The 57,671-nt window shown below is 71.7% G+C and carries 46 protein-coding genes (1 of these 46 cut by a window edge); 14 read left to right on the top strand and 32 right to left on the bottom strand.

The features are described 5' to 3' along the window. Window positions 1–909, bottom strand: the 5' portion of a protein-coding gene (locus ACRX5W_RS03845; RefSeq protein ID WP_436786437.1) for a hypothetical protein. The gene continues 330 nt to the left of window position 1, outside the view; only the first 909 of its 1,239 coding nucleotides appear in the window; its start codon is at window positions 907–909; its stop codon lies off the left edge, out of view. A 306-nt stretch (window positions 910–1,215) separates the two neighbouring features. Between ACRX5W_RS03845 and icmF the strand changes: the two genes are divergently transcribed. Further along, complete coding sequence (icmF, locus tag ACRX5W_RS03840) at window positions 1,216–4,407, top strand: fused isobutyryl-CoA mutase/GTPase IcmF (protein ID WP_436786779.1); 3,192 nt, start codon at window positions 1,216–1,218, stop codon at window positions 4,405–4,407. 97 nt (window positions 4,408–4,504) lie between these two features. Here the strand turns inward: icmF and ACRX5W_RS03835 are convergent, their stop codons facing one another. After that, a complete protein-coding gene (locus ACRX5W_RS03835; RefSeq protein WP_436786436.1) occupies window positions 4,505–5,728 on the bottom strand; it encodes an MFS transporter in 1,224 nt (407 codons plus the stop codon). A 188-nt stretch (window positions 5,729–5,916) separates the two neighbouring features. On the opposite strand from ACRX5W_RS03835, the gene ACRX5W_RS03830 reads away from it, so the two are divergent. Both ACRX5W_RS03830 and ACRX5W_RS03825 read left to right on the top strand, forming a co-directional pair. Continuing rightward, entirely contained in the window at window positions 5,917–7,251 is a 1,335-nt protein-coding gene (locus ACRX5W_RS03830) for an ROK family transcriptional regulator (protein ID WP_436786435.1), read from the top strand. A 149-nt stretch (window positions 7,252–7,400) separates the two neighbouring features. After that, the gene (locus ACRX5W_RS03825; protein WP_436786434.1) at window positions 7,401–7,985 is read left to right on the top strand and encodes a Uma2 family endonuclease; all 585 of its coding nucleotides are present in this window, start codon (window positions 7,401–7,403) and stop codon (window positions 7,983–7,985) included. Between the two features lie 64 nt (window positions 7,986–8,049). Here the strand turns inward: ACRX5W_RS03825 and guaA are convergent, their stop codons facing one another. Next, window positions 8,050–9,639, bottom strand: coding sequence for a glutamine-hydrolyzing GMP synthase (gene guaA / locus ACRX5W_RS03820; RefSeq protein WP_436786433.1), 1,590 nt, complete (start codon window positions 9,637–9,639; stop codon window positions 8,050–8,052). Between the two features lie 230 nt (window positions 9,640–9,869). Between guaA and ACRX5W_RS03815 the strand changes: the two genes are divergently transcribed. Continuing rightward, a complete protein-coding gene (locus ACRX5W_RS03815; protein ID WP_436786432.1) occupies window positions 9,870–10,184 on the top strand; it encodes a chorismate mutase in 315 nt (104 codons plus the stop codon). A gap of 438 nt (window positions 10,185–10,622) precedes the next feature. Here the strand turns inward: ACRX5W_RS03815 and ACRX5W_RS03810 are convergent, their stop codons facing one another. From ACRX5W_RS03810 to ACRX5W_RS03790, 5 genes are all read right to left on the bottom strand, one after another. Then, window positions 10,623–12,614 (bottom strand): serine/threonine-protein kinase, encoded by a 1,992-nt coding sequence (locus tag ACRX5W_RS03810; RefSeq protein WP_436786431.1) that lies wholly within the window; start codon window positions 12,612–12,614, stop codon window positions 10,623–10,625. An 83-nt stretch (window positions 12,615–12,697) separates the two neighbouring features. Further along, window positions 12,698–14,524 (bottom strand): serine/threonine-protein kinase, encoded by a 1,827-nt coding sequence (locus ACRX5W_RS03805; RefSeq protein WP_436786430.1) that lies wholly within the window; start codon window positions 14,522–14,524, stop codon window positions 12,698–12,700. 133 nt (window positions 14,525–14,657) lie between these two features. Beyond that, window positions 14,658–16,592, bottom strand: a complete 1,935-nt coding sequence (locus ACRX5W_RS03800; protein WP_436786429.1) for a protein kinase domain-containing protein — start codon at window positions 16,590–16,592, stop codon at window positions 14,658–14,660. Window positions 16,593–16,648: 56 nt separating this feature from the next. After that, window positions 16,649–18,781, bottom strand: a complete 2,133-nt coding sequence (locus tag ACRX5W_RS03795) for a serine/threonine-protein kinase (RefSeq protein ID WP_436786428.1) — start codon at window positions 18,779–18,781, stop codon at window positions 16,649–16,651. 241 nt (window positions 18,782–19,022) lie between these two features. Further along, complete coding sequence (locus ACRX5W_RS03790) at window positions 19,023–20,732, bottom strand: glycerol-3-phosphate dehydrogenase/oxidase (RefSeq protein WP_436786427.1); 1,710 nt, start codon at window positions 20,730–20,732, stop codon at window positions 19,023–19,025. Between the two features lie 412 nt (window positions 20,733–21,144). Here ACRX5W_RS03790 and ACRX5W_RS03785 point away from each other — a divergent pair, with 412 nt between their 5' ends. Then, on the top strand, window positions 21,145–23,052 hold the full coding sequence (locus ACRX5W_RS03785; protein WP_436786426.1) for a protein kinase domain-containing protein: 1,908 nt from the start codon (window positions 21,145–21,147) through the stop codon (window positions 23,050–23,052). 182 nt (window positions 23,053–23,234) lie between these two features. Here ACRX5W_RS03785 and ACRX5W_RS03780 read toward each other — a convergent pair whose 3' ends face one another. The 5 genes from ACRX5W_RS03780 to ACRX5W_RS03760 form a co-directional block, all read right to left on the bottom strand. Next, window positions 23,235–24,350 (bottom strand): GuaB3 family IMP dehydrogenase-related protein, encoded by a 1,116-nt coding sequence (locus tag ACRX5W_RS03780; RefSeq protein WP_436786425.1) that lies wholly within the window; start codon window positions 24,348–24,350, stop codon window positions 23,235–23,237. A gap of 160 nt (window positions 24,351–24,510) precedes the next feature. Continuing rightward, on the bottom strand, window positions 24,511–26,013 hold the full coding sequence (gene guaB / locus ACRX5W_RS03775; RefSeq protein WP_436786424.1) for an IMP dehydrogenase: 1,503 nt from the start codon (window positions 26,011–26,013) through the stop codon (window positions 24,511–24,513). 652 nt (window positions 26,014–26,665) lie between these two features. Further along, the gene (locus tag ACRX5W_RS03770) at window positions 26,666–26,893 is read right to left on the bottom strand and encodes a hypothetical protein (RefSeq protein WP_436786423.1); all 228 of its coding nucleotides are present in this window, start codon (window positions 26,891–26,893) and stop codon (window positions 26,666–26,668) included. Further along, window positions 26,890–27,483 carry an RNA polymerase sigma factor ShbA gene (gene shbA, locus ACRX5W_RS03765; protein ID WP_436786778.1) on the bottom strand — a complete coding sequence of 198 codons (594 nt, stop codon included), beginning with the start codon at window positions 27,481–27,483 and terminating at the stop codon, window positions 26,890–26,892. The genes ACRX5W_RS03770 and shbA overlap by 4 nt, the downstream gene beginning before the upstream one ends. Window positions 27,484–27,634: 151 nt before the next feature. Beyond that, entirely contained in the window at window positions 27,635–28,246 is a 612-nt protein-coding gene (locus tag ACRX5W_RS03760) for a response regulator transcription factor (protein ID WP_231779541.1), read from the bottom strand. Window positions 28,247–28,834: 588 nt separating this feature from the next. Here ACRX5W_RS03760 and ACRX5W_RS03755 point away from each other — a divergent pair. Then, window positions 28,835–29,146 (top strand): WhiB family transcriptional regulator, encoded by a 312-nt coding sequence (locus tag ACRX5W_RS03755; RefSeq protein ID WP_436786422.1) that lies wholly within the window; start codon window positions 28,835–28,837, stop codon window positions 29,144–29,146. A gap of 138 nt (window positions 29,147–29,284) precedes the next feature. On the opposite strand, the gene ACRX5W_RS03750 is transcribed toward ACRX5W_RS03755, so the two are convergent. The 3 genes from ACRX5W_RS03750 to groES form a co-directional block, all read right to left on the bottom strand. Then, window positions 29,285–30,094: an SDR family oxidoreductase gene (locus ACRX5W_RS03750; RefSeq protein ID WP_436786421.1), complete on the bottom strand. Its 810-nt coding sequence runs from the start codon at window positions 30,092–30,094 to the stop codon at window positions 29,285–29,287. A gap of 405 nt (window positions 30,095–30,499) precedes the next feature. Then, window positions 30,500–32,134: a chaperonin GroEL gene (gene groL / locus ACRX5W_RS03745; RefSeq protein ID WP_436786420.1), complete on the bottom strand. Its 1,635-nt coding sequence runs from the start codon at window positions 32,132–32,134 to the stop codon at window positions 30,500–30,502. A 124-nt stretch (window positions 32,135–32,258) separates the two neighbouring features. Continuing rightward, window positions 32,259–32,567: a co-chaperone GroES gene (groES, locus tag ACRX5W_RS03740; RefSeq protein WP_231778719.1), complete on the bottom strand. Its 309-nt coding sequence runs from the start codon at window positions 32,565–32,567 to the stop codon at window positions 32,259–32,261. Window positions 32,568–32,909: 342 nt separating this feature from the next. Here groES and ACRX5W_RS03735 point away from each other — a divergent pair, with 342 nt between their 5' ends. Further along, complete coding sequence (locus ACRX5W_RS03735; protein WP_436786419.1) at window positions 32,910–33,086, top strand: hypothetical protein; 177 nt, start codon at window positions 32,910–32,912, stop codon at window positions 33,084–33,086. Window positions 33,087–33,134: 48 nt separating this feature from the next. Beyond that, window positions 33,135–34,328, top strand: coding sequence for a class I SAM-dependent methyltransferase (locus tag ACRX5W_RS03730; protein WP_436786418.1), 1,194 nt, complete (start codon window positions 33,135–33,137; stop codon window positions 34,326–34,328). Window positions 34,329–34,797: 469 nt separating this feature from the next. On the opposite strand, the gene ACRX5W_RS03725 is transcribed toward ACRX5W_RS03730, so the two are convergent. The 5 genes from ACRX5W_RS03725 to ACRX5W_RS03705 all read right to left on the bottom strand — a co-directional run bounded on the left by ACRX5W_RS03725 (window position 34,798) and on the right by ACRX5W_RS03705 (window position 39,333). Then, window positions 34,798–35,064 (bottom strand): antibiotic biosynthesis monooxygenase family protein, encoded by a 267-nt coding sequence (locus tag ACRX5W_RS03725; protein ID WP_436786417.1) that lies wholly within the window; start codon window positions 35,062–35,064, stop codon window positions 34,798–34,800. A gap of 10 nt (window positions 35,065–35,074) precedes the next feature. Continuing rightward, window positions 35,075–36,115, bottom strand: coding sequence for a tRNA (adenosine(37)-N6)-threonylcarbamoyltransferase complex transferase subunit TsaD (tsaD, locus tag ACRX5W_RS03720; RefSeq protein ID WP_436786416.1), 1,041 nt, complete (start codon window positions 36,113–36,115; stop codon window positions 35,075–35,077). Beyond that, entirely contained in the window at window positions 36,105–36,608 is a 504-nt protein-coding gene (gene rimI, locus ACRX5W_RS03715) for a ribosomal protein S18-alanine N-acetyltransferase (RefSeq protein WP_436786415.1), read from the bottom strand. Before rimI ends, tsaD begins: the two co-directional genes overlap by 11 nt. Window positions 36,609–36,864: 256 nt before the next feature. Next, on the bottom strand, window positions 36,865–37,518 hold the full coding sequence (tsaB, locus tag ACRX5W_RS03710) for a tRNA (adenosine(37)-N6)-threonylcarbamoyltransferase complex dimerization subunit type 1 TsaB (RefSeq protein ID WP_436786414.1): 654 nt from the start codon (window positions 37,516–37,518) through the stop codon (window positions 36,865–36,867). Between the two features lie 681 nt (window positions 37,519–38,199). Beyond that, a complete protein-coding gene (locus ACRX5W_RS03705) occupies window positions 38,200–39,333 on the bottom strand; it encodes an RNA-guided endonuclease InsQ/TnpB family protein (protein ID WP_436786413.1) in 1,134 nt (377 codons plus the stop codon). A gap of 25 nt (window positions 39,334–39,358) precedes the next feature. Between ACRX5W_RS03705 and tnpA the strand changes: the two genes are divergently transcribed. Together tnpA and ACRX5W_RS03695 are read left to right on the top strand one after the other, a co-directional pair. Next, window positions 39,359–39,775, top strand: coding sequence for an IS200/IS605 family transposase (gene tnpA, locus ACRX5W_RS03700; protein WP_436786412.1), 417 nt, complete (start codon window positions 39,359–39,361; stop codon window positions 39,773–39,775). Between the two features lie 314 nt (window positions 39,776–40,089). Further along, entirely contained in the window at window positions 40,090–42,516 is a 2,427-nt protein-coding gene (locus tag ACRX5W_RS03695; RefSeq protein ID WP_436786411.1) for a transglycosylase domain-containing protein, read from the top strand. Between the two features lie 66 nt (window positions 42,517–42,582). Here the strand turns inward: ACRX5W_RS03695 and tsaE are convergent, their stop codons facing one another. From tsaE to ACRX5W_RS03665, 6 genes are all read right to left on the bottom strand, one after another. Then, window positions 42,583–43,203, bottom strand: a complete 621-nt coding sequence (tsaE, locus tag ACRX5W_RS03690) for a tRNA (adenosine(37)-N6)-threonylcarbamoyltransferase complex ATPase subunit type 1 TsaE (protein ID WP_436786410.1) — start codon at window positions 43,201–43,203, stop codon at window positions 42,583–42,585. A 37-nt stretch (window positions 43,204–43,240) separates the two neighbouring features. After that, the gene (locus ACRX5W_RS03685; protein WP_436786409.1) at window positions 43,241–44,407 is read right to left on the bottom strand and encodes an alpha/beta fold hydrolase; all 1,167 of its coding nucleotides are present in this window, start codon (window positions 44,405–44,407) and stop codon (window positions 43,241–43,243) included. Further along, entirely contained in the window at window positions 44,404–45,525 is a 1,122-nt protein-coding gene (alr, locus tag ACRX5W_RS03680) for an alanine racemase (protein WP_436786408.1), read from the bottom strand. The genes ACRX5W_RS03685 and alr overlap by 4 nt, the downstream gene beginning before the upstream one ends. A 175-nt stretch (window positions 45,526–45,700) precedes the next feature. Then, the gene (locus ACRX5W_RS03675; RefSeq protein ID WP_436786407.1) at window positions 45,701–47,173 is read right to left on the bottom strand and encodes an NAD(P)H-hydrate dehydratase; all 1,473 of its coding nucleotides are present in this window, start codon (window positions 47,171–47,173) and stop codon (window positions 45,701–45,703) included. 97 nt (window positions 47,174–47,270) lie between these two features. Next, the gene (locus tag ACRX5W_RS03670) at window positions 47,271–47,651 is read right to left on the bottom strand and encodes a holo-ACP synthase (RefSeq protein ID WP_436786406.1); all 381 of its coding nucleotides are present in this window, start codon (window positions 47,649–47,651) and stop codon (window positions 47,271–47,273) included. A 351-nt stretch (window positions 47,652–48,002) separates the two neighbouring features. Beyond that, entirely contained in the window at window positions 48,003–49,226 is a 1,224-nt protein-coding gene (locus ACRX5W_RS03665) for an EamA family transporter (protein WP_436786405.1), read from the bottom strand. Between the two features lie 161 nt (window positions 49,227–49,387). Between ACRX5W_RS03665 and ACRX5W_RS03660 the strand changes: the two genes are divergently transcribed. Then, window positions 49,388–49,954, top strand: a complete 567-nt coding sequence (locus ACRX5W_RS03660; RefSeq protein ID WP_436786404.1) for a MarR family winged helix-turn-helix transcriptional regulator — start codon at window positions 49,388–49,390, stop codon at window positions 49,952–49,954. Between the two features lie 7 nt (window positions 49,955–49,961). On the opposite strand, the gene ACRX5W_RS03655 is transcribed toward ACRX5W_RS03660, so the two are convergent. Next, a complete protein-coding gene (locus ACRX5W_RS03655; RefSeq protein ID WP_436786403.1) occupies window positions 49,962–50,507 on the bottom strand; it encodes a GNAT family N-acetyltransferase in 546 nt (181 codons plus the stop codon). A 34-nt stretch (window positions 50,508–50,541) separates the two neighbouring features. Then, complete coding sequence (gene glmS / locus ACRX5W_RS03650; RefSeq protein ID WP_436786402.1) at window positions 50,542–52,392, bottom strand: glutamine--fructose-6-phosphate transaminase (isomerizing); 1,851 nt, start codon at window positions 52,390–52,392, stop codon at window positions 50,542–50,544. Window positions 52,393–52,593: 201 nt separating this feature from the next. On the opposite strand from glmS, the gene coaA reads away from it, so the two are divergent. Both coaA and ACRX5W_RS03640 read left to right on the top strand, forming a co-directional pair. Next, on the top strand, window positions 52,594–53,571 hold the full coding sequence (coaA, locus tag ACRX5W_RS03645) for a type I pantothenate kinase (protein WP_436786401.1): 978 nt from the start codon (window positions 52,594–52,596) through the stop codon (window positions 53,569–53,571). Between the two features lie 15 nt (window positions 53,572–53,586). Beyond that, window positions 53,587–54,546 (top strand): DUF389 domain-containing protein, encoded by a 960-nt coding sequence (locus ACRX5W_RS03640; RefSeq protein WP_436786400.1) that lies wholly within the window; start codon window positions 53,587–53,589, stop codon window positions 54,544–54,546. 18 nt (window positions 54,547–54,564) lie between these two features. Here the strand turns inward: ACRX5W_RS03640 and glmM are convergent, their stop codons facing one another. The 3 genes from glmM to rplM form a co-directional block, all read right to left on the bottom strand. Beyond that, window positions 54,565–55,917: a phosphoglucosamine mutase gene (gene glmM / locus ACRX5W_RS03635; protein WP_436786399.1), complete on the bottom strand. Its 1,353-nt coding sequence runs from the start codon at window positions 55,915–55,917 to the stop codon at window positions 54,565–54,567. A 167-nt stretch (window positions 55,918–56,084) separates the two neighbouring features. Continuing rightward, on the bottom strand, window positions 56,085–56,570 hold the full coding sequence (rpsI, locus tag ACRX5W_RS03630) for a 30S ribosomal protein S9 (RefSeq protein WP_231778737.1): 486 nt from the start codon (window positions 56,568–56,570) through the stop codon (window positions 56,085–56,087). Window positions 56,571–56,624: 54 nt separating this feature from the next. Beyond that, entirely contained in the window at window positions 56,625–57,068 is a 444-nt protein-coding gene (gene rplM, locus ACRX5W_RS03625; protein WP_436786398.1) for a 50S ribosomal protein L13, read from the bottom strand. Window positions 57,069–57,481: 413 nt separating this feature from the next. Here rplM and ACRX5W_RS03620 point away from each other — a divergent pair. Beyond that, window positions 57,482–57,671, top strand: a 190-nt coding sequence (locus tag ACRX5W_RS03620) for a hypothetical protein (protein WP_436786397.1), incomplete at its 3' end; no start/stop codon positions are given.

The raw sequence follows: 57,671 nt of genomic DNA, 5'->3' as shown, positions 1-57,671 counted from the left end.
GTTGTTCTCGACGAGTTTGGCGACGAGGTAGACGACGACCGACACCATGGCGAGGGCGACCAACGTGGCGGGGATGTCCGGCAGCACCTCGGGGTCGCGCGCGAGGCCGACCACCACGAAGCCGGTCGCGACCAGGTTGACGAGCACGTACTGGGCGTCGACCAGTGAGCTGCGGCCCGCGTCGTCGGTGACCAGGTCGCGCAGCCGGGCTCGGTCGGAGTGGGGTTTTTGGAGGACCCGCCGGTTCACCTTGTCGCCGACGACGCGGCGTACCAGGACGGTGGCGAACAGGGGGGCGGCGACCAGGGCGATCTGGTCGGCGGAGACCGAGCCGAGGCTGTCGAGCAGCTCGGAGCGGTCGTCGCCGTCCGAGGCGGCGGCGAGGCGGACCGCGAAGAAGACGAATGTGTAGGTGAGGGTGACGGCCCAGAGGCCGGCGACGGCTTTCGACGTGGACAGTCGGCCGTCGAGGCCTCGGACCGGTGCGTAGAGGCCCGCTCCGTCGCGGGTCCAGTACGCGACGGCGCTGAGTGCCGCGACGGTCACGACGGCGGCAACCAGGGCGGCCGTACGCGTGACGGTCCAGCCCTCGCCGATCGCGGTGAGCGCCTGGACGACGAGCAGCGCGACGACGGCCGCCCACAGCAGCGCGAGGGTACGCGTGCCCAGCAGGCGCAGCGCGGCGCGGCCGTGGTGGCGTCGCTTGGCCGCCAACTCACGTGACTTGCCGCGCAGTTCATCGTCTATCCACTGCCGGGTGGCGAGCTCGGACGGGGCGACGACCGCCGGCACCCCCTCGCGGCGGGCCAGTGAGCGCCGCGCCTCGGCGAAGCCCTCCTGGGCCCGCCGGTAGTCCTCCCGGACCACACAGTGGCAGTCCGGACCATGCACGCCGACGCCGTGCGCCATCGAAAACCCTCCCCGGGAGCGGCGGCGCGCGCTTGATTCTGCTCTGGATCGCCGACGGTTCCGACGGCTTCCGCCGGTTCCGGCAACGGGATTTGACCGCACCTGCCAGCGCGCATTCTGCCGTATCCCGGCGGTGCTCATGGTGCCGGTGGGACAGCCGCCTTCACCTGATCGGGGGATGGGTGCGCGCGCGTTCCGGGCCCTGGTTAACCTGGGGAATAGTAGGACTTCCAAGTATCTTGGAGGTAGGCACCCGCCCGCGCGTCATCGGAGGCTTTCGTGTCCCTGTACGTCCCGGTCCGTCCTGTGCGGTTCGTGACCGCGTCCGCCCTGTTCGACGGGCATGACGCGGCCATCAACATCATGCGGCGCATCCTCCAGTCCCAGGGCGCGGAGGTGGTGCACCTCGGCCACAACCGCTCGGTGAGCGAGGTCGTGGACGCCGCTCTCGAAGAAGACGTCCAGGGCGTCGCGATCAGCTCGTACCAGGGCGGCCACGTCGAATACTTCGAATACCTGGTCGAACTCCTGCGCGAGCGCGGCGCCGGGCACGTCAAGGTCTTCGGCGGTGGCGGCGGCGTGATCATCCCCGAGGAGATCACCCGTCTGGCCCAGTGCGGTGTCAAGGTTTTCTCCCCCGAGGACGGCCAGCGGCTCGGCCTCACCGGGATGATCAACACCTTGATCAAGGAGTGCGACTTCGACCCCGCGGAGCAGCCCGCCGCGCTGGACGCCCTCCTGGCGGGCGACCGCGCCGCCCTCGCCCGCACGCTCACCGTCGCCGAGTCCCACGGCCTGGACGCCGAAACCCTGGCCGCGGTCGAGGCCGCCGCCGGTGCGCGGCGTGTCCCCGTGCTCGGCATCACCGGCACCGGCGGCTCCGGCAAGTCGTCGCTCACCGACGAGCTCGTGCGCCGCCTGCGCACCGACCAGCAGGACAAGCTGCGGGTTGCGGTCATCGCCGTCGACCCGACCCGGCGGCGTGGCGGTGGCGCGCTGCTCGGCGACCGCATCCGCATGAACGCCCTCGACGGCGAGCGCATCTTCTTCCGGTCCATCGCCACACGCGGTGCGGGCCGCGAACTGCCCGAGCGCGTCGACCAGTTGCTCAACGTGTGCAAGGCCGCCGGATACGACCTGGTCATCCTGGAGACGCCCGGCATCGGCCAGGGCGACGCGGCGGTCACCAGCCACGCGAACATGTCGTTGTACGTGATGACACCGGAGTTCGGCGCCGCGTCGCAGTTGGAGAAGATCGACATGCTCGACTTCGCCGACGTCGTCGCCATCAACAAGTTCGAACGCCGGGGCGCTGAGGACGCGTTGCGCGACGTTTCCCGCCAACTCATCCGCAACCGCGAGGCGTTCGGGTCGCGGCCCGAGGACATGCCGGTGTTCGGCACGAGCGCGGCGACGTTCAACGACGACGGCGTGACCGCGCTGTACCAGTACCTTGCCGCACACCTGGCCGAGCAGGGACTCCCGTTGGAGCAGGGCGTGTTGCCGCCCGTCGAGGTGCGCAAGTCGACCGGCGCGGCACACATCGTGCCCGCGTCGCGCACCCGCTACCTCGCCGAAGTCGCCGAGACCGTACGCGACTACCACGCCGAGACCGAGGCGCAGGCCGCCGCCGCCGCGCGGCTCCAGCGCGTTTCCCTCGTCCGTGACGAACTCCCCGAGCCTGTGCCCGCCCTGGAGGGCCTGGTCACCGACGCGACCGACGCGCTCACCGCCGACTCCCGCAAGCTGCTGGAGACGTGGCCGGCCACCGTCGAGTCGTACAGCGGCGACGAGCAGGTCGTCCGCATCCGTGACCGCGAGCTGCACACCACGCTGACCCGCGAGACCCTGTCGGGCAACCGCGTCCGGCGCGTCGCGCTGCCGCGCCACACCGACGACGGCGCGCTGCTGCGCTTCCTGCGCGAGGAGAACCTGCCGGGCTACTTCCCGTTCACCGCAGGGGTCTTCCCGTTCAAGCGGGACGGCGAGGACCCGGCGCGCATGTTCGCCGGCGAAGGCGACCCGTTCCGCACCAACCGCCGCTTCAAGCTGCTGTCGCACGACGGCGAGGCCACGCGCCTGTCGACGGCCTTCGACTCCGTGACGCTTTACGGCCGCGACCCCGACGAACGCCCCGACATCTACGGCAAGGTCGGCACGTCGGGCGTGTCCATCGCGACACTCGACGACATGAAGGCGCTGTACGACGGCTTCGACCTCACCGCGCCCACGACCTCGGTCTCGATGACCATCAACGGCCCGGCACCGACGATCCTGGCGTTCTTCCTCAACACCGTGATCGACGGCGAGCTCGACAAGTTCCGCGCCGCCGAGGGCCGCGAGCCGTCGGCGGAGGAGGCCGCGAAGATCCGCGCCGGAGCGCTGGCCACGGTGCGCGGCACCGTGCAGGCCGACATCCTCAAGGAGGACCAGGGGCAGAACACCTGCCTGTTCTCCACCGAGTTCAGCCTGCGCATGATGGCCGACATCCAGGAGTGGTTCATCAAGAACCGCGTGCGCAACTTCTACTCGGTCTCGATCTCCGGCTACCACATCGCCGAAGCCGGGGCCAACCCGATCAGCCAGCTCGCGTTCACCCTCGCCAACGGCTTCACCTACGTCGAGTCGTACCTCGCGCGCGGCATGGACGTCGACGACTTCGCGCCGAACCTGTCGTTCTTCTTCAGCAACGGCATGGACCCGGAGTACACCGTGCTGGGCCGCGTCGCCCGGCGCATCTGGGCGATCGCCATGCGGGACCGCTACGGCGCCAACGAGCGCTCCCAGAAGCTGAAGTACCACGTCCAGACCTCGGGCCGGTCGCTGCACGCACAGGAGATGGACTTCAACGACATCCGCACGACGCTCCAGGCGCTCACCGCGATCTACGACAACTGCAACAGCCTGCACACCAACGCGTACGACGAGGCGGTGACGACGCCCACCGAGGAGTCGGTGCGCCGCGCACTCGCCATCCAGATGATCATCAACCGCGAGTGGGGCCTCGCGGTGAACGAGAACCCGCTGCAAGGCGCGTACATCGTGGAGGAGTTGACCGAGCTCGTCGAGGAGGCGGTGCTCACCGAGTTCGACCGCATCAGCGAACGCGGCGGCGTGCTCGGCGCGATGGAGACCGGCTACCAGCGCGGTCGCATCCAGGACGAGTCGATGCTGTACGAACAGCGCAAGCACGACGGCACGCTGCCCATCATCGGCGTCAACACCTTCCGCGCCCCCGGCGCCGACGACGCCCCGCCGGTCGAGGTCGAGGTGGCCCGCGCCACGGAGGAGGAGAAGGAGTCGCAGCTCCGCCGCGTCCGCGACTTCCGCAGCCGCCACCAGTCGTCGGCCGACGAAGCCCTCGCCGCGCTCAAGCACGCCGCCACCCACAACGAAAACGTCTTCGACGTCCTGATGGACGCCGCGCGCGTCTGCACCCTCCAGCAGGTCACCGAGGCGTTCTTCGAGGTCGGCGGAGCGTACCGCCGCAACGTCTAGACACGAACGGCCGGCGGCCCCGAGTGGGGGCCGCCGGCCGTGTCGTTTGTCGTCCGGCCGACCCCGGCGCTCGTGAGCCCGGGATCACCGCTGCCGCTCATCTGCCCGCGCCGGCTTCGCTCTCCCGCGCCGTCGCCGCCGTGACGGCACGGGACGGGGTGCGCAGAACGCCGGCGGTGACGGTCAGGACGCAGGCCAACCCGGTGACCAGGCAGAAGGACACCACCAGCGACGTCGCGTCGGCGATCGCGCCGATCGCCGACGGCGCGATGAGGCCCGAGGTGTAGGTGACCGTGGCGACGCCCGCGATGGCCTGGCCGGCGTTCGGGCCGCTGCGTCCGGCCGCCGCGAAGGCGAGCGGGACGACCACCGCGACGCCGAGGCCGAGGAGCGCGAATCCGGCCATGGCGAGCGCCGCGTGAGGGGCGGTGACGATCATCACGCCGCCCGCGGTCGCCACGAAGCCGCCCGCCCGGACCGTGCGCACCGCACCGAAGCGGTCGATCACGCGGTCGCCCGCCAGACGGGCCACGGCCATCGTCAGCGCGAACCCCGTGGTGGACGCCGCCGCGACGGCGGGCGAACCGTCCAGCACGTCGCGCAGATAGACCGCCGACCAGTCCAGGCTTGCGCCCTCCGCGAAGACCGCGCAGAACCCGACCGCACCGATCAGCCATGCCGTCTTCGGGGGCAGCGCGAAATGCGGCGGCGGGTGTTCGTCGGGACCGCCCCGGGTGTCGAGGACCCAGCCCGCGAAGACCAGCCCCGACACGGTCAGGACCACCGACGCGGCGGCGAACTGCACGCGGGCGTCCAGGTCGGCGTGGGCCGCGACGGTCCCCGCGGCCGAACCGAGCAGCAGGCCCGCGCTCCACATGCCGTGCAGGCTCGACATGATCGAACGACCGAGGCGGTCCTCGGTCTCCACGCCGATCGCGTTCATGACGACGTCCGACATGCCGGCGGTGCAGCCGTACACGAACAACGCCGCGCACAGTGCGTAGATGTTCGGCGCGAGCGCGGTCGGGACAAGGGCGAGGGTCCACAGCACCAGCAGGCCGCGCATGGCCCGGCGCCCGCCCAGGCGGTGTTGGATCGATCCGGCCATCGTCATCGCCACCGACGCACCGATCGCCGGGAACGCGAGCGCGATGCCGAGCCCGCCCGCGCCGACCGACGCGTGGTCCTGGATCCACGGAATGCGCGACGCGAAGTTGCCGGTCACCGCTCCGTGCACGCAGAACACAGCCGCGACCGCGTACCGCGCCCGGATCAGCCGGGACCTCCGCTCGGCCCCGGCGCCGGCCGAAGTCGCGTCCATGCGGTCCTCCCTCCCCCGGACTGCCGCCCGGTCCGTCGGCCCGGCGGGGACCTCGGCCATGGGCCGGTGCCCGCGCCGCCGGAGGTGCCGGGCAGGAGCCGGGTGACGGTGTCCCCCGCACCCGCCGGAACCGTGCGATAAAATTATCAGGAACCCTGCCTGATATAAATGCCCCGAAGGACTCCGCCATGCCGCCCGCCACCCGCCGTGTCGCCGCGCTCGGCGACGCGCGGCCGGACTCCGTACGCCGTGACACCCCGGCCGCCGACGCCCCCACCGCCGCGGCCGAGCCGCCGTCCCCCGCGTCCCCCCGCACGGCACGAGCCCTCAACGACCGCCTCGCCCTGCGGCTGCTCCAGAGCGAAGGCCCGCTGACCGCCGGCCGGCTCAAGGAACTGACGGGGCTCTCCCGCCCCACGATCGCCGACCTGGTCGAACGGCTCCGACAGGCCGGCCTCGTCCACGTCGTCGGCGAAACCGGCACCCGACGGCGCGGGCCCAACGCGCGCCTCTACGCGATCGTCGCCGACCGCGCGCACCTCGCGGCCGTCGACGTCCGCCTGAACAGCGTCGGCGTCGTCGTCGCCGACCTGCTCGGGACGACGCTCGCCGCCGGGTCGATGCCGATCGACACGGCGGTCCCGACCGCGGGCAGGGGCGTGGAACAACGTGTCGAACCAAGCACCGAGCACGCCGTCGAACAAGCCGTCGCGCTGGTCGAGCAAACCGCCCGGCGAGCCGAGGCCTCCCGCCTGCACAGCGTCTGCGTCGGAGCCCCCGGGCTCATCGACCCCGTATCCGGCGAACTACGCCCGACCACCGGACTCCCCTCGTGGCACCGGCAGTTCGTCGCCGCACTCCAGAAACGCCTGCCCGCGACCGTGCTCGTCGAGAACGAAACCAACCTCGCCGCCATGGCCGAGCAAAAGCTGGGCGCGGCACGGGACTCCGACACCTTCGTGATGATCTGGCCGGGTGCGGGAGTCGGTGCCGCGGTGGTGCTCGACGGGCGCGTACGCCGCGGCGCGTCCGGAGGCGCCGGCGAACTGGGCTTCCTGCCCGTACCCGGCACCGGCGGCCTCCCCTCGGCCGACGCGTGCGAAGGCGGCCTGCACTCCCTGGTGGGCGGCGCCGCAGTCGTCGAACTGGCAGCGGGGCATGGGCTGTTCCCCGACGCGAAGACCGAAGAGCCGCCCAGCGCCTCGGTGGTGCGTACGGCCGTCGCCACGCACACGACCGACCCGGCCGCCGACCGCTTCCTCGACGAACTCGCCCGACGCCTGGCCCTGGCCACCGCCGCCGTCGCCGCCGTCCTCGACCCCGGCCGCGTGGTGCTCGGCGCCGAGCTCGGCCACGCCGGAGGCTCGGAACTCGCCGCCCGCGTCGAGGCACACGCGGCGGCGCTGTCCCCCCTGCGAACACAGGTGCGCGCCACCGAACTCGGCGGCGAAGCAGTGCTTCGCGGCGCTCTGCTGGCCGCGCAACAGGCCGCCCAGGACGCCCTGTTCCCGTCCGGCCGCTGATCAGCCTGCCCGGCCGGTGCGGTCCCGCCCGACCGTGGCACCCGTCGCGCAAACTAGCCCATTGGGGTGATCTTGGCTTTCATCCGACCTGGGAGGCCCGAACCGTAGTCTTATGGCTTCCGTCTCGGTGGAGGAGGGCACTGACCGTCATGGTCGACGAACGCACCAGCATTCCCGAACTCCTCGACGGCATCGACGCACCCGAAGGTTGGCGCGTCGAGTACGTCGAAGGGGGAATCGTCGTGTCGCCGCCGCCGGGGCCTTTCCACGAGTCGATCCTGACGAACCTGCTGTACCAGTTGATCCCAACCGTGAAGTTCGTCCGCCAAGCAGGGCGCGGCTACTGCATGCGCGGGGATTGCGCGGACCGGGCGATCGGCGACCATGTGATCCCCGATCTGGCCATCGGCACACGTGATTTCACCCCGGCCGAAATGGAGGAGGCCCGGCACACGCACGGCGGTTGGCTGCCGGCCGACAGCCTCGACGTGGTCTTCGAGGTCACGAGCTCGAATCGCAAAACGGATACTCGCGACAAATACGCGGCCTACGGACGCATGGGTATCCCGCATTACGTCTTGGTGGATCGCGCGAAGCACACGGTCATCGTGTACTCGGATCCCTCAGGGCCCGCTCCGCAACCGGGCTACGCCACCACGCAGTCGTTCCCGTTCGGCCAGGATGTGCACCTTCCCGCCCCCTACCCCGTGCTGCGAACCACCACGTGGAATTGAACGACGCGATTGCGCCCGCCACGAAGGCTTTCTTCCTGACGGGCGCAGTCGCGTCGTTACGGAACTACTCCCACTCGATCGTGCCCGGCGGCTTGCTGGTCACGTCGAGGACGACGCGGTTGATCTCGCGGACCTCGTTGGTGATGCGGTTCGAGATGCGGGCCAGCAGGTCGTACGGCAGACGCGACCAGTCGGCGGTCATCGCGTCCTCCGACGTGACCGGGCGCAGCACCACCGGGTGACCGTAGGTCCGGCCGTCGCCCTGGACGCCGACCGAGCGCACGTCGGCCAGGAGGACCACCGGGCACTGCCAGATGTCGCGGTCGAGACCCGCCCGGGAAAGCTCCTCGCGGGCGATGGCGTCGGCGTCACGCAGGATCTCCAGGCGGTCGGCGGTGACCTCGCCGATGATGCGGATGCCCAGGCCGGGGCCCGGGAACGGCTGGCGCCACACGATCTCGGCGGGCAGGCCAAGCTCCTCGCCGACCGCGCGGACCTCGTCCTTGAAGAGCTTCCGCAGCGGCTCGATCAGCCGGAACTGGAGGTCTTCCGGCAGGCCGCCGACGTTGTGGTGCGACTTGATGTTGGCGGTGCCGGTGCCGCCGCCCGACTCCACGACGTCCGGGTAGAGGGTGCCCTGCACCAGGAACTCGACCTGCTCGCCGTGCGCGCCCGCCTCCGCGACGACCTCGGCCGCGGCCTGCTCGAACACGCGGATGAACTCGCGGCCGATGATCTTGCGCTTGTCCTCCGGGTCGGTGACCCCGGCAAGCGCGGCCAGGAAGCGCTCCTGGGCGTCGACGACCTTGAGGGAGACGCCGGTCGCCGCCACGTAGTCGCGTTCGACCTGCTCGGCCTCGCCCTTGCGCAGCAGCCCGTGGTCGACGAAAACGCAGGTCAACTTGTCGCCGACGGCACGCTGGACGAGCGCGGCGGCCACCGCCGAGTCGACACCGCCGGACAGACCGCAGATGACGTGCTTGTCGCCGACCTGCTCGCGGATGTGCACGACCTGCTCGTCGATGACGTTGGCCATCGTCCAGTCGCCGGCCAGGCCCGCGCCGGTGTGCAGGAAGCGTTCCAACACCTGCTGGCCGTACTTCGTGTGCAGGACCTCGGGGTGGTACTGGACGCCGTACAGCCTGCGCGCGTCGTCCTCGAAGGCGGCGACGGGAGCACCTTCGGTGGTCGCGGTGACCACGAAGCCCTCGGGTGCCCGGTCCACCGCGTCGCCGTGCGACATCCACACCGACTGGTCGGCGGGCTGGCCGTCGAACAGCGTCGAGGCGGTGCCGGTGACCTTGAGCTCGGTGGCCCCGAACTCGGCGAGGCCGGTACGCGCGACGTTGCCGCCGAGCGCGCGGGCCATCGCCTGGAAGCCGTAGCAGATGCCGAAGACGGGCACGCCCGCCTCGAACAACGCGGCGTCGACGGCCGGCGCGCCGTCCGCGTACACCGACGACGGGCCTCCGGACAGGATGACCGCGGCGGGCTTCTTGGCCAGGATCTCGTCGGCCGACATGGTGTGCGGCACGATCTCGCTGTAGACGCGGGCCTCGCGGACCCGTCGGGCGATGAGCTGCGCGTACTGGGCACCGAAGTCGACGACGAGAACGGTTTCGGTACCGGTCGCGTCCGGACTGGTCGAGGTCACGAGGGCCTTCCGAGGAGTGCGGGGGTTGCTTCGATTCTACGGGCCGATCGGGTGACCCCCGTCTCGGCATCCGGAAGGCCCCCGCACGGGCCCGGAGGAGGGGGCATACTGGCCCGCATGTTCGACGCGGCGTACGTCTTTACCTATGGCCCCGGGAATCCCGGCGCCATCGCTGCCGCCTGAACACACAGGCTTCATCGACGCCCCGGGTTCTCGGAACCCGGGGCGTCGTGCGTCTCCGGGTCCCGCGAGCCACCCGCACCGCCCCCGAGGAGACCGGCATGACCAATCAGACGACATCCGCGGACGACATCATCGCCGCCACCCGAGCCCGCATCGACGAGGTCGACCGCCGCATCATCGAACTGATCACCGAACGCGTGGCCCTGTCCGGCGAGGTACAGCGCACGCGCATCGCCGCCGGAGGCCGCCGCGTCCAACTGACCCGCGAGATGGAGGTCATCAACCGCTACCGCACAGCCCTGGACAAACCGGGCAGGGAGGTGGCGATGGCCTTGCTGGAACTCTGCCGCGGCCGCATTTGACCGGTTCCGGCGCGGTCGGAACGCTGCCGCTCGCCGATCGCGAGAGTCGGGCGGCGTGTGGATCGTTGCGGACCCGCCCGGTCGGGAGCCCCGGAATGCCGGGGAGATCCCCGATCACGGCAAACCCCCGTAACCTGCGCGCCCACACCGTCGTTGACCGTGCAGACCCACCCGCCCCCGGTGGGTCGGCAAAGATCGTCGGCGCGATGAGGCATGCCCTGTGCGGCTGCTGTGGGACCTCGCGTCGGCGCCGTGACCGGGAGGCAGGGGACAGCACTCCGGTCACGACCCCGCCGGCGGCCGGTGTCGGGGACGCTCGACATCGGCCGCCGTGCCTCAGGCGGTGGTCGACCGTTCAAGATCGCCACGCTCTGCCTGGCGAACACTATCCGCCATCGGGGCAAACCCGGGCAACGCGGCGCGCCCGGCCCGACGGCCTCACGTCTCGCGGAAGTCACTCACCACGGTGTCGAACACCTTCTTCGCGGCCGGCCAGTCCGTCTGGAACGACGCGACGTAGATCGAGAAGTCGTTCCCCTTGTCGGTGCGGATGCCGAGGTCGATCGCGTGGCTCGGACGCAGGTTGCCGCTGTCCGGGTTGAACGGGTTGCCGTCCCAGGTGAACTCCCAGACCGCCGCTTCCCAACCCGGCACCGAAACCGGATACGAATCCAGTTGCAGGCGCTCGTAGTTCTGCTTCTTGGCGGCGAAGTCGGCGTCGATCGTCCGGAAGTTGTCCAGCGGGTGCGCACCCGCGTTGCTCACGCCGATCCGGAGGAACGTCTTGCTGCGCGGATCCGTGTAGTCGATCTGCGCACCGGACTGCGAGCGCTCCCAGCCGGTCGGTACGAACAGTGCGAAACCGGCCGGGTCGACGGTCCAGGTGTAGCCCGGTATCTGCGGCGGCGACGCCGTCACCGCCGCCCCGCTCGGCGGGGTCAGGCCGCCGGCTTTCGCCGAGGGCGTTCCCGACGTGGGGGGCTCGCCACTGGGCGACGACGACGCCGGCGGCGGCTGGCTCTGCACGTTGCCGGCCTGTCCGCCCTTGCCGGCTTCGTCGCCCTTGTCGTCCCCGCGCAGCACGAACGTCGTCGCGACGCCCGCGGCCACCAGCGCGATCACCAGGGCGACGACACCGAGCACCATCGGCTTGCGCGACGCCCGCGCGGGAGGCTGCCCACCGCCGTAGCCGACGGTCGCCGAGGTGACCGGGCGCCCGGAGAGCGCGTCGTACGGCGCCATCGGATACCCCGACGGCGCGGTCCCCGGCCCCGCGCCCGGACCGGAGTCGTACGGATTGCCGAGTGCGGGAGGCGGAGGAGCGGGAGGCACCGAGCCGTACGCGGTCGGCGCCGCGGCGACGGCCGCCGCGGCCCCCGGGACCGAACCCGCACCCACCGCCGGCGCGCCGTCCGGGGCGTAGCCCGCGACCGGCGCCGGAACCGTGCCGGTGCCCGCGTCGACGCCACCGTTGCGGACCGCCGCCGTGGAGTCGTGGGTCGGCGGCGCGACCGGGACATTCGGCGGAACGGCCTGGATGTGCGCCTGCGTCAGATCGCCGCGGATGATGCCAAGCAGCAGGCGCTCGACATCCTTGGCCGACAGCCGCTGCGTCGGGTCCTTGACCAGCAGGCCCTCGATGACCGGCAGCAACGCGCCCGCGCGACGCGGCGGGTCGGGGTCCTCCAGCATGATCGAGTTGAGCGTGCTGATCATCGTCGGCCGGTCGAACGGGTTGCGCCCTTCGACGGCCATGTAGAGCACGAGGCCGAGCGACCAGAGGTCGGCGGCGAGGTTGGGCCGCAGCCCCTGGGCGCGTTCGGGGGCGAGGAAGTTCGGCGAACCGACGAGCATGCCGGTCGCGGTCAGCGTCTGCGCGCCCGCCTCGGTGGCGATGCCGAAATCGGTGAGGACGACGCGGCCACTGACCGTGACCAGGATGTTGGCCGGTTTGACGTCCCGGTGCAGGACGCCCTTCTGCTCGGCGGCGACCAGCGCGTTCAGCACCTTGAGCCCGACCTCGGCGGCCTCGACCGGCGACAGGGTGCCGCGCGACTTGAGGATGTCGGCGAGCGAGTCGGCGTGCACGAGCTCCATGACGATCCACGGGATGCCGTCGTCCTCGACGACGTCGTGGATGGTGATGACGTTCTCGTGCGCGATTCGGGCCGCGGTGCGGGCTTCGCGGAGCGTGCGCTGCTGCTGGATCTCGCGTTCCTCGTCGTCGAGGTAGTCGGGCAGGCGCAATTCCTTGATCGCAACATCGCGGTGCAGCATTTCGTCGACGGCATGCCAGACCGTGCCCATGCCACCGCGCCCGAGCACGCTCGCCAGCCGGTACCGGCCGGCGACGACACGTGTGCCGCCCCCCGGCCTTCCGTCGGACCTGCCGCCGCTGGGCGTGCTGCCGGGCGACGTGCCGTCCGCCATGGTTCCTCCCCGCTGCTCCGGCGGGCGGCCTCCCCGCCGAGGTCGCACCGTCCGTGTTGTCGCCCGATCAGAGTAATGCCGCGTCAGGACGGCGGCCCCGGGCCGTCGACTGTCGCATCAAGCCGTGACGTCGAGGGCCCGGACGATGTGGGGCCGGAGGTGCCGCCTCCCGTGCCGGTGGGCTCCGGGTCGGTCGGCGTCGTGCTGGTCGGTTCCGTCGTCGTCGGCACCGACGTCGTGGTCGGCGGGCGGCTGGTGGTGGGCGGGGCCGTGGACGTCGGCGCCGTCGTGCGGGGCCTGGTCGGCGTCCTGGTCGCGGTGCCGTCGTCGTCGCGGTCGTTTCCGCTGCCGGTCGTCCGGCCGTCGGAGTCGTCGCGGCCCCGGGTGGAGGTCGTGGTCGGCGCCGTGGGCGCCCCCGTCCAGGGCTCGAAGGTCGGCACGGTCGTCACCACGGTGCTGACACCGCCGACCGGATCGCCCGGTGAACCCGATTCCGACGTGCTCACGGTGCTGCCCGCGGGCCCGCTCTTGCCGCCCTGGTCGCCGACGGCGGAGGGGATGACCCACAACGCAGCCCCGATGGCCGCCGCCGCCACCGCGGCGAAGACCGCGTAGACGCCCCGCATGCGGCGTGCGGGCGGGTACGCGGCGCCGGGCTCGTCCGGCGGTGGCCCCTCGTCGAGCGGATCCGTGCCGTGGAAGCCGCCCAGCGGGAACGCGGCAGGCGTGTCGCCCGCCCTCGGGTCCTGCGAGCCGACGGTGGACGGACCGTCCGCCTGAAGATGTCCGCCGCCGGCCTGGCCCTCGGCCGGCGCGGTGTTCGCCGCGGCTCCCGCCGGGCCGAGCACGGCGGTGGGCCGCGACTCGGGCGGCGGTTCCGTGGGCGGCGCCGGGATCCGGGCGAACGAGGCCTGCCCCGACAGCGTTCGGGGACGCGTGTCGGCGGGCGGCCCGGGTTCGGCGACGGGTTCGGTGACCGGTTCGGGCGCGCTGACGGCGAGAGGCTCCGTACCCGCCTCGGCCGCCACGGCCCCGGCGGCCGCGGCCTTCCTGCGTTCCTGCTTCTGCGCGCGCTGCCTGTCCTTGATCACGGCGGCGATCAGGAGCTCCGCGGCCTCCTCGTCCGGCCGCGTGTCCGGGTCCTTGCGCATCAGCGCCTCGATCGCCGGACGCAGCCCGCCCGCGTTCCTGGCGGGTTCGGCCTCGTCGGTCAGGATCGCGGTGAGTGTTTCGACGGGCGACGGGCGGTGGAACGGCGAACGCCCCTCCACCGCCTGGTACATCGTCACACCCAGCGACCACAGGTCCGACGCCGCTCCCGGGCGGCGGCCCAACACCCGTTCCGGCGCCAGATATTCGGGGGAGCCGATGAGCATGCCCGTCGCCGTGAGGGTCGCCGACCCCAAGACCGTCGCGATGCCGAAATCGGTCAGCACGACCCGGCCGTCCGGCACGAGCAGGATGTTGCTCGGCTTGACGTCCCGGTGCAGTACGTCCGCCGCCCGGGCCGCCCGCAGCGCGGCGAGCACGCCGAGGCCGATCTCGGCGGCGTCCTCCGGTTCGAGCGGGCCGTCCTCCTTGATCGCCTCTTCGAGCGAGCGGGCGCGTACCAACTCCATGACGATCCACGGCCGGTCGCCGTCCTCGACGACGTCGTAGATCGTGACCACGTTGCGGTGCACCACGCGGGCCGCCGCGCGCGCCTCGCGCATCGCGCGCTCCCGCAGGACCTCCTGCTCCCCCGCGTCGAGGTCGTCCGGGATGCGGACTTCCTTGATCGCGACCTCGCGGCGCAGGAGTTCGTCGACGGCCAGCCAGACGGTGCCCATCCCTCCGCGCCCCAGCGGCTCTTCGAGCCGGTACCTGCCGTTCACCACGCGGTCGGTCTTGCCACCGCTCGCCTCAGTCACGGGTCCCTCCCTGTCGGGCCCTGGATCCGTCGTCACCCAAGACGACAACGTACGGAAGCCCTTTGTCGGTTAGACGCCGCACGACCGGATCCGGACGCACCCGTGACCGAACCGGCACACGGAAAACCGGCGGTCAAGCGGTCGGCGTGAAACTGGACTTCGCCCCCTCGAACGTAGCGCGCAGCGATTCCGAGGACGTCTCCGGGCCCGACACCCAGAAATCGAACGTCCGACCGCCCTGGGTGTAGCGCAGGTTCATCGAGCGACGCATCGTGCCGCTGTCGTCCCACGTGAACTCCCACAGGCACGCCGGGTTGCCGTGGAACGTCATCGCGGCGAGCTGCACGCGGCGGTAACCCGGGTACGCCGCGGTCGCCGACGCACCGGTGCCCTCGGCGTCCTGCGCAGCGAGGTCCGCGTAGGGGTCGCCCGACGCGTCGGGCGGATCGACGCGCACACCGAGCCGGGCGGAGCGGCCCGGCGAGTGGAAGAACACGCGGTCGCCCTTGGGCTCCGCGTCGCTCCAGCCGTCGGGGACCATGACGGAGAATCCCGCCGGATCGACCACGCGGTGGAAGCCGGGGACGGCTTCACCGGCAGTCGGCTCGGATCCGGTCACACCCGATGCCGACGTCGCCGGTGTCCGGCTGCCGGGCGCACGCGAGTCGGGCGTCCGCGTGACGGGACCCGACGTGGTCGGCGCCCTCCCGGGCGCGTTCGCACTGCCGGTCGCGGGACCGATCCCCGACCCGGCCGTCTCCGTGCCGCCGGGACCGGTTCCCGGCTGCGCCGGGGGCGTCTTCGGCGTCGACGCCCCCGCGACGGAATCGGCCGGGTCGTTGCCGTCGCCGGTGGTGGCGACGTACGCCCACACTCCCGCGGTCAGCGCCGCGATCACCACCGAGGCCAGCGCCGCGCGGGCCGGGCGGGAGCGGAAGCGCGACGGGCCGACCGCGGGCGCTTCCGAGGCGACCGCCGAAGGCGCGGGAGCCTGCGCCGACGCGGCGGCGGGCCACCCCGCGTGCGGGCCCACGACAGGCGGCGTGGCCGGCATCGGCGGGGGGCCCTCGCGGCGCGCGGCCGGCACCGCCTTCACAGGCTCCGACACGCCCGAGAGGGTCACCGCCCCTGCCACTTCGTCGTCGAGGACGGGCGCCTCGTCGGTCTCGTCCACGCCCGCGGGGTCGCCCGGCGCGGTCACGCCGGAAGGCCCGCCCTCGGGAGCCCCGGCCCCGGCCCCGTCCTCGGCCACCGGCTCCAGCGCGTCCACGAGCCGCAGCGCCTGGTCCGCCGTCAGCCGCTGCTCCGGGTCCGCCGTCAACAGCCCGGCCAGCACGCCCGCCAGCGCGCCCGCGTGCCGGGGCGCCTCGTACGTGCCCTCCAACACCGCCTGCAAGGTGGCGAATTCGCCGTTCCGCCGGAACGGCGACCGGCCCTCGACCATCTCGTACAACGTCGCGCCGAGCGACCACAGGTCCGACGCGGGCCCCGGACGCAGGCCGTGGGCGCGCTCGGGCGCCATGTATTCGAGAGTGCCGATCGTCGTGCCGGTCGCGGTGATCGTCGTGGCACCGCCGAGCGTTGCGATGCCGAAGTCGGTGAGCACCACGCGCCCCTCGGCGGCCAGCAGGATGTTCGCGGGCTTGATGTCGCGGTGCACGACGCCCGCGGCGTGGATCGCGCTGAGGGCGCGCAGCATGCGGCGGACGATGTCGGCGGCCTCGCGCACCGGGAGCCGGCCCTCGGCCAGGTCGTCGGCGAGGGTGCGGCCGGGGACGTACTCCATGACGATCCACGGCCGACCGCCGTCCTCGACCACGTCGTGCACGACCACGACGTTCGGATGTGACACAAGCGCCGCGGCCCGCACCTCGCGCATCGCGCGGGCCGACCGCCGGGCGCGCTCGTCGTCGTCGAGGTCGTCGGGGACGCGGACCTCCTTGACCGCTACGGTCCGGTCCAACACCGTGTCGTACGCGCGCCACACCGTGCCCATGCCGCCCCGGCCCAGCATCTCCGCCAACCGGTACCGCTCCGCGACCAGCCGTTCCCCGGTCGGATCCGTCATGCGCTCCCGCCCCGCCGTGTGCTCGCCTGCCGTCACCGCCACCCCGCGTCAGCGAACTACCGCACGATGGACAGATTCTCCTTCGCGTGATCGAAGTACGTCACCGCCGTCGACCACAACTCCTCGCGGCAGCGCACGGTCATCCAGTAGCGCACCCCGTCGGACGTGCGGACGACCAGGTCCTTGCCGTGGAACCCCGTACCCTCCGGCCCGCGCCAGACATACTCCCACTCCGCCGCGTCATGCCCCCGGTAGTCGGACGCGGCCAGCTCCAACCGCCGGTAGTCCTCGTTGTCGCGGTAGTCGCGCGACGCGAGCGTGCCGTGCTCGCGGTGCAGCACCGACTCCTCGGGCGGCATCACGATGCCGCGGTCGACGGTGACCGTCACCGAGATGAGCCGGTCGGGGTCGTCCACCGACAGCCCGTTGTCGGTCGTCGTACAGCTCCAGCCCTCCGGGACCGGCAGCGCGAACCCGAGTCCCGACCCGGTGCGCAGCCGCCGCAGCACCGCGCCGTCGATCAGCGGACCAAGCACCAGACAGCCGCCGACCAGCGCCAGCACGGACACCAAGTCCGGTTCGATCTCCAGTAGTTCGAGCGCCCCGCCGCCGATGACACCGGCCAGCATCGCAGCGGGCACGGATCTGGACAGCCTGCGGTGCGGCAGTACGAGCCAGACGCCGAGGACCAGCGCGAGCAGCGAGATCGTGTACATCCCCGCCCACGTGCCGTAGTTGGCCAGCCACTTCGCCACCGCCGCGCTCACGATCGCGACGACGACGAGCACGGTCGCCCAGTGCCGGATCCACCAGCGCGGCCAACGCCGGTAGCGCGCCCGGAATCCGCCGCCGCGCCGGGCCCGGGCGCGGGCCCGGCGGCCGAGTTTGCGCTTCTCGCCGTCGACCGGTTCGCGCGTCGGCGCCGTCTGGCCGACCCGGGTGCGCTGGACGCGGAGATTGGTGTGCGTGAGGCCGGCCTGCTGCTGCGTCGGGTGCGAAGGACCGCCGTCGGCTTCGGCACCGCGCCTGCGCCCGCGCGCGCCCGCGAATCCGGACGCACCCGCCGCACCCCAGTAAGTCCCGGTCCGGGCCCGGCCGTTGCCCGGAACAGCGCCCGGGGCCGCGTCGTCGCGCGTACTGCCGCCCATACGCTCCCGCACGGCTCCGCCACGCCGACCGCCGGTGTCGCCCACCGCGTGGTGGACGGGCCTGCCGGACGGCACTGACTCGTGTGCCGGACGCCGGGCACCCGCTCCGACACCCACCCCCGCCCCGGGGTGCAGTGTGTGCCTGCGCGTCACCGCGGTCCGCTGCCGGCCCGCGAACGTGCGCGGCTCGTCGGGACCGACGGGGACGGGCGGCGCCGCCTCCGCCGCCTCGATCAGGCGTTCCCGCAGCACCGCCGCCGTCGCGCGCGCGGTCGGGTCCTGGACGAGCACCGACCGCAGCGCCGGCATCATCACCCCGGCCTTGTCCAGCTCCGGGAACCGCGCCGCGGCCACCGCGGCGAGCGTTGCCGCGTGCGTCGCGCGGCGGTACGCCGGCCTCCCCTCGACCGCTTCGTACAACGTGACACCCAGCGACCACAGGTCGGCCGGCGGGCCGGGCATCTGGCCGTCCACCTGCTCGGGCGCGAGGTACTCCGGCGAACCGATCAGCGCGCCCAATTGCGTCAGCGTCGCGCTGTCCTCGACCGAGGCGACACCGAAATCGGTCAGCACGACCCGGCCGTTGCGGGCCAGCAGGACGTTCGCCGGTTTGACGTCGCGGTGCAGCACCCCCGCCTCGTGCGCGGCCTCCAGTGCGGACAGCAGCCGCAGGCCCAGCTCGGCGACCTGTCCGGGCGGCAGCGGGCCGTCCTTCTCGATCTCCTGGGCGAGTGAGGCGCCGCGCACCAACTCCATGACGATCCACGGGCGGCCGTCCTCCGCGACGACATCGAAGATCGTCACCACATTGGGGTGGTCGATGCGGGCGGCGGCGCGGGCCTCGCGCAGCATGCGCGCGCACAGCGTGTCGCGTTCGTCGTCGTCGACGTGCGCGGGCACACGCAGTTCCTTGACCGCGACCCGACGGTCGAGAACCTCGTCGAGCGCGCACCACACAGTGCCCATCCCGCCGCGCCCCAGGCGTTCCCGAAGCCGGTACCGGCCGGCGAGCAGGCGCCCGTCGGACTCGGGGTCGGTCATGCGCGTCTCCTGTTGCTGGTCTCGCGGCCCTTCCAGTCAACCACCCCCGCCCAGGGTCGCGGGACCGGTCGCGTGCACCCGCTCCGCCCCCGGCCGGCGACGCCTCAGGCCGCTGTACCGGGCCCGCGCGCACGTCCACGCCGTGCGTCGAGCGGCCGACCGCATCGGCACTCACGCCAGCGGCACGTACCGGGCCCGCGCACGTCGGCGCCGTGCGTCGAGCGGCCGACCGCATCGGCACTCACGCCAGCGGCACGACCTCCTCGGCACCCATCCGGACCGCGTCCGCGGTGCGGTCGTCCGGCTGCTCCTGCGACTCGCGCTCCGCCTCCACCCGCTTGAGGTAGTAGTCGACCTCGCGCCGCACCTGCTCGTCCGTCCAGCCGAGCACGGGAGCCATGAGCCGGGCGCACTCCCCCGAAACGCGTACCCCCCGGTCGAAAGTTTCCATGGAAATGCGCGTACGCCGGTCGAGCACGTCGTCGAGGTGCAGAGCGCCCTCGTGGGTGCACGCGTACACGACCTCGGCCCGCAGGTAGTCGTCGGCGCCGTCCAGCGGCTGCCCGAGGCCCGGGTCGGCCTCGACCAGCGCGAGCACTTCCTCGGTGAGCGAGCCGTACCGGTTGAGCAGGTGTTCGACGCGCGCGACGTGCAGTCCGCTGCGCGCCGCGATCGCCGCCCGCGCGTTCCACAGCGCGTGGTAGCCCTCCGCGCCCGCCAGCGGCACCGTCTCGGTGCAGCTCGGCGCGACCTTGCGGTCGAGACCGTGCACGGCCGCGTCAACCGCGTCGGCCGCCATCACCCGGTACGTCGTGTACTTGCCGCCTGCCACCACGACCAGGCCCGGCACCGGGTGCGCGACAGTGTGTTCGCGCGAAAGGCGGCTGGTCGCCTCGGACTCGCCGCGCAGCAGCGGACGGAGCCCGGCGTACACGCCCTCGACGTCCTCGCGGCCGAGCGGCACCGCGAGCACCGCGTTGACGCGCTCCAACAGGTACTCGATGTCGGTGCGGCTCGCCGCCGGGTGGGATTTGTCGAGGTCCCAGTCGGTGTCCGTGGTCCCGATGATCCAGTGCCGGCCCCACGGAATCACAAAAAGCACGGATTTCTCCGTCCGCAGGATCAGCCCGGTCGCCGAGTGGATCCGGTCCTTCGGCACCACCAGGTGGATGCCCTTGGACGCGCGCACGTGGAACTGCCCGCGCTCGCCGACCAACGCCTGTGTCTCGTCCGTCCACACGCCGGTGGCGTTGACCACCTGGCGGGCGCGGATCTCGTACGTGCCGCCCTGCTCGACGTCGCGCACGTGGACGCCGACCACACGCTCGCCCTCGCGCAGGAAACCGGTCACGGTGGTCCGCGACGCGACGTGCGCGCCGTACCCGGCGGCCGTGCGCACCAGCGTCATCGTGTGCCGGGCGTCGTCCACCTGGGCGTCGTAGTACTGCACGGCGCCGACCAGCGCATCCTTGCGCAGCGCCGGCGCGAGGCGCAGGGCACGCCGCTTCGACAGGTGCCGGTGGCGCGGCAGGCCGCGCGCGTGGCCGCCGGACACGCCCATGGTGTCGTACAGCGCGATGCCGGAGCCGACGTAAGCCCGCTCCCACGCATGGTGCTGGAGCGGATACAGGAATGGCACCGGCCGGACCAGGTGCGGCGCGAGGCGCTGCACCATGAGGCCGCGCTCGCGCAGGGCCTCGCGCACCAGGGCGAAATCCAGCATCTCCAGGTAGCGAAGGCCGCCGTGGATCAGCTTGCTCGACCGGCTGGACGTGCCGGACGCCCAGTCGCGCGCCTCGACCAGCCCGACGCTCAGACCCCGGGTGACCGCGTCCAGCGCGGTACCGGCGCCGACCACGCCGCCGCCGATCACCACGACGTCCAACTCGTGCTCGGCCATCCGGCCCAGCGCGTCCTCGCGTGCCCGCAACCCCAACGCCGTGGTCCTCAACGCCTCGTCACCCGCTCCCGTGGTCGTCCTGGCCCGCCGATGTCCGCGCCGAGGGCCGAGCCGCACCCAGGGCTGTCCCGCGCCGCGGGGAACCGCCGAACGGACTTTCCTGGTCCCGATCATCGCGGGTACGGCGGCCCGCCGCGCGGGAGACGACGCGTCATCGGCCGACCTGCGCCCGGACATCGAACAGCAGTTCCCAAAAGGCGACGCGCTCGCGAGGAACACCCGAACAGGCATGCGCTGAACGTGGTCTGATTCACCCGGCCGGGCGATCTTGCCAGGCGGCCCCGCACCTCGCGGACCGACTACGCCGAATGAGTGAACCCCGCCGAGCCCGGGCGACACCTGCGGCCCCGGCCGCCTGGCATGGTGTCCCTGCACGTTCGTACCCGCTGCCACGGAGGGGCGCATGGGGGAAGAGGACGCACGAGGCCGGCGGCGAGTCTGCGGCGGGCTGTTCGAACTCGTCGAACCGCTCGGCAACGGGGCCATGGGCACGGTCTGGCGCGCCGTCGACACCACACTGCGCCGCGAGGTCGCCCTCAAAGAGGTCCGCGCCCCCGAAGGCGCCACCGACGAGGAGTCGGCGACCATGCGCAGCCGCGCGATCCGCGAGGCCCAGGCCCTCGCGCGCCTGCGCAATCCCCATGTCGCGACCGTTCACCACATCCAGATCACCGAAGGCGAACCGTTTCCCTGGATCGTCATGGAGCTGGTGCCCGGCCGGAGCCTCGCCTCGGTCCTCGCCGACGGTCCCCTGCCGCCGGAAAAGGCCGCCGGGATCGGCCGCGACATCCTCGACGCCCTCAGTGCCGCACACGGCGCCGGAGTCCTGCACCGAGACGTCAAACCGGCCAACGTCCTCGTCCGGCCGGACGGCACTGCGGTGCTCGTGGACTTCGGCATCGCCTCGGTCGAGGGCGCCGCGACGGTGACCGTCACCGGCTCGTTGCTCGGCACGCTCGAATACGTCGCGCCCGAGCGCACCGACGGCCACCCGCCGACGCCCGCCTCCGACCTGTGGTCCCTCGGCGTCCTCCTCTACGTCGCCGTCGAGGGCACCAGCCCGTTCCGGCGCCCCAACCACTGGGCCACCCTCGCCGCGATCCACAACGACCCCCACCCGCCGCCGCGCCGGGCGGGCCCGCTCGCGCCGGTGATCGACGCGCTGCTGGAGAAAGACCCCCGGGCCCGGCCCGGCGCCGAGCAACTGACAGGCTGGTTCGCGGCCATCACCGGAACCGGCGGCAGTGCGTCGGGCTCCCTCGAAGCCCCGGCCACCTCCGACTCCGGAGGCGGAACCGACACGGGCACCGACGTCGCGCAGCCCGGATCCGCGCAGGTCGCATCCTCGCAGTCGCGATCCGTTCATCCCGGCGCCCTGCCGCCCCCGCCGGGCGCCTCCGGAATCGCCGCCGCTCCGACGGTCTCCGCGCGGCCGAGCGACACCCCCACCGTCCACGCGCACCCCGCGCCGGATACCCGACCACGCCCTGCCGCCCCGACGCCGACGGCCGCCGGCGGACCACCCCCGCGCCCCACCGGACCGCCCACAGTGGGCGGCAACCACGCGCCACCGCCGGACGGTTCGCGCCGAAGGCTGCGAAACACCCTGGTCTCGGCGGGAGTCGCCGGCCTGCTCGCAGCGGGCGCGATCACCGCGTATGCGACCCTCGGCGGCGGCGACGGCGACGACCGGGCGGGCAACGCGTCGACGCCGTCCGCGACCACCGCACGCCCTTCATCCGTCCCGCCCACTGCGGACCCCGGGGGCTCATCCGCGATCATCACAGGGCCGTCCGCACCGACCGCACCGCCGTCGGTCCCGCCCACGACGGCGTCCACCGCCGCCACGCCGACCGCCCCGGTACTCCCGCCCGGCTACGAGATCCGCACCCATCCCGACGGCTTCCAGGTCGCGGTGCCGAGAGGGTGGAGGCAGACGCAGGACGCCCAAGGACGCTCCGCGTACGAATCCTCCGACGGCACGGCCCGGTTGGTCGTCGTTGTGCTGCGCGGCGACAGCGCCGACCCCATGACCGAACAACGGCGATCCGCCGCGGAATCGGACGTGGCCTACCCGGGCTACCAACAGATCGCGCTCGCCGAGGGCAGCCGCGACGGAGGCCCGGAAGCGACATGGGAGTACACGTACCGCCCCGCCGAAGGCGCACGGCACATCAAGGACGTCCGTTGGCGTGTCGGCGGGACCAGCTACAACCTATGGATCTCCGCGCCCGACGGCCCCGCGTGGCCGCAGTACGCAGAACAACTAGCCATCGCCCTGGAACACTTCCGCGATACGCGAAAGGCCTGAACGGGCCCGGAGCCCGCGCTGCCACACGCACGCCGTCGCGCACCCCGCCGGCCCCCGGCAAACCGACCACCGGTGCGACGGTGGCGTTCGCCGGGCCGCGGCCGCACACCGCGACCCCGACGAACCGCCTCACCGCCGAGCCGCATCCGCCCCGGAATGCGATTCTCGACAACCGGTGCGCGTCAGTGCGCGGGGGAAACCGTCACCTCGACCTGCTGGAACTTCTTCAGGTCCGTGTAGCCCGTCGTCGCCATCGCGCGCCGCAGCGCGCCGAAGAGGTTCATCGAGCCGTCCGAGACCTGCGACGGCCCGTTCAGCACCTCCTCCAGCGTGCCGACCGCGCCCAGGTTCATGCGGCGCCCACGCGGCAGTTCGGGGTGGTGGGCCTCCGAACCCCAGTGGTGGCCGCGTCCCGGCGCGTCGGTCGCGCGGGCGAGCGCGGAACCGATCATGACGGCGTCGGCTCCGCACGCGACCGCCTTGGCGATGTCGCCGCTCTTGCCGACGCTGCCGTCCGCGATGACGTGGACGTATCGGCCGCCCGACTCGTCGAGGTAGTCGCGGCGGGCCTCGGAGACGTCCGCGACCGCGGTCGCCATCGGCACCGCGACACCCAGCACGTCGCGCGTCGTGTGCGCCGCGCCGCCGCCGAAGCCGACCAGCACGCCGGCCGCGCCCGTGCGCATCAGGTGCAGGGCGCCCTGGTACGTCGCGCAGCCGCCGACGATCACCGGCACGTCGAGGTCGTAGATGAACTGCTTGAGGTTGAGCGGTTCCGCGCGGCCCGAGACGTGTTCGGCGGACACCGTCGTCCCGCGGATCACAAAGATGTCGACACCCGCGTCGATGACCGCCTTGTGGTACTGCGCCGTGCGCTGCGGCGACAGCGCCGCGGCGGTGACCACGCCCGCGTCGCGGATCTGCTTGATCCGCTCACCGATCAGCTCGGCCTTGATCGGCTCGGCGTAGATCTCCTGCATGCGGCGCGTCGCGGTGGCCGCGTCCAGCGTGCCGATCTCCGCGAGCAGCGGCGCGGGGTCCTCGTACCGCGTCCACAGGCCTTCGAGGTTGAGCACCCCGAGGCCGCCCATGCGCCCGACCGCGATCGCGGTCTCCGGCGACACCACACTGTCCATCGGCGCGGTCAGGAACGGCAGTTCGAAGCGGTACGCGTCGATCTGCCACGCGATCGAGACCTCTTCGGGGTCGCGCGTGCGCCGGCTCGGGACGATGGCGACGTCGTCGAAGTGGAAGGCACGCCTGCCGCGCTTGCCCCGACCGATCTCGACCTCAGTCACGTTGCGCCTCTCCTGCCGTTTGTCGGTGGACCTCAGTGGACCTGAGTGGACCTGATGGGGACCGGACAGCCGTGCCGCCGGTCCGCGGACAAGCGTACGGGGCGGACCGAAACCGGAGGTTCCGGGCCGCCCCGTACCGCGAGAACCCTCTCGAACCGGGTCAGCGCGACGAGTAGTTCGGCGCCTCGACCGTCATCGTGATGTCGTGCGGGTGCGACTCGCGCAGCCCCGCCGCGGTGATCCGCACGAAACGGCCACGCACCTTGAGCTCGGGCACCGTCGGCGCGCCCGCGTACCCCATCGACGCGCGGAGCCCGCCGATAAGCTGGTGCGCGACCGCGGAAAGCGGGCCCCGGTAGGGCACCTGGCCCTCGATGCCCTCCGGGACCAGCTTGTCCTCGGACAGCACGTCGTCCTGGAAGTAGCGGTCCTTGGAGAACGACTTGGCCTGACCGCGCGACTGCATCGCGCCCAGCGAGCCCATGCCCCGGTAGCTCTTGAACTGCTTGCCGTTGATGAAGATCAACTCGCCCGGGCTCTCCTCGCAACCGGCCAGCAGGCTGCCGAGCATGACCGTGTCCGCGCCCGCCGCGATCGCCTTCGCGATGTCGCCGGAGTACTGAAGGCCGCCGTCGCCGATGACCGGCACACCGGCCGGTCCGCACGCCAGCGCGGCGTCGTAGATCGCGGTGACCTGCGGAGCGCCGACACCGGCGATGACACGCGTCGTGCAGATCGACCCCGGGCCGACACCGACCTTGACGCCGTCCACACCCGCGTCGATCAGCGCCTGCGCACCGTCGCGCGTGGCGACGTTGCCGCCGATGACATCGACTTTGGTGTTGGCCTTGACCTTGGCGATCATGTCGAGCACGCCGCGCGAGTGCCCGTGCGCGCTGTCCACGACGATGAAGTCGACACCGGCCTCGACCAGCGCCTGGACGCGCCGGAAGCTGTCGTCGCCGGTCCCGACCGCAGCACCCACGACCAGGCGGCCGTCGGCGTCCTTCGTGGCGTCCGGGTACTGCTCGCTCTTGACGAAGTCCTTGACCGTGATCAGACCGCGGAGCTTGCCGGCGTCGTCGATCAGCGGCAGCTTCTCCACCTTGTGCCGGCGCAGCAGCTCCATGGCCTCCGTACCGCTGATGCCCACCGGGCCGGTGACCAGCGGCATCGGCGTCATGACCTCGCGTACGCGACGCGCGTGGTCGACCTCGAAACGCAGGTCGCGGTTGGTGACGATGCCGAGCAGCCGGCCGTTCTCGTCGGTGACCGGGACACCGCTGATGCGGTAACGGCCGCACAGTTGGTCCGCCTCACGCAGCGTCGCGTCGGGACCGATGGTGATCGGGTCGATCACCATGCCGGCCTCGGAACGCTTCACCAGGTCGACCTGGTTGGCCTGGTCCTCGATCGAGAGGTTCCGGTGCAGGACGCCCACACCGCCCTGCCGGGCCATCGCAATGGCCATGCGGGACTCGGTGACGGTGTCCATCGCCGACGACAGGAGGGGAATGCGCACGCTGATGTTGCGCGTCACCCGCGACGAGGTGTCGACTTCGCTCGGCACGACGTCCGACGGACCCGGCAGCAGCAGGACGTCGTCGTAGGTCAGCCCGAGCATCGCGAACTTCTCGGGTACGCCGTCGGCCGTGAGACTCATGACACCTTCCGGTTCCGGTTCGAAGTGATCGACAGGAGCGATCCGATCGGCTGACCGACACTGCGGCCGTCTTCCGCCGCGCGGTCCCGGCCGCGGGGAAAACAACGGCTCCGCCGGGCCCGCTGCCGCGCACACAGGTGCGGCAAACCCCGGTGGTGTGCCAGTGGGAGGACCCCCATGCTACTCGGCTCCAACAACCCCCGGCCCCGCGTCCTTCCCGACGACGGCCGTCGCAGTGGTGACGGACGCCGCGCACGCACGGGTGCTCCGACGCAAACGCGGCGGCCCGGAGTGGGAACACCGTGTCCGCGCATGACGGAAGCCACGCGCAGGCAACGTGCTCATACACGCTTCGGGCCCGCCGCCCCGGCCGATCGAGCAGCGAAGCCAGGGGGCGAGGATCCGGGCGTCGGACGCGCCGGCTCCGGCCGGAAACAACCGCGCGATTCGGCCGCGGTGCGCCCCGGGCGTTCCGGCGACGGGTCTCGTGTCGCCGCGGCCCTGCTCGTTCGGGGAGCATCACCTCGGCCAGGGACTCGCCCGCCGCTCCACGCAGTGGGCGCGCACCGGCGCGAGATCAGGTGCCCGTACACCTGTCGCCCCGCCGCCCGGCCGAACCTGACTCGTCCCCCGCACTCGCGGACCGCACCCGTCAGCGGCAACTGTCGGTCATCGCCCGCCGGGCGGACGGCACCGCGTCGACCTCCGCGAGCAGGGCCTGGAACAAGCGGGTCACCCGATCGTGCGGCGGACGGTCGGTGCGCAGTCGCAGAGTCTCGACCAGTTCGTCGTCGCTGCGCAGCAGCCCGAGGTCGGACAGCGCACGTGGCGTCGGCGTGCCGAGCCGCATCCGACGTGCCCCGGGATCGGCAGCCGTCACGCGGTCTTCTCCTCCTCGGCGAGCGCACGCAGCCGGGACAGCGCGCGATGCTGCGCCACCCGGACCGCGCCGGGCGACATGCCCATGGCCCGGCCGGTCTCCTCGGCGGAAAGACCGACGGCGACACGCAGCACGAGAAGCTCGCGCAGGTTGTCGGGGAGTCTGCCGAGCAGCGCCCGGGCCTGCGCCGCGTCGCTGCGGCGTACGACCTGGTCCTCGGGGCCCGGATAGTCGTCGATCGCCTCGGGCAGGTCGCACGTGGGGACGGCCGCGCGTACCGCGGCCCGCTGCACGTCGACGACCTTGTGCGCCGCGATGCCGAAGACGAAGGCCTCGAAGGGCCGCCCTTCGTCGCGATAACGCGGCAGCGCGGACAGCACCGCGAGGCAGACCTCCTGGGCCGCGTCGTCGGCCGCGTGCTCGGCTCCGGGCACCCGGCCGAGCCGGGCCCGGCAATACCGGAGCACCAGCGGTCGCACGTAGGCCAGTAGCTCGTCGGTGGCCTGAAGGTCCCCTTGGACAGCCCGGACGACCACGGCACGCATGCCGCTGTCGACCCGGCTGTCGGCCCTGTCCGGTCTGTCCGGCATGCGCTCGGCGATCCCGCCCATGAGATTCAGTATGCCGGGCCGTGGACCCTGCGGTTCGCCCCAGGGCGCGACGAAGGCTTCCGGCGACGGTTCGCGCCGGGTCCGCCGAGGCGTCCGGGGAGTGCCCGCAGGGCCCTGCGGGCCCGGCGGGTCACCGCACGAGGCCCCAGCGGAAGCCGAGTGCGACCGCGTGCGCGCGGTCCGACGCACCGAGCTTCTTGAACAGCCTCCGGGCGTGGGTCTTCACGGTGTCCTCGGACAGGAACAGCTCGCGGCCGATCTCCGCGTTGCTCCGTCCGTGGCTCATGCCTTCGAGGACCTGGATCTCGCGGGCCGTCAGCGTCGGGGCGACGCCCATGTCGGCCGAGCGGAGACGCCGCGGCGCGAGGCGCCACGTCGGGTCGGCGAGGGCCTGGGAGACGGTCGCCCGCAACTCGGCGCGAGACGCGTCCTTGTGCAGATAGCCGCGGGCACCGGCGGCGACCGCGAGGGCCACGCCGTCGAGGTCCTCGGCCATCGTCAGCATGATCACCCGGGCACCCGGGTCGCCGGTGAGCAGCCGTCGTACGGCCTCCACGCCCCCGAGCCCCGGCATGCGCACGTCCATGAGGACGAGATCGGAGCGCTCCGCGCCCCAGCGGCGCAGCACCTCCTCGCCGCTCGTGGCCGTGGTCACCCGCTCGACGCCGGGGACCGTGGCCACCGCGCGCCGCAGGGTCTCTCGGACGAGCGGGGAATCGTCGCAGACCAGGACGGTCGTCATCGCCGGCCTCCGCAGCAGATCCGCGTCACGTTGAGCCTCCACGCCTGTACATTCCGTTGCCTTCGCGGTCGGTGGTCAAAGAGTGCCCCCGCTCACCTGAGTTCGCGGGTGCGAACCGCCGACCGCCTCACCCATCCCCAACGACCGTCACTCGAAAGGGTTACGGGGTTGCGTCACGGGTACTTCTGGGGGCCGTGGGCCCGCCGGTATCACAACGAGCCGACCACGCCGGAGGGCACGCCGGGGCGGTGCCCTCCGCGAGCGACGGACCTCACCCCGGCGACCGACGCCTGCCGGGGCTCAGGTGGCCGCCGAGCGTCGCCGGGGCAGTCGGATCTCCGCTGCGCGCTCGCGGCGGCGAGTTCCGGCCAACGGCGTGTACGGGTGGGCGCGCTTGAGGAAGCGAGCGGATTTTTTACGGACCTGAACGCATGAGACCGATATATGCATGGAATTGATCATTCTGTGGCACTTTCGCACCATCGATTGATCGCATGGTCATAGCCACCCTCAGCGGAGGGACCCGCGTCGTGACCGTGCCGGCAGCAGAACGACCTTGCAATTGCCCCTGAATACGAGGGACGACTCATGGCTGATTTCTCACGGCTTCCCGGCCCCAACGCCGATCTGTGGGACTGGCAGCTCTCCGCCGCCTGCCGGGGGGTCGACAGCGCGCTGTTCTTCCACCCGGAGGGCGAGCGCGGTGCGGCGAGAGTCGCACGAGAGGCGGCGGCCAAGGAAGTGTGCCGACGTTGTCCAGTCCGTGTGCAGTGCGCGCAACACGCCCTTACCGTGCGAGAACCGTACGGTGTCTGGGGCGGACTCACCGAGGACGACCGCGTCGAGATGGACGGGCGACGTCGCATGCTCAACCGGACCGACGTGACCGCGGCGGGCTGAACACAGCAGGCCGAACAAGGCAGTTCGACCGACAGACAGCGGTGACCCCGCGCCGGTGAGACCCGGGGCAGGGTCACCGCTGTTCTGCTGGGGCGTGTCGCGGTTGACGGGTTTCTCAGGACGGCCGCCCGGCGGCGCTCACGCGCGAAACGCGGACAAGTCCAACTCCCATGCGGCGGGCCAATCCTTGGCGCGCAGGAGCGCGTCCGTACCGCCGTCGCAGAAGAGAACGGAGCCGACGAAGTACGTCGACTCCGGGCCGAGCAGGAACGCGGTGAGCCCCGCGATCTCCGCCGGGTTCCCGCCGCGACCGATCGGCAGGGGGTACATCTTCATCCCCTCCGCCGTCAGCGGGTCGGTCCTGCCGGCGGCCGTCATCGGCGTCTCGATCAGGCCGGGGGCGATGGCGTTGAGCCGGATTCCCTGGCCGATCCACTCCGCGGCGACGCTCTTGGTGCGTGCGTAGTAGGCGAGCGCGGCCTTGGCTGCCGGATAGCTCCCGAGCGGATCCGCGTCGGCCACCTCTCGTGCCGCCGCCTCGTCGCCGGCGAGGCATAGTTCGGCCAGCTCGACCGGCCAATTCGGCTGGCATGTCGTGGAGTTCGAGCTCACCAGCACGGCCGACGGGTGTTCGGCGGCGGCGAGGAGAGGGCGTACGCCCTCCAGAACCTCGACGGCGCCGAAGTAATTGACCGACACCATCTGCGACCCCGGCCGTCCGGTGGCGGCTGCAAGGCCTGCGAAGGGCACGAAACCGTCGAGAGAGCCGTCGGCCGCCGCGGCGATGCCGGCGACCGCCTCGGCGCGGCCCTCGGGCGTGGACAGGTCCGCGTCCACGTCGCTGTCGCGCAGGTCGACGCCGATGACACGGTGGCCGTCCGCTTCCAGGCGGGCTTTGGTTGCGGCGCCGATGCCCGACGCCGCGCCGGTGATCGCGTACGTGCCCATCGTGCTCCCTCGATCGCTGCCGCATGGCGGCGCTTCGCCATGATTACTGACGGACCGTCAGCTCCTGTGTCACGCCGCACTGTTGCAGACATCCGCTGCGAACGGAAAGACCGATGGCGTGATCGTTCGGCCGCCAACGCGGCGGCGCGGCCCCACTCGTGGGGCTTCCTCGCCCCACGGCATGCGCTCGGGCGGCGGAGCCCGGACGACCGCGGTCCGGGATCCGGACCGTCGGCGGCCGTGCGGACGGGCGCCGACGACATGGCTCGGGCCCGGCCCCCCAGGAGAGGGGGACCGGGCCCGAATGATCGAAAATGATCATTTCATCGACGATCGATCAGTGCCGAACGTCTCCGAGCGTCGCTCTGATCACATCATCGATCGACTGACTCGCGGCGACGAGGCTCAGTGGCTGTGCCCGTGGCCGCCGTGGCTGTGGCCGTGCCCGGCCGACTCCGGCTCGGCCGGCTTCTCGACGACCAGCGACTCCGTGGTCAGCAGCAGCGACGCGATCGACGCGGCGTTCTGCAGCGCGGAGCGGGTGACCTTGACCGGGTCGATGACGCCGGCCTTGAGCAGGTCGCCGTACTCGCCGGTGGCCGCGTTGTAGCCGTGGCCGACCTCAAGCTCCTGCACCTTGTTGACGATGACGTAGCCCTCAAGGCCCGCGTTCTCGGCGATCCAGCGCAGCGGCTCGACGGTCGCGCGGCGCACGACCGCGACACCGGTCGCGACGTCGCCGGTGTGGCCCAGGTTCTCCGCCAGCACCGAGGAAGCGTGCACGAGTGCGGCGCCGCCGCCGGCGACGATGCCTTCCTCGATGGCCGCGCGGGTCGCGGAGACCGCGTCCTCCAGGCGGTGCTTCTTCTCCTTGAGCTCGACCTCGGTGGCCGCGCCCACGCGGATCACGCACACACCGCCGGCCAGCTTCGCGAGGCGCTCCTGGAGCTTCTCGCGGTCCCAGTCGGAGTCGGTGTTCTCGATCTCGGCCTTGATCTGGCGGACGCGGTCGGCGATCTGGTCGGACGCGCCGGCACCGTCGACGACCGTGGTGGCGTCCTTGGTGATCGTGACGCGGCGCGCCGTGCCCAGGACCTCAAGCCCGACCTGGTCCAGCTTCAGACCGACCTCGGGGGCGATGACCTGGCCGCCGGTCAGGATGGCCATGTCCTCCAGCATCGCCTTGCGGCGGTCGCCGAAGCCGGGGGCCTTGACCGCGACGGCGTTGAACGTGCCGCGGATCTTGTTGACGACGAGGGTGGACAGCGCCTCGCCCTCGATGTCCTCGGCGACGATCAGCAGCGGCTTGTTGCCACCCGCCTGGATGACCTTCTCCAGGATCGGCAGCAGCTCGGCGATCGCCGAGATCTTGCCCTGGTTGATCAGGATGTACGGGTCGTCCAGGACCGCTTCCATGCGCTCCTGGTCGGTGACCATGTACGGCGACAGGTAGCCCTTGTCGAACTGGAGGCCCTCGGTGAACTCCAGCTCCAGGCCCATCGTGTTCGACTCTTCGACGGTGATGACACCGTCCTTGCCGACCTTGTCCATCGCCTCGGCGATCAGCTCGCCGATCTGGCGGTCCTGCGCGGACAGCGCGGCGACGTTGGCGATGTCCTCCTTGCCGTCGATCGCGCGCGCGGTGCCGAGCAGCTCGTCCGAGACCGCCTTGACCGCCGCGTCGATGCCCTTCTTCAGGTCCATCGGCGCCGCGCCCGCCGCGACGTTGCGCAGGCCCTCGCGTACCAGCGCCTGAGCGAGCACCGTCGCGGTGGTGGTGCCGTCACCCGCGATGTCGTTGGTCTTGGTCGCCACCTCCTTCGCGAGCTGCGCGCCGAGGTTCTCGTACGGGTCGTCCAGCTCGACCTCACGGGCGATCGTCACGCCGTCGTTCGTGATGGTCGGCGCACCGAACTTCTTGTCGATGACGACGTTGCGGCCCTTGGGGCCGATCGTCACCTTGACCGCGTCCGCGAGCGCGTTGACGCCACGCTCCAGCGAACGGCGGGCGTGCTCGTCGAACTGCAGAATCTTGGCCATGGGATGTGAGTCCTCTGTTTCCTTCGCCCTCGTTGGCTGTGGGTTGGCGCGTCGACGACACCGCCCCGGGCGCCCCAGTCGGGGTGCCCGGGGCGGGTCGATGACTTACGCGGTTACCGCGATGTCACTTCTCGATGATCGCGAGAACGTCGCGCGCCGAGAGGACGAGGTACTCCTCGCCGTTGTACTTCACCTCGGTGCCGCCGTACTTGCTGTACAGGACAACGTCGCCGACCTTCACGTCGAGCGGCAGGCGGTTGCCGTCCTCGAACCGGCCGGGGCCCACGGCCAGGACGACGCCCTCCTGGGGCTTCTCCTTCGCCGTGTCCGGGATGACCAGGCCCGAAGCCGTGGTCTGCTCGGCTTCGAGCGTCTGGACCACAATGCGGTCCTCAAGCGGCTTGATGGCAACCTTGGTGCTGGCGGTCGTCACGATCCGACCTCCCCCTTCGGAGATCTCACGGGGTAATTGTCAGGTGGCGACCAGGTAAGCCCGTCGTCGCGGGTGCCGGACCTGCCCGTCGCGTTGGCACACTCATAGGGAGAGTGCCAATGTCAGACCCTAAGCTTCGCTTAGCACTCCGTCAACTAGAGTGCCAACGCACGATTCCCCGTGGCGCCTGGGACGGAGCCCGCCGGGTGGCCCTGATCAGGGCTTCCGGGCCGTCTGTGGGCCGCGATCACGCAGAAGCTCTTCATCGATTGCGGTGTTCGTACGCGTGCGGCTCCGCGGCACGAGAGGCGCGTAGACCCTCGGCGTGAAGCCCGGGTCAGCATGCTCCCCGTACTCGACACCGCCGCGCGGCCCGAAGGCGCGTACGGCTCTGGGCATCGCAACATCTGCCTTCTCCCGGCGAAAGGCGTGATCATCCTCGACGTCGTGGACGATGTCGTCATGTTCGTCGAGGTACTCGACCGGCCGGAAGTGAAGGCGTCGTTCCGCGCCCTGTGACCGGGGGTGGAGTGACCTGGGCGGTGGGGCCGGCGTCGACAATGGGGTGTGGACACTGCCGACTTCTCTCGCCTGCTGACGTGCGAGGGGCGCGAACTGCTTGATGTGCTGGCTGACTTCGAGGTTGCGGAGGAGTTGGCGTGGGCGACGCGGTTGCGGCGGGAGCATGAGCCCGCCTTGGTGGCCGCGGCGTTGGGGCAGGCGCGGTTGCGGCAGCGGGGGCGAGCGAAGTTCGGGGACGATGCCGCGCGCATGTTCTTCACCGCCGACGGGGTGGAGCAGGCGACGCGGGCGGAGGTCGCGGCACATCGCGCTCGGCGGATCGCGGGGGCGGGAGTGCGGACGGTCGCGGATCTGTGCTGTGGGATCGGGGCGGACGCAGTTGCCTTGGCGCGGACCGGTGTTCGAGTGGTCGCCGTGGACCGGGATCCGCTCACGTGCGCGGTCGCGGCGGCCAACGCGGAGGCGCTGGGGGTCGCGGGCCGTGTCGAGGTGCGGTGCGCGGATGTACGCGAGGTCGAACTCACCGGCTTCGACGCGGTGTTCGTCGACCCGGCGCGGCGAACGGCACGCGGGCGGGTGTTCGATCCTGAGGCGTATTCGCCGCCGCTGTCGTTTGTCGAGACCCTCACGGCGCGAGTGCCGTGTGGCGCGGCGAAAGTCGCGCCCGGTATTCCGCACGAGGCGGTGCCGGAGGGTACGGCGGCGGAGTGGGTGTCGTACGCGGGCGATGTGAAGGAGGCGGTCCTGTGGTGGGGCCGTCTCGCCGGCGAGCCGCTTCGGGCGACGCTGCTGCCGGGCGGCGACGCGGTCGGGGCCGCATCGGTGCGCCAGGCGCCCGACGGTCCGGTGAGGCGCTATCTCTACGAGCCTGACGGGGCGGTCATCCGGGCGCATCTGGTCGCCGAGGTGGCGGACGCGGTCGGCGGCGCGCTCGTCGACCCGACCATCGCGTACATCACCGCCGACACGCTGGTCCCGACACCGTTCGCCGCCGCGTACGAGCTCACCGATGTCATGCCGTTCAACCTGAAGAAGTTGAAGGCGGTCGTGCGGGAACGCGGCATCGGCACGCTGACCGTGAAGAAACGCGGCTCCGCCGTCGCGCCGGAGGAGGTGCGCAAGCGGGTGAAGCCGAGCGGTCCGGCGTCGGCGACGGTGTTCCTGACGCGGGTCGCGGGGGCGCCGACGATGCTGCTCGGGCGGCCGGCGGGGGCTCCAGGGAAAGGGGCGGGGCCCTGATGAGGTCAGGGGCTGGGCCACCGCAGGGCTGGGCACGGCAGTGGCCACCGCAATGCCGAGCCCACGCGTGCGCCTCGGATCGTCGAGTCAGTGGCCGGCCACCGCAGTACCGGGCCCACGCGTGCGTCTCGGGTCGTCGGGGCAGTAGCGGACCGCCCTGTGCGAGTGCGGATGCGGGGGGACGCCTGCGAGTGCGGATGCGGGGGGATGCCGCTGCATACACCATCGCGGCGACGGCGGGCACCGGAATGTCGATACGGGTGTAAGGCCCCGGGTGGCCGGGGCAGACTCTTGTCCTGAAGGCATGGCGCGTGCGGCGGCGCGACGCCATGGATGCGGGTGTCCCGTTCCCGGCTTGTGAACCAGGCCTCCTCGCCGGGGGCGGGGCGCGGTCCGCGAACGGCCCTTCAACCACACGGGCGGCGCTGCACCTGGTGCGACGGGCAGCGCCGTACCCGTGTCCGGGGCTTCAGCGCTGCACCTGCTCGAAGTCCCAGATGTGCGGCGGGCGGGCGACCAGGTCGGGCGGGGGGTCGGGCAGTCCGGACGGCTCGCCGGTCCACATGCTGATGACGACGACCCGGTTGTCGGCGTTCCGGAAGACTTCGACGCGTTGCAGGCCGGGAGCGCCGTCCAGTGACGGCAGCGCGATCCGGCGGACCCAGTCCACGAGTGCGTCCCCGCTGCCGGGGTTGGCCTTGGCCTCCCACATCGCCGCGGTGATCCGAGCGGTCATGATCTTCCCCTCACGCCTGGGTGACGGTCACGGGCATCGACGAGTCCGCCGGGATGTCGAGTGTCGACGGCGCACGGTCGCGCCACACCATCTCGGCGCCGAGCGCGGCGACCATCGCGCCGTTGTCGGTGCACAGACCCGGACGCGGCACGCGCAGCGTGATCCCGGCGTCGCGGCAGCGCTCCGCGGCCATCGCGCGCAGGCGCGAGTTGGCGGCCACGCCCCCGCCGAGGAGCAGGTGTTCGACGCCGTTCTCGCGGCACGCGCGGATCGCCTTGCGGGTGAGCACGTCCGCGACGGCCTCCTGGAAGGACGCGGCGACATCCGCCACGGGAATCGGGCGGCCCTCGCGCCGGCGGCCTTCCACCCAGCGGGCGACGGCTGTCTTCAGGCCGGAGAAGGAGAAGTCGTACGCGGCGTCGCGCGGCCCGGTCAGTCCGCGCGGGAACGCGATGGCGTCGGGCTGACCGTCGCGAGCCTGCCGGTCGATCGCGGGGCCGCCGGGGAATCCGAGGCCGAGGACCCGCGCGACCTTGTCGAACGCCTCGCCGGCGGCGTCGTCGATGGTCGAGCCGAGCGGGCGTACGTCGGAGGTCACGTCGGGGACCATCAGCAGCGACGAGTGGCCGCCGGAGACGAGCAGGGCCATGCAGGGCTCGGGGAGACGACCGTGTTCGAGCTGGTCGACGCACACGTGCGCGGCCAGGTGGTTGACGCCGTACACCGGCTTGTCGAGCGCCATCGCGTAGCCCTTGGCCGCGGCGACGCCGACGAGCAGCGCGCCGGCCAGGCCCGGACCGGATGTGACGGCGATGGCGTCGATGTCGGCCATCGTGACGCCCGCGTCCTTGAGGGCGCGGTGCATGGTCGGCACCATCGCCTCCAGGTGGGCCCGACTGGCGACTTCGGGGACGACGCCGCCGTAGCGCTCGTGTTCGCCGACGCTGGAGGCGACCGCGTCGGCGAGCAGGGTGGTGCCGCGCACGATGCCGACGCCTGTCTCGTCGCACGAGGTCTCGATGCCCAATACGAGCGGTTCGTCAGTGCGCACGGGAATCGGCTCCTTCTGGTGAGGCGACGGCGTCCGCCGCGAGGTCGCAGCGCATCACAAGGGCGTCGACGTTGGCCGGCTGGTAGTAGCCGCGCCGCACGCCGAGCGGTTCGAAGCCGAAGCGCTCGTAGAGGCATTGGGCGCGGGTGTTGTCGACACGCACTTCGAGCAGGACGTGGCGGCAGCCGCGGCGCCGGGCCTCGGCGAGCAGGTCGGCGAGCAGTGCGGCACCGAGACCGCTGCCCCACTGGTCGCGGCGTACGCCGATGGTCTGGACGTCGGCCTCACCCGCGACGCAGGCCAGGCCCGCGTAGCCGGCGATCGCGCCGGACGCGTCCTCGGCGACGACGTAGTGCCGGGTCTCGGGGTCGGCCAGCTCGGACCAGAACATCCCCGGGGACCACGCGTCCTCGGGGAAGAGGTCGCGTTCGAGGGCGAGGAGCGCTTCGATGTCCCACCAGCGCAGTGCGCGAAGTGTCGGGGCGGACGTCATGTGCGCGAGTCTACGTCCGCGGCTCGGTCGCCCCGGGGGTCGTCCGCCGGGGCCTTCCACGCCGGGACCGGTGTGCGCTGTCGCAGGAAATCGCGGACCCGATCGATGCGGCGCACGCCGCCTTCCACGCCGGCCGATTCGGTGGTGCTCTGTCGCGGACCGGTTCTACGCGCGCAGACGCTCGTGCGCCAACCGTGCTCGACTTGTCCGGCTTCCCGACTGTTGTTCCGACGCCGACACTCCCCCGGAGTCGGCGTCAACTCGGCGTCACGGGCTTGTAGTTGGCCGGGACCTTGGCGTCCGGGCGGCGCAGATACAGCGGTTCGGGGGGCAGCAGTTCGCCGCCGCTCGCCAGACGCTCGGCCGCCAGGGCGGCGAGCGCGGCGGCGTCGACGTGCTCGGGCTCGTGGACGGAGGCGAACGACGCCGCGTAGAGCGCGGCGCCCGCGCCGACCGCGGGAAGCCCCGCGACGGAGGCGGCGATGTCCGCGGCACGGTCCACGGACGGGCCTTCGACGCGGGTGCGGGCGTCGGCATACCGCGCCCAGTAGACCTCCTTGCGCCGCGCGTCGGTCGCCGCGACGAAGGCGCCGCCACGGCCCGCGGCATACGCAAGCGCGTCCAGCGTGCACACGCCGTGCACCGGGATGCCGAGCGCGTCGCCCAGCGCGCGGGCGGTCATCAGGCCCACCCGCAGCCCGGTGTACGGCCCGGGTCCGACGCCGACGGCGATGTCGGTCAGCTCAGCGCGGGTGTGCCCCGCCTCGGCGAGCACGTCGACGATGCCGGGCACCAGCAGTTCGCCGTGGCGGCGGGCGTCGACGCGGGTGCGTGTGGACACGACCCGGGTTCCGTCGTGCAGCGCGACGGTCACGGCGGGGGTGGCGGTGTCGAAAGCGAGCAGCAGCACCGCGCCAGGCTATCCCGGCGCGCGGAGGCCGTTTCGCACCGTCGCGGGAAGCCGGCAGGACCCCGTAGGAACCCCGTGCGGCAACGGTGGGGGTCGGCGTACTGGCACGATGTGAGCGAAGGGCATGGCGGCGCACACGGTTTGCGCGCCGGGGGTCACGCGTTGTGGGGCACGCGGTTCACCGAGAGGCGAGGGAATGGCGAATCCGGGGACGACGGTGGCGGGGATCACCGTCGCGGCGCTGCTCGGCGTGGGGGCGATGGCGTGGCAGGCCGCGGACACCGCGCCGGAGAACCGTACGGCGGCCATAACGTCGTCCAGCTCGCCCGGGGCGTCGCAGCCGGGGCAGCCGGGGACGCCGCAGGCTCCGGTCACGCCGACTGCGCCCGCGGTCCCGGCGGGCTCGGGAAGCGGCAAGCGGGTCGTCTACTCCGTCGGCCAGAGCACGGTGTGGCTGGTCGACGTGACCGGCGGCCAGGAGCAGGTCTTGCGCTGGTACAAGGTCGTCGCCGGGACCGTGCCGATCCCGGCAGGCAGCTATCGGGTCGACACCAAGTCGGTCGGCCCGCAGCGCGCGGGTGACGGCCTGACGATCTCGCACACGGTGATCATCGGGAAGGCCAACGGCTACACGCTCGGGTTCAGCGGCACCGAGACGCCGTTGGAGCAGGTCGCCGCCCTCTACGCGGGCTCGGCAGCGCCGAGCTCCACCTCGACCCGCAAACCGACGGGGGCGAGTACGCGACCGAGCACGACCAAGGTGCCGAAGAACGCGGGCGTGCGTGAGACGGCGGCCGACGGCCGTGCGATGTACGAGTTCGCGGATGTCGGTTCGCCGGTGATCGTCGTCCCTTGACTGTCCTCCCCGGCCTCAAGCGCCGGGGATTCCCGCGCGGCTTTGTATTCGAGCATGCCGACGAACGCCGACCATCCGGCGTCGTGCACGGATTTCGCGAGGCGGGTGCGGGCGAGTCCTTTGACCGACAGGTCCTCCACGGCGACCGCTTGGTTCTCGCGGACCATTTTCGTGGAGAGCTGGTGGTGGAACTCGCGCCGCGCGTCCGCGACTCGCGCGTGGGCGCGGGCGACCTTCACCCGCGCCTTCGCCCGGTTATTGCTGCCTTTCGCTTTGCGGGTCAGGTTCTGCTGGGCCTTCTTGAGGCGCTTCTCCGCGCGGCGCAGGAAACGCGGGCTGTCGATCTTCCGGCCGTCCGACAGGACCGCGAAATGCGTCAGGCCCAAGTCGATCCCGACCGTCCCGGTCGTCTCCGGCAGCGCTTCCGCGTCGCCGGTGTCGACCACGAAACTCGCGAAGTACCGGCCCGCGCCGTCCTTGACCACGGTCACCGTCGACGGAGCCGACGGCAGTGCGCGCGACCACTTCACCCGCACGTCGCCGATCTTCGGCAGGCGCAGCTTCCGCCCTGGTGTGATCGACCAGCGGGCGTTCGCGGTGAACCGGACCGACTGTCGGGTGTCCTTCCGCGACTTGAAGCGCGGGGCGCCCATGCGGGAGCGTTTGCCTTTGAGGCCGTCGAATAAGTTCTTGTACGCGGTGTCCAGGTCTCGCAGGGACTGCTGAAGGACGACGGCGGACACATCCGCGAGCCAAGCCCGTTCGGGTGTCTTCTTCGCCTCGGTGATGAGTTGCTTCGACAGGTCCCCGGTCTTCGGGAACGGCAGCCCGGCGGCGCGGGTGGTCTCCCGGGCCCGGAGGGCGTCGTTGTAGACCACCCGCGCGGACCCGAACGCCCGTGCCAGCGCCGCACGCCGGCCGACGCCCGGGTACAGGCGGAAGCTGTACCGAAGCTGCACAGGACCCATGATACACAGTTGGTTTATGGCTACCGAACCTGACGTACGCACTGGTCGTCACTGTGTTTTCAAGCTGCATGCCCATTTGGTTTTCGTGACGAAGTACCGACACCAGGTGTTCGCCGACCGGCACCTGAAGCGGTGCGAGGAGATCATGCGAAGCGTGTGCGAGGACTTCGAAACCGAACTCGTGGAGTTCAACGGCGAGGCCGACCACGTCCACCTGCTGGTGAACTTCCCGCCCAAGGTCGCCGTGTCCAAACTCGTCAACAGCCTCAAAGGCGTCAGCTCGCGCAGGCTCCGCCAGGAGCACCCCGACCTCGTCCGGCACTGCTGGCGCGCCCAACGCCTGTGGGCGGGCTCGTACTTCGCCGGATCCGTCGGCGGCGCGCCGCTGAGCGTGGTGCGGCAGTACATCGAACAACAGACCCGGCCCGTGTAGGAGGTCGACGACCGGATCGCCCCAGCGGCGATCCGGCTTCTCCTGCCCCGCTACGCGGGACGCCGGACTCACCCCCGTCTTGAAGGCCGGAGCACTCTCCGGTCTCCAGGTAGCGGCTCGTCGACTTGCGGCGCGCGCTTGTGAGCTAACTCTCCCGGGACGGTCCGCCGCCGCGTCGGGCCTGCCAACCCGCTGGTCACGCCACCTTTTCCGATAAGCGTTCGATTTCGGGCACGGTCGGCGCGCCGCAATTGCCGACATACCATCGCCTACAGGCTCGAACCAGCAGGTCGTACGGCGGAAGTGGTGGCGCGGTGGCGAAGCAGAACCGGGACCACGGCGCGTCTGCGGCCGGGGCGGCGCCCTCCGGGGCCCCGGCGGTGACCGTGCCGCGGCGCCGGCGGCTGATCGACTATCCGCGCGCCGGGAAGCCGCGCCTCCGCCGCTGGATCCCTTCGGTCAAGCACCTCGTGACCGCGTTCCTGTTCGTTCTGGGCGCGGTGTTCCTCGGCGTGGGGGTGGTGTACGCGATCACCCCGATACCGTCGCAGACCAACGCCGACGCGACCAAGCAGAGCAACATCTGGCAGTGGAGCGACGGCAGCGAGATCGCCCGCACCGGCTCGACGAATCGGCAGAACGTGCCGCTGTCGTCGGTGCCGAAGCAGGTTCAGCAGGCTTTCCTCGCCGCCGAGAACCGCAGTTTCCACAACGACAGCGGCATCTCGCTGACCGGCACGGTCCGCGGTCTGGTCAAGTCGGTCACCAGCGGCGGCTCGTCGCTGCAAGGCGGTTCGACGATCACGCAGCAGTACGTGAAGAACCTGTATCTGACGCAGGAGCAGACCGTCTCGCGGAAGTTCAAGGAAGCGATCATCGCGATCAAGATGGATCGCACCGAGTCGAAAGACGAAATACTCGAGGGCTACCTGAACACGGTCTACTTCGGCCGCGGGGCATACGGCATCCAGGCCGCCGCACACGCGTACTACGGCGTGGACGCGTCGCAACTGACCGTCGAGCAGGGGGCGTACCTCGCCGCACTGATCAACGCACCCGGCGTCTACGACGTCAAGAACACCACCGAGCGCGGGCGCACGGCCGCACTCGCGCGGTGGAACTACGTGCTCGACGGCATGGTCGACTCCGAGTGGCTGCGCGCCGACCAGCGCGCGGGGATGGTCTTCCCCGAACCGCTCGACCCCGAGACTCAGCCCGGCCTCGAAGGCATGAACGGGTACCTCGTGGAGACCGCCAAGCGGTATCTGCTCGACGCCAAGGTGGTCACCGAGCAGCAACTCGCCGCCGGCGGCTACACGATCACGACGACCTTCGACAAGGCCAAGACCGGGGCGCTGTACGACACCGTGCAGGACACACTGGCCGACAACCTCGACCCGGCCACGCGTCCGGAAGACGTCGGCGTGCGCGTCGGCGGGGCCTCGGTCGACGTCGCCACCGGCCGGATCGTCGCAATCTACGGCGGATCCGACTACGTCGACCAGTTCGTCAACGACGCCACGCGCCGCGACGTCCAGGTGGGCTCGACGTTCAAGCCTTTCGTTCTGGCCGCCGCGCTGCGCGAAGGCGTGCAGGACGACGGGGACCGGGTCCCGGTCACGCCGCGAACGCGGTATGACGGCGACGACGACGTGGTGATCACCCAGCCGAACGGAAGGCCGGTCACGAGCGGCGGCAAGCCGTGGCAGCCCGGCAACGAGGACGACCGCAGCTTCGGCATGATCTCCCTGTCACAGGCCATGGACGTCTCGGCGAACACGGTCTACGCGCAACTGGGCGTGGACGTCGGGTTGGACAAGGTGGTCGAGGACGCGGTCCGCGCGGGCCTGGCCCCCGACACCCCCGGGCTCCAGCCACACGCGTCCGTCTCCCTCGGCACCGCGACACCGAGCGCCCTCGACATGGCCGGGGCCTACGCGACCTTCGCCGGCGAGGGCACCCACATCGACGCCTACTCTGTGGAGAAGCTGACGCGGAACGGCGACGACGTACGCCTGCCGGGGCACGAGAAAGAGCAGGCGTACACCGCCGAACAGGCGAACAGCGTCAACCAGGTGTTGCAGTCGGTCGTCGAATCGGGCACCGGCACGCGCGCCCAGGCGCTCGGCCGTCCGGCGGCGGGCAAGACGGGCACCACCGACGGCGACAAGTCGGCGTGGTTCGTCGGCTACACGCCGCAGCTCTCGACCGCGATCGGGATGTTCCGCCAGAACCCGGCCACCAACGCGTTCGAGGAGATGTACGGCACCGCGGGCCTGCCGCGCATGGACGGCGGCAACCTGCCCACCCGCATGTGGACTTCCTACATGAAGGCCGCCCTGACCGGACAACCGGTCGTCGACTTCGAGGTCCCGGCCGACTCCCCCGGCACCGACCGCGGACCGGCCGCGGATCCCACCGGCTCCGCGCCGAGCACCGGACCGACCAAAGCGCCGAGCACCACACCGAACACCTCGCCGCCCGAGACGCCGACATCTCCCACGTCCGAGGCGCCCGCCACGACGGACGGCGCGACACCGCCGGCCGACGGGACGTCGGAAGGCTTGATAGGCGACGAAACCGGCGGCGAGACCGGCGGGTCGACGGGCGGGTCGACGGGCGGGGCGACGGACGACACGACCGGCGCCGCGACAAACACCCCGACCACGCGACCGCCCCCGGACGACGGCACGACGGGCGGCGCGACCGCGACACGGGAAACGGTGTCCGCCCCCCGGTAGCACGCGCCCTTGGGGTCCGTCGGCTGTGTCAGTCGGTCGGGCAGTCAGTCGGGTCAGTCGGTCGGGTCAATCGGCCTGTGCCAGGTCGGCCTTTGCCGGCGGCTCCGGCGCGAGGTCCAGGTCGGCCTCCGCCGGCGACTCCGGCGCGGGGTCCAGTGCGGCGGCCAGGTCGACACCCGCCCAGCGGGCGCCCACCGCGTGGAAGAGGACCGTCCGCGGCTCGTCGCCCACCGGGGCCTCCGCCTCCCCGACGTCCCCTTCCGAGGCGTCCTCGGCACGCTCGATGACGACCGCGAGCCGGTCCTCGGCGAGGTCCTCGACCTTGCCCTCACCCCACTCGACCACCGTCACCGACTGGTCGAGCGAGGCGTCCAGGTCCAGGTCGTCCACCTCGGCGGCGACGTTCGTCGTCGTCCCCAGGCGGTACGCGTCGACGTGCACCAGCGCCGGGCCGCCGACCGTCGACGGGTGCACGCGCGCGATCACGAACGTCGGCGACGTCACCGCCCCGCGCACTTCCAGCCCCGCGCCGAGGCCCTGCGTCATCGTCGTCTTGCCCGCGCCGAGGCCGCCGGACAACACGACCAGATCACCGCCCCGCAACACCCCCGCGAGCCGCCGGCCGAGGTCGCGCATCTGCGCCCCGGTCGCCACCGTCACCCGTACGCTCGCGACCGCGTCGCCCACCGTTTCCTGCTCCTGCCCATGCGAAATCACCCGTGCGTCACCCGGCCGCGTCATGGCCGGTGCCGTCGGAACCGAACGAACCGTTGCGCCGCTGTCCCCCGGTGATGCCGGGACGGCGCCGGACCGGTTCGCTCGCGGCGCGGACAAGGAGGCCGCGCAGCGCCGCGTTGACCACCTCCGGGTGTTCCAGGGGGGTCAGGTGCCCCGAGCGCGGCACGACGACGAGCTCGGAACCCGACAGCGCCTCGTGGATCGCCTCACTGTGCGACGCCGGCGTCATGAGGTCCTCGCCACCGCCGACCACCACGGTCGGCACGCGGTCGATGACCGGCAGCGCCGCCAGCTTGTCGTGGGTCTCGAACGCCGGGAAGAACTCGGCGATCACGTCGATCGGCGTCGCGGAGATCATCCGGTCGGTGAACCGCACGATGACCGGGTCGACGTCGGAGGCGAACGCGTAGCGCTCGGTGAAGACGTACACCAGGTCCCGCGCCGCCCGCCGCCCGGCCTCGACGATCGAGGCCCGGCGCCCGAGCGTACGCAGCACCCCCGGCGCGACGCGGTGCACGAGCCGGGCCCCCGCGGCCGGGATGCCGAGGGTGACCGTCGCCCACTTGCCCGCCGACGTGTTGAGCAGCGCGACGCCGACCACGCGCTTGCCGAACAGCTCCGGGTGGCGCTCGGCCAGCGCCATGATGGTCATGCCGCCCATGGAGTGCCCGACCAGCACGATCGGGCCGCGCGGGGCCAGCTCCTTCAGCACCGCGTACAAGTCGTCGCCGAGTTGGTCGATGTTCGACGTCTCCGGCGCCCCCCGCCCCGAACGCCCGTGCGAACGCTGGTCGAACAGCACCAGCCGGTAGTCGCTGCGCAGCTCGGCGCGCTGGAAGTGCCAGCAGTCCATGTTGAGCGTGTAGCCGTGGCACAGCACCACCGTCAGCGGCGCGTCCGGGTCGCCGTCGACTTCGGCGAACAGCTCGATGCCGTCGTCCGCCGTGACGATGTGGGCCTCGCCGCGGAGCGTGCCGTACTCGGCGATCGCGTCCATCTCGGCCTCGGCGCGCCGCCGGACCCGGCCGACGGTCATGCGTTCGATCGCGACACCCGCGGCGGCACCGACCGCGAGCACGCCGACCGCGGCACCGAAGACGCCGGCGAACCCGGCGCGGCGACCGGCCTCACCCATGCCCGTGGGATCCGTCATCGGGCCCCCTGGTACACCCGCGGCACGCGCGACCCGATCCGCGTGACGATCTCGTAGGAGATGGTGCCGACCGCCTGCGCCCAGTCCTCCGCGGTGGGTTCGCCCCGGTCACCCGGGCCGAACAGCAGGGCCTCGTCGCCGACCTCGGCGGTGTCGTCGCCGAGGTCGACGACGCACTGGTCCATCGCGACACGCCCGACGAGTGTGCGGCGAGCGCCGGCGAGCCACATCGGCCCGGCGTTGCTCGCGTGTCTGGGGACGCCGTCGGCGTATCCGAGGGGCACCAGCGCGAGTGTGGTCTCCCGGTCGGCGTGCCAGGTGTGGCCGTAGCTGACGCCGTGCCCGGCCGCGACCCGTTTCACGGACGCGACGGACGCGGCGAGCGTCATGGCCGGGCGCAGCCCGAGCTCGGCGGCGCCGCGCACGTCCGGGGCCGGGGACAGGCCGTACGTCGCCAGGCCGCTGCGTACCAGGTCGAAGTGCGTGTCGGGCAGCAGCAGCGCGGCCGCCGAGTTGGCGATGTGCCGCACCTCGGGGGTGACGCCCTTCTGCTCGGCGGACGCGACGGCCTCGCGGAACGCGTCGAGCTGCGCGGGCACCGAGGGGTGCTCCGGCTCGTCCGCGCACGCGAAGTGCGACCACAGGCCCACCACCTGCACCAACCCGTCGGCCTGCGCCTTCAGCGCCGCCTCCACGAGGGATTCCCACTCCTGCGGCGGACACCCGTTGCGGCCCAGCCCGGTGTCGGCCTTGAGGTGGACGCGTGCGGGGGCGCCCGCGCGCGCGGCGCGAGTGACCTCGTCCAGCGCCCACCGGCCGCTCACCGAGATGTCGATATCCGCCGCGACCGCCTCGGCGATGGGGTCGCCCGGCACCCACAGCCAGGTCAGCAAGCGCCCGTCGACGCCGTGGCGGCGCAATTCGAGCGCCTCGCCAGGGAGCGCGGTGCCGAGCCATGTGGCTCCGGCGCTGCGGGCCGCGCGGGCGCATTCGACCATGCCGTGCCCGTATCCGTCGGCCTTCACCACCGCCATCACCTCGGCGGCTCCGACCCGGCCACGCACCGCGGCGATGTTGTGCCGGACCGCGTCGAGATCGATCCGGGCTTCGGCACGCATAGGACGGACGGTCCCCTTCGCTCAGCGGTCGTACGGTGTGCTCCCGGCCGACCCGGTCACCGTACGCCCGGACGGCACCCGGTGCCGGACGCAACCGGGACTCCCAGTGTGGCAGGCCCGGACCGGTCATGCTGTCGGGGACGCGGCGGCCGAATGAGCACTCGGCACCGACAGGTCACGCTCCGGAGCCGCGCACCGCACGCCAAGCCGCCGTCAGGGCCGCGGCGACATCGTTCGCCCCGCACGGCGTGCCGGGTGCCGAGGCCAGGTGGCCCGCCAGGCCGTGCAGGTACGCGCCGCAGACCGCCGCCTCGGTCGGCGTCCGTCCGGTGGCCAGCAGTGCGCCCGTGAGGCCGGTGAGGACGTCGCCGCTGCCCGCGGTGGCGAGGTAGGGCGTCCCGGTCGGGTTGACCCACACCTCGCCGCGCGGATCCGCGATGACGGTCGTGCCGCCCTTGAGCAGCACGGTCGCGCGGTACGCGGCCGCCAGCCGGGTCGCGTGGCGGATCCGCTCCGCCTCGACCTGGTCACGTGTGACACGCTCACCGAGTCCGCCGAACAGGCGTACGGCCTCGCCGGCGTGCGGGGTGAGCACCGCGCCCGGGACGGTCTCCAGAGATTTCGGGCCCAGTTCAGCCAAAAGAGTGAGCCCGTCGGCGTCCACGAGCACCGGCACACCCTCGCCCAGCACCGCCGTGAAGCGCTCCCGCGCCTCCTCCCCGGTGTCCAGGCCGGAACCGACCGCGTACGCCTGCACCCGCCCGGCTCCGACCATCACCTCCGGGTGGGCACCCAGGACCGTGTCGCCGACCGCGCGCGGACCGACGTAGCGCAGCGCCCCCGCACCGCCGCGCAGCGCCGCTCCGACGGCGAGGACCGCAGCCCCGGGGTAGCGCTCCGAGCCCACGACCAGGCCGAGGACTCCGCGCGCGTATTTGTCGGTTTCCCGCATGGGGTGCGGCAAGAGCCTTGCCACATCGGCGTGTTGCGCGGCGCGCAGCACGGGCGCGGGCGGCTCCAGGCCGATGTCGACCAGCTCGACCACCCCCGCGTGGCCCGCTCCGGGGTCAACCAGCAGGCCCGGCTTGTGCGTTCCGAAGGTGACCGTGACGTCGGCGCGAACGGCGGCGCCGGGAACAACGCCCGTGTCGGCGTCGACGCCGCTGGGCAGGTCGACGGCCACGACCACGGCCCGGGAGGCTTCCGCCGCCTCGGCAAGCAGGTCGGCCGGCGCGCGCAGGCTACCCCGGCCGCCGATGCCGACGATGCCGTCCATGACCAAGTCGGCGGCAGCAATGAGGTTCTGAGCCTTGGTCAGGAAATCGGACGCGGCGGCGGAATGGGTGCGCCCGCCGGCGTTCCGCAGGGCCGACAGGCCGCCGGCGTGAGTCCGCTCCGGGCTCAGCAGCAGGGCGTCCACGCGCGCCCCGCGACGGGCCAGCCGGGCGCCGGCGTACAACGCGTCGCCGCCGTTGTCGCCGCTGCCGATCAAAAGGACGACCCGGCTGCCGTACACCCGGGTCAGAAGACCCGCGCACGTCGCGGCGAGGCCGGCGGCGGCGCGCTGCATGAGCGTCCCCTCCGGCAGCACCGCCATGAGCGCGGCCTCCGCCGCCCGGACCTGTTCGACGCTGTGAGCCTCGCGCACGAGCCTGTGCTCCTTGTCTCCTGGCGTTGCCCCGACGGCCGCGATGTCACCGCAGTTGCGGCAGGGGTTTCAACCGGGCCTGTCGCCTGCCCGACCGCTACCGCTCCGCAACAACGACCGCGGAGGCGATGCCCGCGTCGTGGCTCAGGGACACGTGCCAGCGGGTCACACCGAGCTCGGCCGCCCGTGCGGCGACCGTGCCGCGTACGGTCAGGACGGGCCGGCCGGAGTCTTCCGTGCGGATCTCCGCGTCCTGCCACTGGAGTCCGCCCGGCGCGCCCAGGGCCTTCGCCAGGGCCTCCTTGGCCGCGAACCGCGCCGCGAGGGAGGCGATGCCGCGCTCCTGGCCGGGACGCACATAGCGCTCGCCGTCGGTGAACAGCCGGTCGGCGAGCCCGGGCGTGCGTTCCAGCGACTGCCCGAAGCGCCCGATGTCCGCCACGTCGATACCCACACCCACGATCACGCGGGCCAGCATGGCACGGGGTCGCGCGGCCGGGTCGGGGGCCGTCCGCGGAATGCGGTGTACGAACCGACCATGCGGCCTCGCGAAGCCCACAGCCTCACGAGAGGGTCACGCCCGTCACGCGCGAGTTCCCGAAGCCCGCAGCCCCGTAAAGGGCTCACGCCCCGGCCCATCACCCGCGGCCTCCCTGAGCCCACAGCCTCATGAAAGCTTCCACGCCGCCCCGCGTCGTCACGCGCGGCACCACGGGCACCGGCCGGCACGGCGACATCGCGGACGATCGCGGTGTCCGCAGCCTCACGAGAGGTCTCACGCCGCCCCCGCGTCATCTCCGGGGATTCCTCTCCCGGCCCGCGCGCTCGGTCATGTTCGACCGCCTGTGCGTGGGCGGCGGTGGCGGCCCGGGTTGTGGCCTCGTCCCTTCGGGAGGGATATTCGCGCCGGTGCGCGTGCGTGCCTGGCGCCGGATGGTCGGGCGGCGCCGGGCACGGCACGGGTTCCGCCCGGATCATGACGCGAGGTCCGGTGCGCGATGGCATGTGCCGGAGTTTCGAGGTGGTCCGGCGCCAAGGGGCCGCCCCGCCGATCCGATAACGACGCTCGCCGACCCGAATCCCCGCGCTCCGCGGCGAGCAGCTCGCGGGGGCCCGTTTTCGGGCCGCCCGCGAGGACGGGCGCCTTCGCCCGGGGCCGCGCGGGGGCCTGGCCGGCGAACATCGCGCCGAGGGCCAGTACGAGGCCGAGCACCTGCCACCCGGTGAGCGTCTGGTCGAGCACGACGATGCCGCCCGCGGTCGCGACCGCGGGATTGATCAGCGACATGAAGGACACGGGCCCGGCCCCGAGGGCCTCGATGCCGCGGAACCACAGGACGTACGCGAGCGCGGTGCCGAACAGGCCGAGGTAGGCGAAGCCGAGCCAGTTCTGTGCGGTGAACGACGGCGGCGCGCCCTCGGTGGCGAGCGCGAGCGGTGCGAGGAACAGCCCGCCCGCGGCCAGTTGCCACGCCGTCAGGTCGAGCATCGTGACGCCGTCCGGCCTGCCCCACTTGCGGGTCAGCACGGTGCCGAACGCCATGATCACGATCGCCGTGAGCATCGCCGCGATCCCGACTCCGTCGAGTTTCGCGCTGCCCTTGAGCACAAGCAGGCCCACACCGGCGACGCCCACGAACCCGGCGGCCACCGCACGCGGTGCGGGACGCGCTCCGAGAACGGCCGCGGAGAAGGCGATCACCAGGAGCGGTTGTATCGCCCCGATGGTGGCCGCCACGCCCCCGGGCAGGTGGTACGCGCCGACGAAGAGCAGCGGGAAGAAGAAGCCGATGTTGAGCATGCCGAGCACCGCGGCCCGCCACCACCACACCCCCCGCGGCAGTTTGCGTCCGACGAGCAGGAGAAGAAGGCCGGCGGGCAGCGCCCGCAGCGCGGCCAGCAGCATCGGACGGCCGTCGGGCAGCAACTCCGTGGTGACCAGGTACGTCGTGCCCCACGCCGCAGGCGCCAGCATCGCCGCCGCCGCGACGCCGAGGTGCGCCGAAGAATTGCCGGCCGGCCGGGCGCCGGACACCGCCATCGGGCGCTTCATTTGGCCCCCTCAGCTTAACTCAGCATTGACTTTGTGAACATTGAGATAATCATGGACATGGCTGTAGGCGAACGTCAAGTATGCGAACGCTGAGATAATCGGGAGACGGACAACCGGAAGAGTCGGCGCCGAGCCGACCGGCGAAGGGGGACGAACCACCGATGCGCGAGCACGCGAACACCGGACACGACAGCGCGGAGCACACGCCGCGCGAACGCGACGCTGTCGACGATATCGCTGATCAGTGGCAGCGCGAGCGGCCTTTGATCAATACGCTCGCGATGGTCCTCATCGGACGCCACAAACGCCTCCACGCCCACGTCGAAGCCGCCCTGCGCGAGTACTTCGCCCGGTACGGCCTCGACGTCTCGGAGTTCGACGTCCTCGCGACCCTGAGGCGTTCCGGCGCACCCTACGAACTCAACGCCCGCGCGCTGCTGGAGTCCGCGATGGTCACCTCCGGCGCCATCACCAACCGCGTCGACAAACTCTCCGGCAAGGGGCTCGTCGAACGCCGGCCGTCCCCGGCCGACCGCCGCGCGGTGCTGGTCCGGCTCACGGCCGAGGGCAAGGAACTCGTCGACCGGATTCTGCCGGGCCATGTGGAGAACGAAGCACGGCTGTTGGCCGCGCTCACCGAAGACGAGCAGAAGCAACTCAACGGCCTCCTACGGAAGTTGCTCATCGCCCAGGAAGGCTCGACCGGTACGGCGGCACCGGGCGACTGAACCACGCTCAACAGCCCGGGAGTTCGCGGCGCAGAACATGCTGCGGCCCGGCCTCGCCACCGAGGTACAGGCGTCCCTCGTCGACGAACCCGCCGGCGAGGTAGGCCCGTACCGCGTCGGTGTTGCGCACGTTGACCGTCAGGAGCAACACGCCCGCGTCCGGCGCCAGTTTGTGCGCGACCTGCGGCAGGGCGCGGATGGCCGCGCCACCGAGGCCGCGGCGCTGCCACCGCGCGCCGACATAGAACGACCGCAACAAGACCGCCCGCTGCGCCTCGCCGGCCAACTCGTCGGGATAGCCCTGCACATCAAGCACACCGAAGCCGACCGCGTGCCCGTCGTGGACGACCGCGTAGGGCGTCCTGAACGGATCGCGGTCGGCCACCGGCAGTGTGCGGGCGGCCCGGCTGGAAAACTGCTCCTGGTCCGCGCGCGGCGCCAACGCCAACACCTCGGCACGGAACCGCGCGATCCGCGGTTCCGCCGCCGAGCCCGCCCCGGGGTCCGGGACACCCACGTCCACGAACTCCACATCGGGCATGGTCCATGCCATCAGTGCCGTGCGTGCCTCGCCGTCGAACCCGCCGTCACTCGACCGTGACCGACTTGGCCAGGTTGCGCGGCTGGTCCACCTCGTGCCCCTTCGCCGTCGCCAGCTCGCACGCGAACACCTGCAACGGCACCGTCGCGACCAACGGCTGGAGCAACACCGGCGTCGCCGGAATGGTCACCAGGTGGTCCGCGTACGGCAGCACGGCCGTGTCGCCCTCCTCGGCGATCACGATCGTCTTGGCCCCACGGGCCCGGATCTCCTGGATGTTCGACACGATCTTGTCGTGCAGCACACTGCGCCCGCGCGGCGACGGCACGACGACCACGACCGGCAGACCGTCCTCGATCAGCGCGATCGGACCGTGCTTGAGCTCACCCGCCGCGAAACCCTCCGCGTGCATGTACGCAAGCTCCTTGAGCTTCAGCGCACCCTCCAGCGCCACCGGGAACCCGACGTGCCGGCCGAGGAACAGCACCGACGTCGCGTCCTTGAGCGACCGGGCCAGGTCGCGCACGGGCTCCATCGTGTCGAGCACCCGCTCCACCTGCTTCGGCATCGCGGCAAGCTGCTCGATGACCTCGGTGATCTCGTCGCCCCACTTGGTGCCGCGCACCTGGCCCAGGTACAGCGCGACCAGATAGCACGCGACGAGCTGCGTCAGGAACGCCTTCGTCGACGCCACCGCGACCTCGGGACCCGCGTGCGTGTACAGCACCGCGTCGGCCTCACGCGGCATCGTCGAGCCGTTGGTGTTGCAGATCGCCAGCACCTTGGCCCCCTGCTCGCGCGCGTGGCGCTGGGCCATCAGGGTGTCCATGGTCTCGCCGGACTGCGAAATCGCTATCACCAGCGTCTGCCGGTCCAGGATCGGGTCGCGGTAGCGGAACTCGCTGGCCAGCTCGACCTCGCACGGCACCCGAGTCCAGTGCTCGATCGCGTACTTCGCGATCATCGCGGCGTGGTACGACGTCCCGCACGCGATGATGACGACCTTGTCGACCTCGCGCAGCACCTGGTCGGGGATGCGCACCTCGTCGAGCCGCAGCCGCCCGTCCGTGCCGATGCGTCCCAGCAGCGTGTCGGCGACCGCCTTGGGCTGCTCGGCGATCTCCTTCAGCATGAAGTAGTCGTGGCCGTCCTTCTCGGCGGCCGACGCGTCCCAGTCGACGTGGTACTCGCGGAAAGTTCCCGGGTTGCCGAGGAAGTCGGTGATCGTCACGGAATCCCGGCGCAGCTCCACCACCTGGTCCTGGCCCAGCTCGACCGCCTCGCGCGTGTGCGCGATGAACGCCGCGACGTCCGAGGCGAGGAAGTTCTCCCCGTCGCCGCGCCCCACGACCAGCGGCGAGTTGCGGCGCGCGGCCACCACCACGTCCGGCGCGTCCGCATGCACCGCGACCAGGGTGAAGGCGCCCTCCAGATGCCGGCAGACCCGGCGCATCGCCTCGGCCAGGTCGCCGCCCGCCGGCCCGAACTCCTCGGCGAGGAGGTGGCAGACCACCTCGGTGTCGGTCTCGGAGCGCAGCGTGTGGCCGCGCTCGGCGAGCTCGGCCCGCAGCGCCGCGAAGTTCTCGATGATGCCGTTGTGCACCACCGCGACCTTCTCCGCGTTGTCGAGATGCGGATGCGCGTTGACGTCGGTCGGCGCGCCGTGGGTGGCCCAGCGCGTATGCCCGATGCCCGTCGGACCGGCCGGCAGCGGCGTCTCGGTCAGCGCCTTCTCCAGGTTCGCGAGCTTGCCCGCGCGCTTGTCGCTGACCAGGGCCCCGTCGGCGAGAACGGCCACGCCCGCCGAGTCATAGCCGCGGTATTCGAGGCGGCGAAGCCCCCCCATGACGACATCGAGCGCCGACTTGTCACCTACGTATCCGACAATCCCGCACACAGATGGGTTCCTTTCCATGGGGGTTGTCCCCCGACGCCGCACTTGGGGGCCAGCCTACGGCGTACGGCCGAATCAGCGCCCGAGCACAGGGCCCGACCGGGACACGACCGGCACAAAACCGGTACACACGTTCGATCCCGACCACCCCCGCAACGCCCTTGACGCAGCCCGGCGGGCAGTCCCGCGCCACCCCCCGGGAGAATGTGTGCTGTGCACACCACCGTCAGCCCCGGCGCGGCACGCGACCTGTCCCCGTATGTCGAACTCGACCGCGAGGCGTGGAGCCGGCTCCGGGCAAACACCCCCCTCCCCCTGACCGCCGACGAACTCGAACGGCTGCGCGGCCTCGGCGACATCGTCGACCTCGGCGAAGTCACCGACGTGTACCTGCCGTTGTCCCGCCTGCTCAACCTCTACGTGGGGGCGACACGCGGACTCAACTCGGCGCTCACCACCTTCCTCGGCAGCGACGACCGCCCCGCCACGCCGTTCGTCATAGGCGTCGCCGGCAGTGTCGCGGTCGGCAAGAGCACCACGTCGCGCATCCTCCGCGCGCTGCTGGCCCGATGGCCCGACCATCCGCACGTGGCGCTGCTCACCACCGACGGCTTCCTCTACCCCAACGCGGAGCTGGAGCGACGGGGCATCATGCACCGCAAAGGCTTCCCCGAGTCCTACGACCAGCGCGCGCTGGTACGCCTCGTCGCCGACGTCAAGGCCGGCAAGCCCGAGGTGTCCGCACCGGTCTACTCGCACCTCACCTACGACATCGTCCCCGACGAACGCCTCGTCGTACGCCGCCCGGACATCCTCATCGTCGAGGGCCTCAACGTCCTGCAACCCGCACGCATCGGCCCCGACGGCCGCCCCCGCCTCGCCGTCTCCGACTTCTTCGACTTCAGCGTCTACGTCGACGCGCGGACCTCGGACATCCGACGCTGGTACCTGGACCGGTTCCTGAAACTGCGTCAGACCGCATTCCGGGACCCCGCCTCGTACTTCCGGCGCTACGCCGCGATGACCGAGGACGAGGCCGTGGCCTACGCACAGGGCGTGTGGCACGACATCAACGAGGTCAATCTGCTGCAAAACGTCCTGCCCACCCGCGGCCGGGCCACCCTGGTCCTCCGCAAGGGCCCGGACCACGCGGTGAGTCGGCTGCGGCTGCGCAAGCTGTAGCCGTACCGTCCGGGGATGCTGCATCTGCGTGCCATCGTCCCCACCGAAAAGTCCGCAGCCGCACGCCGGTTGCTCGAAGCCGAGCCCGGCGTGACCCACCTCGTCGTGTGGCCCGGTGCCGCGGTCGACCCGCCCGGCGACGTCCTCGCGTGCGACGTCGTCCGCGAATCGGCCAACCTCGTCCTCGAAGACCTGCGCGCCCTCGGCGTCGACGAAGAGGGCGCGATCTCGCTGGAGAACCTCGACGTCTCCCTGTCCCGGGCCGCGCGCGAGGCGGAGCACCGGGCGCCCGGCGAAGGCGCCGACGCCGTGGTGTGGGAGGAGATCACCGAGGCGACGTCCGAGGAATCCACCCTCAGCGTCACGTTCCTCGCGTTCCTCAGCATCGCCACGATGATCGCCGCGTGCGGTGTCCTCCTCGACAACCCGATCCTCATCGTCGGCGCGATGGTCGTGGGCCCCGAATTCGGCCCCCTCGCGGGACTGTGCGTCGCGACCGTGCAGCGGCGCCGTGGCCTGGCCGCCCGGTCGGCTCTCGCCCTGGTCGCCGGGTTCCCGATCGCCACCGCCCTGACCATGCTCTTCACATGGCTGATGACGTGGTCGGGGGTGTTCGCGGAGGCCATGCTGAAGGCCGACCGGCCGGAGACGGAGTTCATCTACCACCCCGACTGGCTGTCCTTCTGGATCGCGTTCCTCGCCGGAACCGCCGGAATGCTGTCGCTCACCGCGTCCAAGTCGGGCGCGCTGATCGGCGTGCTGATCTCCGTCACGACGGTTCCGGCGGCGGCCAACGCGGCAGTCGCGATCGCGTACGGCGACTTCGGTCAGGCCGGCGGCTCACTCGGCCAGTTGGCGCTGAACCTCGGCGCCATCGTCCTCGCCGGGACCCTCACCCTGCTGATCCAGCGGTACGCCTGGACCAAGACACACGGGCGGCACCGCCCCGGCGTCCCCGGCCTGAAACGCGACTGACCCCGGCCTCTGCGACCGTCAGATCGCCAGCTCCGCACGGACGACGTCCGCGAGCAGCCGCGCCTCGTGCTCGGCCTGCTCGTGGGTCTGCGCCTCGACCATGACCCGCACCAGCGGCTCGGTCCCCGACGGACGCAGCAGCACCCGGCCGCCCCCGCCGAGCCGGCCCTCCGCCTCCGCGACCGCGGCGGCCAGGCCCGCCGACGCCTGGACGCGCGTCCGGTCCACACCGGAGACGTTCACCAGCACTTGTGGCAGCCGTGTGACGACGGACGCGAGATCCCGCAGCGGACGCCCGGTCTGGGCGACACGCGACAGCAACTGCAAGGCGGTGAGCGTGCCGTCGCCGGTGGTCGCGTGGTCGAGCATCACCACGTGCCCGGACTGCTCGCCGCCGAGCGTCAGCCCGCCGGCCTGCATCGCCTCCAGCACGTAGCGGTCGCCGACCGCGGTCTCGACCATCTTCACGCCGGCCTCCTGCATCGCCAGCTTCAACCCGAGATTCGACATGACGGTGGCCACCAGCGTGTCCTCGCGCAGCATGCCGGCGTCCCGCATCGCGAGCGCCAGAACCGCCAGGATCTGGTCGCCGTCGACGTCGGCGCCGGTCGCGTCCACCGCGAGGCAGCGGTCGGCGTCACCGTCGTGCGCGATACCGGCATCGGCACCGTGCTCCACGACGGCCGCCTTCAAGTCGTCCAGGTGCGTCGAACCGCAGCCGTCGTTGATGTTCAGGCCGTTCGGCTCCGCGTGGATCGCGATCACCTCGGCGCCGGCCTGCCGCAGCGCGTCCGGCGCGACCCGCGACGAGGCACCGTTCGCGCAGTCGAGCACGACCTTGAGGCCGTCCAGGCGGTGCGGCAGCGTCGCGAGAAGATGCTCGACGTAGCGCTCGTGGCCCTCGGGATGGTCCTGGACGCGGCCGACCTGCGCCCCCGTCGGACGTTCCCACTCGGTGCCGAGCAGCGACTCGATCCGGTCCTCGACGTCGTCGGGCAGCTTGTGGCCGCCGCGCGCGAAGAACTTCACGCCGTTGTCCGGCATCGCGTTGTGGCTCGCGGACAGCATGACCCCCAGGTCCGCCCCCAGCATCCCCGTCAGATAGGCGACCGCCGGCGTCGGCAGGACACCCGCCCGGTAGACGTCCACACCCGCACCCGCGAGCCCGGCGACAACGGCGGCCTCCAGGAACTCGCCCGAAGCGCGCGGATCGCGCCCGACGACGGCGAACGGCCGCCGGCCGTGCCCGGCCGACCGGTCCTGCGTGCCCAGCACCCGGGCGGCGCACACCGCCAGGTCGAGCGCCAGCTCGGCGGTCAGCCGACCGTTGGCCAGCCCGCGTACACCGTCCGTACCGAACAGTCGTCCCACCTTCGGACCTCCCGCATCGTCACCGCACAGACTGCGGACTCAAACGTTGACATGGACCTTTGAAGTGCGCACAGAAAGGCGCAAAGCACAGGCAAAAGCATCGGCCCCCGGGGCACAGACTCTGTGCCCCGGGGGCCGATGCAAAATGCAGGCTTGGCGCCGCCGGTTCAGCGCTTGCTGTACTGCGGAGCCTTGCGGGCCTTCTTCAGACCCGGCTTCTTGCGCTCGGTGGCGCGCGCGTCACGGGTCAGGAAGCCGGCCTTCTTGAGCGCCGGACGGTTCACCTCGACGTCGGCCTCGTTGAGCGCACGGGCCACGCCCAGACGCAGCGCGCCGGCCTGGCCGGAGACACCGCCACCCGAGATACGGGCGATGACGTCGTACTTGTCGTCCAGCTCAAGGATCTTGAACGGCTCGTTGACGAGCTGCTGGTGGACCTTGTTCGGGAAGTAGGTCTCCAGCGTGCGTCCGTTGATCTTCCACTTGCCGGTGCCCGGAACGATCCGGACGCGCGCGATGGCCTCCTTGCGGCGGCCCGTCGCGGCACCCGGCTGCGGGTCGCTGAAGCGGCCGGCGAGGGACTCCGAGGTGTAGCTCTCGAGGCTTACCTCTTCGGTCTCCGCGACAGGGGTCTCGGCGGTGGTCTCGGCCACGATTCTCCTCTTTGCGATCCTCAGCCACTCATCGCGGCTGCGTTGCGGCCGTGACTACTGCGCGACCTGGGTGATCTCGAACGGCACCGGCTGCTGGGCCTCGTGCGGGTGGTTCGGACCCGCGTACACCTTCAGCTTCGTCAACATCTGCCGGCCCAGGGAGTTCTTGGGGAGCATGCCCTTGACGGCCTTCTCCACCGCCTTCTCCGGGTTCTTCTCCAGCAGGTCGTCGTAGCGGACCGCGCGGAGACCGCCCGGGTGGCCGGAGTGGCGGTACGCCAGCTTCTGGGTCCGCTTGTTGCCCGACAGGTGGACCTTGTCGGCGTTCACAATGATGACGAAATCGCCGGTGTCGACGTGCGGCGCGTACACCGGCTTGTGCTTGCCCCGCAGCAGGGCAGCGGCCTGGGTGGACAGACGGCCGAGCACCACATCGGTCGCGTCGATGACGTGCCACTGACGCTGGACGTCGCCGGGCTTAGGGCTGTACGTGCGCACGGTCGATAGCCTTCGCTTCTTCGTGAGTGTGCTGACGGGATGGCGCGTGGGGCTGGGCCCGGCGTCTCCCGCACAGTGCTCGACTTGCACACCAGTGGGCTGTTGCCGGGGGCCTCTGCGGCCCGGCGTATCGACTTTGCTGATCAGCCAAGCCAATACGCACAACGAACCGGCAGAATACCGGGTTTACGCTGCGCCGGTCAAAACGAGCGGCGGGGGATCGGTCTCCCCGGACCGCCTTCCCTCCGTCATCGTATCCGGCGCCGAGAGCGGCTCCGACCACGGGCCCGCCCCGACGTTATGCTGCGGGCGCAATGCCGGGGCCCGAGCGGGGGCTCGGAGGAGGCCAAGAGCATGTCCGAAAACACCCGCGACGGGGGCTCTCAGACGCGCTCTAGACGGTGGAGGCTGCCGTGAGTGGGGACCGCAACGGGTACGGCGGTCGGGCGCAGCCGACCGGGACCGACGAATCGGCGCAGACGCCGTGGACGGTCCGGCCCGGTGCGCCGGAGTACGAAGCGCCCGACGGGCGCGACTCGTACGTACCGCAACGACCGCAAGACCCTTACGGGACAACGGAGTCCACTCGAAGCGCGCGGCGGG

This window comes from Yinghuangia sp. YIM S10712 (genome assembly GCF_051388935.1).
In the GTDB taxonomy this organism is placed as follows: Bacteria; Actinomycetota; Actinomycetes; order Streptomycetales; family Streptomycetaceae; genus Yinghuangia.
Note: the sequence above shows the minus strand (reverse complement) of the source record. Positions and strands in the feature narration are given on the sequence as shown.

What these genes read in the sequence shown, in the direction of transcription:
- groL (WP_436786420.1), bottom strand. Translation starts at nt 32,134, where the DNA reads ATGGCCAAGATTCTGCAGTTCGACGAGCACGCCCGCCGTTCGCTGGAG.
- guaB (WP_436786424.1), bottom strand. Translation starts at nt 26,013, where the DNA reads ATGAGTCTCACGGCCGACGGCGTACCCGAGAAGTTCGCGATGCTCGGG.
- alr (WP_436786408.1), bottom strand. Translation starts at nt 45,525, where the DNA reads ATGCGTGCCGAAGCCCGGATCGATCTCGACGCGGTCCGGCACAACATC.
- ACRX5W_RS03655 (WP_436786403.1), bottom strand. Translation starts at nt 50,507, where the DNA reads ATGGCATGGACCATGCCCGATGTGGAGTTCGTGGACGTGGGTGTCCCG.
- ACRX5W_RS03830 (WP_436786435.1), top strand. Translation starts at nt 5,917, where the DNA reads ATGCCGCCCGCCACCCGCCGTGTCGCCGCGCTCGGCGACGCGCGGCCG.
- ACRX5W_RS03685 (WP_436786409.1), bottom strand. Translation starts at nt 44,407, where the DNA reads ATGACGGATCCCACGGGCATGGGTGAGGCCGGTCGCCGCGCCGGGTTC.
- ACRX5W_RS03750 (WP_436786421.1), bottom strand. Translation starts at nt 30,094, where the DNA reads ATGGGCACGTACGCGATCACCGGCGCGGCGTCGGGCATCGGCGCCGCA.
- ACRX5W_RS03825 (WP_436786434.1), top strand. Translation starts at nt 7,401, where the DNA reads ATGGTCGACGAACGCACCAGCATTCCCGAACTCCTCGACGGCATCGAC.
- shbA (WP_436786778.1), bottom strand. Translation starts at nt 27,483, where the DNA reads ATGCCGGACAGACCGGACAGGGCCGACAGCCGGGTCGACAGCGGCATG.
- tnpA (WP_436786412.1), top strand. Translation starts at nt 39,359, where the DNA reads ATGGCTACCGAACCTGACGTACGCACTGGTCGTCACTGTGTTTTCAAG.
- ACRX5W_RS03810 (WP_436786431.1), bottom strand. Translation starts at nt 12,614, where the DNA reads ATGGCGGACGGCACGTCGCCCGGCAGCACGCCCAGCGGCGGCAGGTCC.
- ACRX5W_RS03795 (WP_436786428.1), bottom strand. Translation starts at nt 18,781, where the DNA reads ATGACCGACCCCGAGTCCGACGGGCGCCTGCTCGCCGGCCGGTACCGG.
- rimI (WP_436786415.1), bottom strand. Translation starts at nt 36,608, where the DNA reads ATGACGTCCGCCCCGACACTTCGCGCACTGCGCTGGTGGGACATCGAA.
- ACRX5W_RS03785 (WP_436786426.1), top strand. Translation starts at nt 21,145, where the DNA reads ATGGGGGAAGAGGACGCACGAGGCCGGCGGCGAGTCTGCGGCGGGCTG.
- ACRX5W_RS03670 (WP_436786406.1), bottom strand. Translation starts at nt 47,651, where the DNA reads ATGCTGGCCCGCGTGATCGTGGGTGTGGGTATCGACGTGGCGGACATC.
- ACRX5W_RS03640 (WP_436786400.1), top strand. Translation starts at nt 53,587, where the DNA reads ATGCTGCATCTGCGTGCCATCGTCCCCACCGAAAAGTCCGCAGCCGCA.
- ACRX5W_RS03760 (WP_231779541.1), bottom strand. Translation starts at nt 28,246, where the DNA reads ATGACGACCGTCCTGGTCTGCGACGATTCCCCGCTCGTCCGAGAGACC.
- coaA (WP_436786401.1), top strand. Translation starts at nt 52,594, where the DNA reads ATGTGTGCTGTGCACACCACCGTCAGCCCCGGCGCGGCACGCGACCTG.
- ACRX5W_RS03665 (WP_436786405.1), bottom strand. Translation starts at nt 49,226, where the DNA reads ATGAAGCGCCCGATGGCGGTGTCCGGCGCCCGGCCGGCCGGCAATTCT.
- ACRX5W_RS03660 (WP_436786404.1), top strand. Translation starts at nt 49,388, where the DNA reads ATGCGCGAGCACGCGAACACCGGACACGACAGCGCGGAGCACACGCCG.
- ACRX5W_RS03800 (WP_436786429.1), bottom strand. Translation starts at nt 16,592, where the DNA reads ATGACGGATCCGACCGGGGAACGGCTGGTCGCGGAGCGGTACCGGTTG.
- ACRX5W_RS03755 (WP_436786422.1), top strand. Translation starts at nt 28,835, where the DNA reads ATGGCTGATTTCTCACGGCTTCCCGGCCCCAACGCCGATCTGTGGGAC.
- ACRX5W_RS03735 (WP_436786419.1), top strand. Translation starts at nt 32,910, where the DNA reads ATGCTCCCCGTACTCGACACCGCCGCGCGGCCCGAAGGCGCGTACGGC.
- ACRX5W_RS03725 (WP_436786417.1), bottom strand. Translation starts at nt 35,064, where the DNA reads ATGACCGCTCGGATCACCGCGGCGATGTGGGAGGCCAAGGCCAACCCC.
- ACRX5W_RS03835 (WP_436786436.1), bottom strand. Translation starts at nt 5,728, where the DNA reads ATGGACGCGACTTCGGCCGGCGCCGGGGCCGAGCGGAGGTCCCGGCTG.